This is a genomic window from Rugamonas fusca (assembly GCF_014042365.1).
GTDB lineage: Bacteria > Pseudomonadota > Gammaproteobacteria > Burkholderiales > Burkholderiaceae_D > Rugamonas > Rugamonas fusca.
The window spans coordinates 57,672-112,748 of record NZ_JACEZS010000015.1 but is presented as its reverse complement, the minus strand read 5'-3'; the positions used below and the strand labels follow the sequence as shown (position 1 = coordinate 112,748).

Here is a 55,077-nt window from a genome sequence, read left to right as displayed (position 1 = left end):
GCGGATCACCTTGCGGCGCTGCGAGAACGCCTTCAGCACCACCGCCTCCAGCGTCGCTTGGTCGCACGGCAGCGGCTCGGCCACGGGGACCATGCGCACGATGGCCGAATCGACCTTGGGCGGCGGGTCGAACGCTTCGGGTGGCACCACGAACAGCAGCGCCATCTGGTAGCGCCATTGCAGCATGACGGACAGCCGGCCGTAGGTCTTGCTGCCCGGTTCAGCCACCATGCGCTCCACCACTTCCTTTTGCAGCATGAAGTGCTGGTCCTGCACCAGCGGCGCGAACTGGGCCAGGTGGAACAGCAGCGGGCTGGAAATGTTGTACGGCAGGTTGCCCACCACGCGCAGCTTCTGGCCGGCCGGCACGGGGATGGTGGAGAAATCGAACTTGAGGGCGTCGCCGGCGTGGATGGTGAGCTTGGCGCGGCTATAGGTCTTTTCCAGCCGCGCCACCAGGTCGCGGTCCAGCTCCACCACGTGCATGTGGGTCACGGTGCGCATCAGCTGCTCCGTCATGGCGGCCAGGCCGGGGCCGATCTCCACCATGGCGTCGCCCGGCGTGGGCGCGATGGCGTCCGTGATGGCGTCCAGCACGTGCTGGTCATGTAAAAAATTCTGGCCGAAGCGTTTGCGGGCGACGTGTTTCATGCGGGTTCTTCTTGTTATGGGTGATAAGGGGGATAGCCGGCCGCGCGGCTGGCCTCGGCCATGCGCAGCGCGCTATCGATGGCCGCTTCCATGCTGCCGCAGTCGGCCAGTCCCACGCCCTGCGCGGCCAGGTCGAGCGCCGTGCCATGGTCGACGGAGGTGCGGATCAGCGGCAGGCCCAGCGTGATGTTGACGCCGTGGCCGAAGGTGGCGTACTTCAGCACCGGCAAGCCCTGGTCGTGGTACATGGCCAGCACGCAGTCGGCCTGCTGCAGGTACTTGGGCTGGAACAGGGTGTCGGCCGGATACGGGCCCGTCACGTCCAGCCCGCGCGCGCGGGCGGCCGCGATGGCCGGTTTAATGATGTCGATTTCCTCGCGCCCCAGGTAGCCGCCCTCGCCCGCGTGCGGGTTCAGGCCCGTGACGAGGATGCGCGGCGCGGCGATGCCGCACTTGACGCGCAGGTCGTGGGCGATGATGTCGAGGATGCGGGCCAGGCCTTCCTGGCTGAGCGCCTGCGCCACGTCCTTCAAGGGCAGATGGGTGGTGGCCAGCGCCACCCGCAGCGGCGGCGCGCCGGCCACGCCTTGCGGCTGGCCGGCCAGCATCATCACCACTTGCGCCGTGTGCGTCTGGGCGGCGAAGTATTCCGTGTGGCCGGAAAACGCAATGCCGGCATCGTTGATGGTGCTCTTTTGCAGCGGCGCCGTGACGATGGCTTCGAACCAGCCGGCCCGCACGCCTTCGATGGCCGCGTCCAGCGTGGCCAGCACGGCGCGGCCGTTGTTCTTGTCGAGCACACCGGGGTGGACATGGGCTTCCAGCGGCACGTCGATCACGCTCAGGCGGTCAAAGCCGAAATGGGGCAGGCCGCCATTGCGCACGGCCTGCAGCGACAGCGACGACAGGCGGATGGCCGGATCGATCTCGCCGGCCAGCATGGCCAGGTAGGCCGCGTCGCCCAGCAGCACGCAGTTGACCTCGTGGCGGCGCGCCCAGGCGGCGCGGATGGCGAGCTCGGGGCCGATGCCGGCCGGCTCGCCCACCGTGACGCCAAGCGCCGGGCGCACGCCGGGGCGGCGCGCCGACGCGGGCGAAGTTGGCTGCGGCATGCTCATGGTCGCTCCTTACCTGGTCTCGTCGCGGAATTCCACGTAGGCGCGGTCGCGCACTTCGCGCTGCCAGTCCTCCACGGCCTCGGCCAGCTTGCGCTCGCGGATGGCCTGGCGCGCCGCATTGCGCTGGCGCTCCTTGGACATGTCGTCGCTCTTGCGCTCCAACACTTCGATCAGGTGGTAGCCGTAGCTGGTCTCGATCGGCTGGCTCACTTCACCGGGCTTGAGCGCGTTCATGGCGGCCTCGAACTCGGGCACCGTGTCGCCCGGGTACAGCCAACCGAGGTCGCCGCCCTTGACGGACGAGCCGTCGTTGGAGAACTGGCGCGCCAGGTCCTCGAACTTGGCGGCCTTGTTGTCGAGCCGCTCCTTCAGGTCCATCAGCTTGCGCTTGGCGTCGTAGGCGCTCATGGTGGGCGTGACCTTGATCAGGATGTGGCGCGCGTGGGTCTGCTGGACGGCGGCGGCGGCCTGGCCTTCGGCCACGCTGCGGCGGTCCACCACCTTCAGGATGTGGAACCCGCCCACGCTCTTGATGATGGGCGTGACCTGGCCGGCCTTGAGCTTGGTGAGCGCATCGGCGAACAGCGGCGGCAGGTGGTCGGCGTTGCGCCAGCCGATCTCGCCGCCCTTGAGGGCGTCGCTGGCGTCCGAGAACGAGGCGGCCATCTTGGCGAAGTCGGCGCCCGTGCGCAGCTGGCGCATGACCTGCTCGGCCCGTTCGCGGCGGGCCGCGATCACTTCCGGCGTGGCGTTTTCGGGAATGCGGATCATGATCTGCGACAGGTTCAGCTCCACCTGCTCGGCGGCGGCGGCCTTCTCGGCGGCCAGGTAGCTGTCCACCTCGGCCTCGGAAATCTGGATCTTGGCGTCCACCTCGTGCTCGCGCAGGCGCTGCATGATGATCTCGTCGCGGATCTCCTCGCGGAACGCGGCGAAGGTGGTGCCCTCCTTTTCCATCTGGTTGCGCAATTCCTGCACCGTCATCTTCTGCTGCTCGGCGATGCGGCCGATGGCGCGGTCAAGCATGGTGTCGTCCACCCGCACGCCGTACTCCTTGGCCATCTGCATCTGGGCCCGTTCCACGATCATGCGTTCGAGGATCTGGTGACGCAGGTCGGCCGCGTCGGGTAGGGCCACGTTCTGCGCCTTCATGCGCTGGGTCACGGCGGCGATGCGGGCCGCCAGTTCCTGGCGCGTGATGACGTCATCGTTGACGACGACGGCAATGGAGTCGATCGGCGTGGTGGCGCTGGCCTTGGCGGCGGCGGCCTTGGGCGCGGCGGCGGTGGGCGCGGCGGCGGCCGGGGCGGCCACGGGCGCGGGCGCCGGGGCCGGCGTCTTTTTGCTCGAGAACATGCTGCAGCCCGAGGTGGCGGCGGCGCACAGCAACAGCGCTGCGATCTTCGTGTGGTGCATACTGGCTTTACGCATAATGGAGAACGCTCATGTGTCAGGGGTAAAAAAGTCAATCGGGCGGGGCGCAGCAGGCGCTAGCGGCCGTAGCCCTCGTTCAAACGCTGGTAGCCGGGGATGCTGTTCTTCATGGCCTCCAGCGGGTTGCCCACGCCCAGCTTGGACAAGCCATTGAGCTCGAGCTGGAAGAAGATGGGAGTGGAGACGTTCTTGGCCGTCGTCACGAACCGCTGGGCGCCCATGCGGAACACCCAGCAATCGCCGTTGTACTCCAGGCCCACCAGCGACTCGAGGATTTTCTTGTCGAGCAGCGAGTAGCTGACCCGGCCCACGCCATACCAGCGCTGCGACACGGGCCACTGGGTCGACAGGTCGGCGTTCTTGAAGCTGTCGCGCAGGTAGCGGTAACCGAGGTTGAGCACCTTCTTCTGGCCCGGCTGCCACTGGATGGCGTAGTTGGAGCTGACCGTCTGGTGCTGGCTGGGGTTGTACTGCACGGCGCTGTCAAAGCCCCACGTCTCGGAGATGCGGCCGGTGGCCGCCAGCAGCATGTCGGAGCGGCTGTCGTTGGTGGGGGTGGAGGCGTCGAGCTGCACGCGCTGGTCGCGAAAATAGAAGCGCTGGCCGAACGCCAGGCGCAGGCGCTCGGCGCCGGACGACTCCAGGAAGCGCGACACCAGCGCGGCCGTCAGCTGGTTGGCGTCGCCGATGCGGTCCGAGCCCACGAAGCGGTTCTCGCTGAACAGCTGGCTGAAGTTGAAGGTGGCGGCGGCCGTGTCGAACGTGGGCAGGGCCGACTGGTCGCGGTATGGCGTGTTCACGTAGAACAGGCGCGGCTCCAGCGTTTGCGTGGTGGCGCGGCCGAACAGCTTGGCGTCGCGCTCGAACACCAGGCCCGAGTCCAGCGAGAAGGTGGGCACGGAGCGCGACAGGTCGCGGGCCGGGTCGTTGTCGTGCGCGTCGAGCTGGTAGGTGCTGGCATTGAGCATCAGCTTGGGCGTGACGAAGTAGCTGGCCCCGATGATGGGGTAGCTCAGCTGCGGGATCGCCACCAGGCGCGTGCCGCGCAACTCCGTCGGATGCCAGAAGCGCGTCAGCTCGCTGTCGAATTCCCAGTCGAAGCCGGCCACGTCGTAGCGGCCCGCGTGGAAGTTCAGCGACGGCAGCCGGTCGTACGGGCGCGTCACGAACAGCGACTTGTCGGTGATGGAGTCGGGGTCCTGCAGCACCTGGTACTTCTGGACCCGGGCCGTCAGGCGCCAGTATTCGCCATGGTAGTCGCTGCGCAGTTCGCGCAGCAGCTGACGCTCGGCGCTGCCGGCCACCGTCTTGGAAAAATCGTTCGGGTAGTTGTCGTCCGAGGCGGCGCGCACGCTCCAGCCATACGACCAGTCCCTGGCCAGGTCCTGGGTATGGGTGGACTTGATGGTCCAGCGGTCCGTCTGGGTCTGCTTATCGTGCGGCAGAAACTCCAGGTAAGTCTCGCCACGGTACATGCCGGCATCCGTCTCGCCGATGTAGCGGCCATTGGCGCCCAGCTGGAAGCCGCGCCGGGGAATGATCTTCGGGTACAGCGTCAGGTCGCGGTTGGGCGCGATGTTGACGTAGTACGGCACCGTCAGCTCGGCCGCGCCCTTGGAGCCAAAGCCGGGCATGGGCGGCAGCCAGCCGGAGCGGCGCGCGCCCGACAGCGAGAACGACAGGGCCGGTGTGCCGAGGATGGGCACGTCCTTGAAATAGACGATGGTCTGGCCGGCCGTGCCCACGTCGCGCCCGGAGTCGAGATTGAGGCGGCTGGCCTTCAAGTACCAGTCCGGGTTGGGGCCCTGGCAGGTGCTGTAGGTGCCGTCCAGGACCAGCGCCTCGTCCTCGTTGAGGAAGTTGATGCGCTGCGCCTTGCCCTGGGCGTGGTTCAGTTCCATCTGGTAGGTCGGGTGCTGCATGTAGCCCACGCCCGTGTCCAGGTTCAGTTTCAGTTCATCGCCCGTGAAGTAGTCGCCAAAGCGCCAGATGCGCACATGGCCCTCGGCCTCCACCTCGTCCTCGACCTGGCGGTAGCAAGCCGTGTCGGCCTTGACCCGGGTCTTGCCCTTGACCAGTTCCACGTCGCGCGCCAGATTGAGCTCGCGCTCGGGGCGGCCGCTGATGTCCTCGGCCTGGATGGTGGTCGGTGCGTTCGGGTCGTCCACACGCGGCGGGCGTGGCTTGGGCTGGGTCTGGGCGTGGACCGGCAACGCCGCCACGGTGACGAGGGCGGACAAGGCATATGCCCAGCGTTGCGAGGGGTAAGGGGCCAGGAACCAGCTCATGAAAGGTAGCGACTTAACACCATGACAGGCGATTTTTTGAAATGAATCCCTTATTATATGGGAATCTTCAGCTTTCACCGTCCGCTTCATGTCTTTATTGCCAAATTCACCACCCGCTTCCCCCGCCACCGATACCGCCGACGCGCGCCTGGCCATGCTCAAGGAATGGCTCGCCACCCTGGACCTGGTACAGGTGGACACGGTGCGCCCCGCTTCGGCCGACGCCAGCTTCCGCCGCTACTTCCGGGTCGACGTGCTGCCGGCCCACCAGGCCGGACACGGCGCCACCCTGATCGTGATGGACGCCCCGCCCGAGCGCGAGAACGTGCCGGCCTTCATCAAGGTGCAAGGCTTGCTGGCCGCCGCCGGCGTGTCGGTGCCGGCCATCGTGGCGCAGGACGCGCAGCGCGGCTTGCTGCTGCTGTCGGACCTCGGCAACAGCACCTACCTGAGCGAAATCGACCACGACAACGCCTCCACCCTGTACGCGGAGGCGCTCGAAGCGCTGGTCAAGATCCAGCAAAGCAGCCAGCCCGGCGTGCTGCCCGAATTCGACCGCGCCTTCATGCTGCGCGAAATGAATTTGTTCCCCGAGTGGTACATCGGCAAGCACCTGGGCGCCACGCTGACGGAGGCCCAGTCGGCCGAACTGCAGAAGGTGTTCGACGCCATCCTGGCCCGCGCGCTGGCCCAGCAGCAGGTGTTCATGCACCGCGACTACCATTCGCGCAACCTGATGCGCATGGATGCGGGCAACCCCGGCATCCTCGACTTCCAGGACGCCGTCTACGGCCCCATCACCTACGACGTGGCCTCGCTGCTGCGCGACGCCTATGTGCAGTGGGACGAGGAACTGGTGCTGGACTGGACCATCCGCTACTGGCAGCACGCCAAGGCCGTGGGCCTGCCCGTCAACAAGGATATCGACGCCTTCTACAAGGACTTCGAGTACATGGGCCTGCAGCGCCACCTGAAGATCCTGGGCCTGTTCTGCCGCCTGAACTACCGCGACGGCAAGTCCGGCTACCTGGCCGACCTGCCCACCGTGATGGATTACGTGCGCAAGACGGCCAGCCGCTACAAGGACCTCAAGCCCCTGGTGCGCCTGCTCGACACGCTGGAAAACAAGCAGCCGCAGGTCGGCTACACCTTCTAAGTTGATACGCTGACGACGGACGCCGGCCCCGCGCCCGCGCCCGCCCAGCCACGAAAGCCCCTCATGAAAGCCATGATCTTCGCCGCCGGCCGCGGCGAGCGGATGCGCCCCCTGACCGACACCTGCCCCAAGCCGCTGCTGACCGTGCGCGGCCGGCCGCTGATCGTCTGGCACATCCTCAACCTGGTGCGTGCCGGCATCACCGACATCGTCATCAACCACGCCCACCTGGGCGACCAGATCGAACGAACGCTGGGCGACGGCAGCCAGTATGGCGCCCGCATCGCCTACTCGCCCGAGCAGACGGCGCTGGAAACGGCCGGCGGCGTGGCCGCCGCCCGCCACCTGCTCGGTGACGAACCGTTCCTGGCCATTTCGGGCGACATCTACTGCCCCTACTTCGACTTCGAGGAAGTCAAGGACGTGCTGCACGACGCCGACATGTGGGGCAACCCCTACCCGGCCGACAAGCGCGACGTGGCCTGGCTGTACCTGGTCAAGAACCCGCCATTCCACCCCGAAGGCGACTTCGGCCTGACCATGTACAGCGTCACCAACGACGGCGATCCGCGCTGGACCTTCGGCAATATCGGCGTGTACCGGCCCGAGATCTTCGACGCCATCACGCCGGGCAGCCACGCCAAGCTTGGCCCGCTGCTGCGCCAGTACATCGAACGGGGCCAGGTGGGCGGCGAAGTGTATGAAGGCGAATGGCATAACGTGGGCACCATCGAACAATTGGAGGCCCTGAACAAGCCCATACGCAACGGAGCGGCCAAGTGACAGGCGCCTGCGCCGCGCGGCGCGCCCGCCTGATGGCGCAGATGGTGCCCGGCGCCGTGGCCGTGCTGCCCACGGCGCAGGAAGTGGCGCGCAACGCCGACAGCGACTACCCCTACCGCCACGACAGCTATTTCTACTACCTGAGCGGCTTCACGGAACCGGAAAGCGTGGTGGTGCTGGTGGCCGCGCGCGGCGACACGCCGGCCCGCTCCATCCTGTTCTGCCGCGAGAAGAACGCGGAACGGGAAATCTGGGACGGTTTCCGCCACGGTCCGGAAGCGGCATTGAGCGCGTTCGGCTTCGACGCCACCTTCACCATCGCCGCGCTGGACGGGCAGATGGAACAGCTGCTGGCCAACGCGCCCGCCCTGTACTACGCGCTGGGCAGCGACGCTGAACTGGACGCGCGCGTGCGGCGCTGGCTGGCCGCCGTGCGGCGCCAGTCCCGGCTGGGCGTGACGGCGCCCGCCGCCGCCCACGACCTGCTGCCGCTGCTGGACGAGATGCGCCTGCTCAAGGATGACGGCGAACTGGCCACCATGCGCCGCGCCGCCGCCATCTCCGGCCGCGCCCACGCGCGCGCCATGCGCGCCACCCGGCCCGGCATGCACGAATACGAGATCGAGGCGGAACTGCTGTACGAATTCCGGCGCAGCGGGGCCCAGCATCCGGCTTACAGTTCCATCGTCGCCAGCGGCGCCAACGCCTGCGTGCTGCACTACAGCGCCAACAACGCGCCCTGCCGCGACGGCGAGCTGCTGCTGATCGACGCCGGCTGCGAGCTCGATGGCTACGCCTCCGACATTACCCGCACCTTCCCCGTCAACGGCCGCTTCACGGCACCGCAACGGGACTTGTACGAACTGGTGCTGGCGGCGCAGGCGGCCGCGCTGCACGCCATCAAGCCGGGCCACCGCTACACGGCCATCCACGACGCCGCGCTGCAAGTGCTGGCGCAAGGCATGCTGGACCTGGGCCTGCTCGACAAGAACAAGGCCGGCAACGTGGCCGACGTGATCGCCAGCAAGAGCTACCTGCCGTTCTACATGCACGGCACCGGCCACTGGCTGGGCATGGACGTGCACGACGTGGGCCAGTACCGCGACGTGAACACGCCGGACAAGCCCTCGCGCCCGCTGCAGGCGGGCATGGTGGTGACGGTGGAACCGGGCATCTACGTATGGCCGGCCGAGGGCGTGCCCGAGCAGTTCTGGAATACCGGCATCCGTATCGAGGACGACGTGATCGTCACCCCGACCGGCCACACCATCATCAGCACCGCCGCGCCCAAGTCGGTGGCCGATATCGAACACCTGATGCAACAGGCACCATGAATCCAGACACCGCCACGCTCCCTGCCGCGACCACCGCCACCGACCTCGACATCGCCATCTGCGGCGCCGGCCCGGCCGGCATGGCGCTGGCGGCGTTGCTGGTCAAGCGCGGCGTGAGGCCGGAGCGCATCGGCCTGATCGACGCCAAGACCCTGGCGCAAGCCAGCAACGACCCGCGCTCGCTGGCCCTGTCCTACGGCAGCCGCCAGATACTGGAGGAGATCGGCGCCTGGCCCGTGGCCGGCACACCCATCCACCAGATCCACGTGTCGCGCCGCGGCCAGTTCGGCCGCAGCATGATAGACCGCGACGAGCACGGCGTGCCCGCCCTGGGCTACGTGGCACGCTACGGCGACCTGGTGACGGTGCTGGGGGCCGTATGCGAACGGGCCGGCATCCGCATGCTGCGCCCCGCGCGCGTGACGGGCAGCGCGGAACACGAGGACCGCATCGACCTGCACATCCTGCACGAAGGCGAACAGGATGCGCGCACGCTGAGCGCGGCCATCATGGTGCAGGCCGAAGGTGGATTGTTCAGCGACCAGGAAAGCAAATCCGTGCGGCGCGACTACGAACAGACGGCCATCATCGCGCAGGTGCGCAGCAGCGCGCCGATTGCCCACCGCGCCTATGAACGCTTCACGGAACAAGGCCCGCTGGCACTGCTGCCGCAGGACAGCCGCGACGGCCAGGCCGAATACTCGCTGGTGTGGTGCGTGCGCCCGGAACAGGCGCAAGCCTTGCTGGCGTTGGACGACGCGGCTTTCCTCGCGCAACTGGGACTGGCGTTCGGCGACCGCCTCGGCAAATTCGTGGCCGCCACGCCGCGCCTGGGCTTCCCGCTGGGTTTGAACGCGGACGCACGCAGCACGGCGCGCTCGGTCGCCATCGGCAACGCCGCGCAAACCATGCACCCGGTGGCCGGACAAGGCCTCAATCTTGGTTTGCGCGACGTGGCCGTGCTGGCGCGCCTGCTGGCCCCGGCCGCCACGCCGGCCAACCTGGCCCGCTACACGGCCCAGCGCCACGCCGATCGCAGCACCACCATGCGCGTGACGGACACCATGGCCCGCATCTTCGCCAACGACTCGCCGGCGCAGGCGCTGCTGGGCATGTCGCTGGCCGCCATCGACCTGTTCCGCCCTGCGCGCAGCCTGCTGGCAGAGCTGATGATGTACGGGCGGCGCTAGCGGCGTGGGCACGTCAGCCGATCCCATCAATCACGCTATTTTCGGAAAAGTACAGTCGCGGAAAGCATCCATTTCCTGTCGTCCGCACTCGGATTCAGGCGGCGATATCTCTACTTTGTAACTCTGCGCGTCGGTGCTGTTCAAGACGCTGCCATATCAGGCCCTGGCTTGTGGGCGTTCCGCGCAGAGCGGCCGGGTGTGCTGGGCCTCAATGTGTGTTGACGCACGGTGAAACCCGCCGATTTGCGCCATTGTGCTGAATGTTGATTTCGTCGTAAAGGGAGAGCAGGCTTATGCGCGCACAACGCAAGTTCGGCGGCATGCCAGAAGTGCAACGCCTCCGGCGACGTCTTCCCGTCAAGCTGCGCCAGGCACCGCTGATCCGGCAAGATCTGTCGCGCCGTAGCATCCGTGAGCAAGTGCTGCTGGTGCGCGAAGGGCTGGTGCAGGCCCGCGAGCTGGCGATGAGCCTGCGCGAAAAGTATGGCGGCCACCGGCATCGTATCGGGAACGCGTTCGCCAGCCATGTCACGTTGTTGCGCCAGGCCAACGCCCATCTGGTGGTGGCGTCGATGGAGGCCATCAGGCTGGCCGAACAGATCCAGCACGCCAAGGTCGAACTGGACCGGCTGGCCCATCACGATGGCTTGACTAACCTGCCCAACCGGCTGCTGCTGGGGGACCGGCTGCAGCAGGCAATTGAACTGGCGCGCCGCCGTCATGGCCAACTGGCCGTCATGTTCATTGATCTCGATCGCTTCAAACATATCAACGATTCCCTTGGCCACGCGGTGGGCGACCAGTTGCTGCAGGCAGTGGCGCGCTGCCTGGTGCGCTGCGTGCGCGGCTCGGACACGGTGTGCCGACAGGGCGGCGACGAGTTCATTCTCCTGCTGCCCGAGATTGAGCACGCGGAGGACGCGGCCGCCATCGCGCAAAAGATCCTGCATGCCATGGCGTTGTCGCACCTGGTCGAGCATCACGCCCTGCACATTGGCCTCAGCATCGGCGTGAGCCTGTTTCCGGGCGACGGCCAGGACGCCGCCACCCTGTTGCGCAATGCGGATATCGCCATGTACCACGCCAAAGAAGCGGGCCGTAACAATTGCACCTTTTTCGAACCGGCGATGAACGCCCGCGCCATCCTGCGCCAGTCGATCGAAGCGGGGCTGCGGCTGGCGCTCGAGCGCCAGGAATTCGTGCTGCACTACCAGCCCAAGATCGACCTTGCCAGCGGGCGGCTGGTGGGGGCGGAAGCGCTGGTGCGCTGGCGGCACCCGCAGCGCGGCCTGCTGTTGCCGCAACATTTCATCGCCATCGCCGAAGAGTGCGGCCTGATCGTGCCACTGGGGCACTGGGTGTTGCGTCAGGCGTGCGAGCAGGCGCAGGCCTGGCGTCGCCAGGGCTTGCCGCCGTTGCTGATGGCGGTCAACACTTCGCCGCTGGAGTTTCGTAGCGCCGGCTTCCTGCCATTCCTGCGCCAGACCCTGGCCGAGACGGGGCTGGGGCCGGCCTGCCTGGAACTGGAACTGACCGAGAGCATGTTGATGCATGATGTCCATGCGTCCGACCGGCTGCTCAAGGCGATCTCCGCGATGGGGGTCAAGCTGGCCATTGACGACTTTGGCACCGGCTATTCCAGCCTCAGCTACCTGAGCCAGTTCCCCATCCATACGCTCAAGATCGACCAGTCGTTCGTCAGCCAGATGACCGGCAGCAAGGATGACGCGACCATCGTCAGCGCCGTGATCAGCATGGGCAAGAGCTTGCACAAACAAGTGATCGCAGAAGGGGTGGAAACGCTGCAGCAGTGCGCTTTCCTGACCGCGCATGGGTGCGACGAGGGGCAGGGGTATTACTTCAGCCAGGCGCTGGACGCCCAGGCGTTTGCGCACCTGCGCAACCAGTCCCGCTTTGACCCAGCAGGTGGTCGGTGAGCTGAGGCATTTCCCGCCAGGGTGGTTTGCGTTGTGTTCTCCTACGCGGACACTGCACGCCATCCTACTCCGGCGGCCAACGTGTGCGCGCATGATGGGACAGACCAGCCCGCAGCCTGTCGAGACCGCATAACGAAGGCAAGGCGGTGCGCGCTGGAGAACCGGCCCCCCTGCCGCATCTGTCGTGCCATCAGCGCCACTGGCGCCGAGCCGCGGTTGATGGGGCGGCAGCGGCGCGACTGAGCGCTGAGGTTGGCGTCTTGGCGCCCCCTTCCGTGTTTGGCAGGCCAAAAACTGTCTTTAAAGGAAACGTCATGAAACCCATCCTAATTGTTTGCATGTTGTGCGCCGCCGCTGCGTTGAGTGCGTGCCAGCGTGAGGCACCGCCACCCGTGATCCAGGTTGTTGCCGGTCCCGCCGGCCCTACCGGCGCCACCGGGGCCACCGGGGCCAGCGCCGCGAGTGGCACCACCGGCGCCACGGGAGCGACGGGCGCTGCCGGTGCCGATGCCGCGCCCGGCGCCACCGGGGCCACGGGCGCCACCGGCCAGACCGGCGCAGGCGGCGCCGCTGGCGCCGATGGAGCGAAGGGGCAGACCGGCGATGCTGGTGCCACGGGCGATACCGGCGCCAAGGGCAGGACGGGCGACACGGTGCTGGTGGTGCCGGCGCGCTGAGCGCCCCCGGCATGGCGGGGAAGGGCTCATAGCTTGCATGTGCGATTGTTTAAGATTCTATTTAAATTTATAAGCTTACATAGTTTGCCATTTCAGGTATGGTGAAATACGTTTTAACTCTGTAGGCAGTGGCAAGGCTGCCGTGCGCGGCGATAATACGATTGTTCGCGTGCGCAGGGGCTTATGGATTGGCTGTGAGGTCAATGAGATGATGCATAAAGAGGCACCTATTGAGCCGCCCATCGGGGCCGGCGCGCCGGCGCGTTCCACCACCGAGCTGACGGACTGGCAGACCTTCCGCCAGCTGGAGGTGCGCCAGTTGCGCCGCACCATCGGCGATCTGCTGCACATGACGGAAAAACACAATGCACTGAAGGAGCGTCACGACACCTACGCCAAGCTGGTACCCCGGTTGCAGGCGGCCAACGAGCAACTGGTGCTGGCGATCTTCGGCGCGCGCGACATGCAGCAGGCGGCCGAGGCGGTCAACCGCCAGCAGATGGAGTTCTTCGCCATGCTGGCGCACGAATTGCGCAACCCCCTGCATCCGATCATCATGGCCAATCACCTGATCGGCGAGCTGGCCGGACACCGTCCCGACCTGACCATACTGCATGACATCATCGAACGGCAGGTGGCGCTGCTGGTGCGGCTGGTCGACGACCTGATGGACGCATCGCGCGTCAGGATGGACAAGATCACCATCGCCCGTTCTCGCCTGTCGCTGAGGGATGCGATCCAGGGGGCGGTCGAGATCGGCCAGCCCCTGTTGACCGAGCGCGGCCAGCAACTGTCGCTCGATCTGCCTGCGGAACCGTTGTGCGTGGACGGCGATCTGGACCGGCTGACCCAGGCGCTGTCCAATCTGCTGCTCAATGCCAGCAAATTCACGCCGCAGCATGGCCACATCGCCATCCGCGCGAGGGCCGAGGGCAGCAATGCCGTCGTCACTGTCAGCGATGATGGCGCCGGCATCGCGCCGGAGCTGCAGCCGCAGATCTTCGATTTGTTCACCCAGGGCCCGCGTCCGCTGCATCGGGCGCTTGGCGGCCTCGGCATCGGACTGTCGCTGGTGCGTCGGATCGCGGAACTGCATGGCGGCTCGGTCAGGGTGTATAGCGAGGGCAGCGGCAAGGGCAGCGCGTTCAGCGTGTATCTGCCGCTGGCGCCGCCCCCGGCCGTGGCCGCGGCCCCGTTAGCGGCGTCTGCCACGTCCGATGCGTGCTGGCAGCTCCCCCGTGCGGCCGGACTGCTGCCGACGCCGCTGCGTGAGCAGAGTCGACCAGCTTGACTGACTGAGGGATAGCGCGTACGCTGCCGCAGCGCTTTGACATAATACTATCCCATCCATCGCGCGCAGATGGCCGGGTGCCGCGACATGGACGTCCGCGCCGACGTCATTTTTTCGTCAGGCGCTGTCACCGGTGGACGCCAGCGGCATGCGAAACGCCAAATCGAAGAACCTAACGGGATGATGGCCTTGACCGAACAGCATTGGCACAGGATAGTCCGGATTGCGGTGTCGCGCGATCGCTCGCGCGTGCCCGCGGCCAGCGCGGCGCTGTCGCGCGCGCTGGCGCAACATCTCACCGCCATCATCGGCGAGCGCGGTTTCGATGCGCTGTACGCCCGCAGCCTGCACCAGGTCGGCGCCGCTTATCCGTGGCTGGCCGAGCCGGAGCACGACGAGGGGAAAACGCCGTTCTCGCAGCTGGAGCAACGCTTGCAGGAACAATCCATGCCCGTCGCGAGCGAGGCCAGCATTGCACTGCTGTGCACTTTCATCGACATCTTAACCTTACTCATCGGCGAACTCGTCACATCCAGCATCCTGCGTGCGGCTTGGGGGGATGACACGGAAAACCCCGTTGTATCGGAGTCTCAAGCATGAAAAAAGTCGACATACGACGCCTGCCCACCGGCGTGCCGGGCCTGGATGCCTTGCTGGGCGGCGGCATTCCCGAATACTCCTTCAACTTGCTGGCGGGGACGCCGGGCAGCGGCAAGACGACGATGGCGCACCAGATCATGTTCTCGCTGGCCAGCCCCGATCGGCGTGCGCTGTTCTTTACCGTGCTGGGTGAGCCACCCCTGAAGATGCTGCGCTACCAGCAGCAGTTCCCGTTCTTTGATGCCGCCAAGATCAACCAGTCGATCAAGTTCGTCAACCTTGCCAGCGAATTGTTGGACGGCGACTTTGACCGCGTGCTGGCGCGCATTTCGGCCGAGGTGCAGGCTTTCAGTCCCAGCCTGGTGTTTGTCGATTCGTTCCGTTCCGTGGTGCAGTCAGGCGCGACCGATGCCAAGGCCGACGGCCTGCAACACTTTGTGCAGCAACTCGGCATGCAGATGACCAGCTGGCTGGCGACGACCTTCCTGATCGGTGAATACCTGACGCCGGAGGCGGAATCGAGTCCCGTGTTTACGGTGGCCGACGGCATCCTGTGGCTGTCCCAACAGGTACACCGCGATGCCATGGTGCGCAAGATCCAGGTCGTGAAAATGCGTGGCCAGGCCCAGAGCCTGGGCGTGCACACCTTCCGCATCGGCGGCAACGGCATCGAGATCTTTTCGCGCGCCGTGGTCAAGGCCGGCGCGGAGGTCAGCATCGGCGGCGAGACCCGCTTGTCGACCGGCGTGCCGGCGCTCGACGAGATGCTGGGCGGCGGCCTGCCGGCTGGCTATGCGATGCTGGTGGTGGGACCGTCCGGCTCGGGCAAGACCGTGATGGCGACCCAGTTCCTGGCCGAAGGCGCGCGCCTCGGCGAACGGGGCGTGATCGCGGCCTTCGAAAAGAGCCCGAACCAGTTGTTGAGCCGGCAGCTCAGCACACTGGTCGCCGGCGGCATGGTCGGGGTGATCAACACCCGCACGCTTGATCTGTCGCTCGATGAAATCCTGAGCGACATGGTCAGCCTGATCGAGCGCACCAAGGCCACCCGCGTGGTGATCGATTCGCTGGCCGGCTTCGAGTTGACGCTGGCATCGGTGTTCCGCGAAGATTTCCGTGAATCGCTGTACCGCCTGGTGGCGGTGCTGACGGGCATGGGCGTCACCGTGCTGATGACGGCCGAGCTGGAGGACCAGTATTCGGCGCTGCGTTTCAGCACCTACGGCAACGCCTTCCTGGCCGACGCCATCGTCATGCATCGCTATGTCGAACTGGGCGGGCAGCTCAAGCGCGTGATTTCCGTGGTCAAGGTACGGGGCAGCGATCACAGCAAGGATATCCGCTTCTTCGACATCGGCACCGACCAGATCACCATCGGCGCGACGCTGAGCGACTATCAGGGCATCCTGTCGGGTCAGCCGGAAGTGGGGCGGCAGGGGCCGCGGAACTGAACTCGTGCTGCGCAGGCAGGACGAGGTGACGCGGCAAGGCGCGCGTACGGTTGGGCAGCCAGATGTTTTCTCGCTGCCCGCTTACGCTTATTCGAACTTCTGCTTGGGCGCTTTGCGCGAGATGGTCAGGCCCAGCACACCCAGGCCCAGCATCAGCAACACATAGCCGGACGGTTCCGGCACGGCCGACACGGTGATGTGGCCGGAATACGCTGCCAGGGGCGATGCGCCGGCGATGCCGTTCAACGTCAGCGTAAATGGCGACAGGCCGATAATGTCGAAGCTGCCCAGGCTGGTTTTTGTCCCGGCAATCAGTGCATTCGGCGTCATGCCATTGAGCGAGGCGGAAGTGATGTCCACATAGTTGCCGCTATAGGACAGCACGGCCTCATAGGCGCCGGTCGCGAGCCCGCCAAAGGTGATCACGTCGGAGCCTCCCGACAGCAAGCCATCGCCTGGCAGGGCCAGGCCGTTAAAGTCGAACGTGACGCCGGGGGCGATAGTGAACGACTGGTTGGCCGCGTTCGCGCTGAGCGCGGCGAATGCGAGCACACTTGCGGCAATGAATTTCAATTTCATGATATACCCCTAAAAAGTTTTTTATGCTTACGGCTGTAAGCAAAGATATCAAATTCGCCAGTACGGCAAGCCAGCTTATCAAAGTAAAAATTATTCTTTTTTTCAAAAAGCATGTGTGCAATGAAATTATTATTTTTTATTCGAAATATATTTTCTCTTGCTAACTTTTGACGCCTATATTCATGAAAGTCTGATGCAATCGGAAACATTCATGCGCATACCGCGGGGGCGCGACATGGTTTATCGAACAAGTTCACAATTAGTATCCACAAAAATATTTTCGACTGTGTGGACACGGCGTGGCAGGAATAAGCTTGCTCATGCAGTCGGCCACGCAAATGAGGCGGAGTTGCGAAAAATTGCCCTCACTGGCCGCATCATTTGTATCGGAGATTGGCCCACGTTCAGGACGCAATCCTATTCATCTGAATGAGTAAGGATTGGAGGCCAAATCCATGGCGTTATACCCATCTCGGAAAATCGTTTACGTTCAATGACTTGCACGTCCCCCTCGTAAACTTTGGCATGCCGGTGGCCAGCATCCCGATGCATGCGATAGCTGGAGCGAAACGGTAGCGGCGTACCGCTTCCTGCGCAACACGGACGTGGCATGGGAGGATATTCTGGCGCCGCACTGGGCGCGGACACAGGAGCGGATGGGTGCGCAGCCGGTGGTGCTGTGCATTCACATTCAGGATACGACGGAGCGATCCAGATCGATCATCATGGCGACTCCGTAAAGGTTACCCCCCACGATTTCAGTCACCACCTGCTTATCCTTGGTCAGGATGGCAATTCGTTTTCCCTGTTTCCTCGCCTCCGATGCGACCTCGAGCAAGGCTAGCGCCTTACACAAGATATCCCCCTTCGTCGTTCCGCTCGCCTGCGCCATGCACTCAAGTGCTTCGTTGTTGATGGTTTGTACATCATTCCAGTGCCCTATTGCCGCCACAACGAAATTCCGTTATATTGAACACCAAGTTCTGTATATCGGATTTTTTAGCAAGGTCTGGTCATCAGCGAATTTGCATCAAGAGTCGGTTTACCCCGACGCCAACCTGCCTACCCGGGCAAGGTGGAAGCCATCACGGCGATGCGGCCTATTAACGGCAACGAAGCGGGCGCGACATGGGTTGCTCCGAATCGGGCCAAGCATTCCGGAGTCACCATGAACACTCAAGCGTCCCGCCCTTCCTCTCATGACATCAGCGCCTGGCGCAGCCAGTACCGCCTGACGCACACGTTTCATCTCCTGCTCGATACCAACGCCCCCATTGCCAGCGAGGTGGAAGCGGTGTTGCAACGCGCCCAGGCGCGCGTGGAGAAATGGGTGATCGTGCGCCGGGCCGGCTGCTACGAGCATTGCATAATTGTGGAAGGCATCAGCGACGAATCGGCGCGCGCGCTGAGCAAGGAGTTCGCCGGCCTGGCTGGTCAGATCAAGGTGCATGTCGAACATATGCTGCACTTCGGTGGTGAAGTGGCGCAACGTTGTCAATAGTGCGACGGCGGCCACTGGCGGGCGGTGTGCAGCACGCGCAGCACACGCACCTGGTCGCCGGCGGTGTCATAGAGGAGGATGTAGTGCTGATGCGCCACCAGCTCGCGGGTGCCGGCGACGCGGCCAGGCTTGCCCAGGCCGGGATGATCGGCCAGGCGGCCGGCCATAGTTCCCAGCAACGCATCGAGCGCGAGCGCGGCGGCCGGGTTGTCTTGTGCGATGTATTCGCGGATTTCCTTCCGATCCAGGCTGGCCGGCCGGGTCCAAACCAGCTTCACGACTTAGCGCCGGCCATCTTGCGCCGCGTCTCCGCGCGCCAGGCGGCGGCTTCAGCTTCGACCTCTTCGGCTGGAATCAGGTCGCCCGCATTGGCCGAATCCAGGCCGATCTGCACTTGTCTGCGGAACCAGGCGTCATATTCAGCCGCTTCCTGCTGCTGTCGGACGAAGTCGCGCATGAAGTCGCGCAGCAGCTGCGCGCCGGTACGGTCGCGAGCCTTGGCAGCCGTGGTGAATTGATCTTTCAGACTCGCATCGACGCGGAAGGTAAAGGTTGCGTCACTCATGATCTGGTTCCCATGTGTTACATGATCACCACATGGTAGCACATTGAGGTTGCCAGATCAGATCAAAAAAAAGCCGCACCGCCATCAGGCAGGTGCGGCTTTTCGTGCCATGGCAACGCGGCTTAGTCGACCGCTTTCACCATGTCCTCGATGACCTTCTTCGCATCGCCGAACACCATCATCGTGTTGGGCTGGTAGAACAGGTCATTGTCCAGGCCCGCATAGCCGGACGCCATGGAACGCTTGTTGACGATGATGCTCTTGGCCTTGTACGCCTCCAGGATGGGCATGCCGGCGATCGGCGACTTGGGATCCTTGGCGGCCGGGTTGACCACGTCGTTCGCGCCCAGCACCAGCACCACGTCGGTCTGGCCGAATTCGCCGTTGATGTCCTCCATCTCGAACACCTGGTCGTATGGCACTTCGGCTTCCGCCAGCAGCACGTTCATGTGGCCGGGCATGCGGCCCGCCACCGGGTGGATCGCGTACTTCACGGTCACACCCTTGTGGGTCAGCTTCTCGACCAGTTCCTTCAGCGAGTGCTGGGCGCGCGCCACGGCCAGGCCGTAGCCGGGCACGATGATGACGGTTTCCGCGTTCGACATGATGAACGCCGCGTCGTCGGCCGAGCCGGATTTGACGGGACGCTGCTCCTTCGCGCCCGCCGGACCGCTCTCGGCGGCGTCGCCGCCGAAGCCGCCCAGGATCACGTTGAAGAACGAGCGGTTCATGGCCTTGCACATGATGTAGGACAGGATCGCGCCGGAGGAACCGACCAGCGAACCGGCGATGATCAGCATGGCGTTATTGAGCGAGAAGCCAATACCGGCAGCGGCCCAGCCCGAGTACGAGTTCAGCATCGACACCACCACCGGCATATCGGCACCGCCGATCGGGATGATGATCAGCACGCCGAGCACGAAGGCGATGGCCGTCATGACCAGGAACGGCAGCCATGCCGGTTCCGTGCCGCCGGCCGTCACGAACACCAGGCCCAGGCCCACCATCACGATGGCCAGGATCAGGTTCAGCATGTGCTGGCCCGCGAAGTTCACGGGCGCGCCCTGGAACAGGCGGAACTTGTACTTGCCCGACAGCTTGCCGAACGCGATCACGGAGCCGGAGAAGGTGATGGCGCCCACGAAGGTGCCGATGAACAGTTCGATGCGGTTACCGAACGGCAGCGCCTCGCCCACACCGGCGATGCCGAAGGCGTGCGGCTCCGACACGGCGGCCACGGCGATGCAGACGGCGGCCAGGCCGATCAGCGAGTGCATTGCCGCCACCAGTTCCGGCATCTTGGTCATCTCGACCTTCCTGGCCAGCGTGGCGCCGATGCCACCGCCGACCACCACGCCCAGCGCCACCAGCGCGAAGCCCATGGAGCCCTGCTCCACCTCGGCCTTGAGCTTGAGGATCAGCGCCAGCGTCGTGACGAAGGCGATCGCCATGCCCGACATGCCGAACGCATTACCGGTGCGGGCCGTGGCCGGCGAGGACAGCCCCTTGAGCGCCTGGATGAAGCACACCGAGGCGATCAGGTACATCATCGTAACCAGGTTCATGCTGATGAAATTCATGCCTGGCTCCCTTGCGCAACGCCTTGTGGTGCCTGCTTGGGCGCTGCCGCCTTGGGCTCTTTTTTCTTGAACATCTCCAGCATGCGCTGGGTGACGAGGAAGCCGCCAAACACGTTGACGGCGGCCAGCGCCACGGCCACGGTGCCGGCGATCTGGCCCACGGGGCCGGTGGTGAGCGCGGCCGCCAGCATGGCGCCCACGATGATGATGGCCGAAACGGCGTTGGTGACGGCCATCAGCGGCGTATGCAGTGCCGGGGTCACGGTCCACACCACGTGGTAGCCCACGTAGATGGCCAGCACGAAGATGATCAGGTTGATGATGGTATGACTGACTTCCATGATTTCTCCAGGTTCGGTTATTTGCGCAGCACTTCGCCGCCGGCGCACACCAGGGTGGCCTTGATGATTTCGTCCTCGCGATCGATCACGAGCTGGTCTTCCTTGTCGATGATCAGCTTGAGGAAGTCGAGCACGTTGCGCGCGTACAGGGCCGAGGCGTCGGCCGCCACCAGCGTAGCCAGGTCCGGCTCGCCGACGATGTAGACGCCATGCTTGACCACCGTCTTGCCCAGTTCGGACAGCGGGCAGTTGCCGCCTTGCGACACGGCCAGGTCGACGATCACGGAACCGGGCTTCATGGCCTTCACGGTTTCCTCGGAAATCAAGGTCGGCGCGGGACGGCCGGGGATCAGGGCCGTGGTGATGATCACGTCGGCCTGCTTGGCCCGTTCATGCACCAGCTCCGCCTGGCGGCGCATCCAGTCGGCCGGCATGGGGCGGGCGTAGCCGCCCACGCCCTTGGCGATCTCTTTTTCCTCTTCGGTGAGGAACGGCACGTCGATGAACTTGGCGCCCAGCGACTCGACCTGCTCCTTGACGGGCGGCCGCACGTCGGACGCCTCGATCACGGCGCCCAGCCGCTTGGCCGTGGCGATGGCCTGCAAGCCGGCCACGCCCACGCCCATGATCAGCACGCGGGCCGCCTTCACGGTACCGGCGGCCGTCATCAGCATGGGCATGAAGCGCTGGTAGGTATTGGCGGCCATCATCACGGCCTTGTAGCCGGCGATGTTGGCCTGCGACGACAGCACGTCCATCGACTGGGCGCGCGTGATGCGGGGCACGGCTTCCAGCGCGAACGCCTGCAGCCCGGCGGCGGCCATGGCGGCGATGTTCTCGCTGTCGAACGGGTTGAGCATGCCGATCACCACGGTGCCGGCCTTCATCATGCCCCGCTCATCGGCGTTCGGCGCGCGCACCTTGAGCACCACGTCGGCGGCGAAGGCTTCGGCCGCGCCGACGATCTGGGCGCCGGCGGCCGCGTAGGCATCATCCGTCACCGAGGCCGGCATACCTGCGCCAGACTGCACCACCACTTGATGTTTCGCTGCGAGCTTCTTGACTGTTTCGGGCGTCGCCGCGACGCGGGTCTCACCCGGTCGCGTCTCGGCCGGTATGCCTATTCTCATAAAAACTGCCTCCAAAGGATTGATAAACTGACTAGATGACGAAAATCTAACACGGAAAGCGATGGCGACTGGCTCCTGTCCCGGCACTTTGCTAGTGCTGTCCCACTAATCCTGGGGGTGGACGGCTGCGCCGTTGGGCTCACTATACTTAGTAAGCATTTATCAATAAATAGGTCAATTATCACTACATTTATTACTATTTGTAATGAATTGACAAAAATTAACAACGATCCGGCGATAAAATTTGTTGCGCAGCAACAAACCCACACCAAGTTTGAGCAATTTCAATGCCAAGCCGTGTACAAGTCATACGGCGGTCATAACCGGAGCGGCAGAACAGGCTAAAATGGCGGCTCTTTCAAGGATGACCCATGCCGCGTATCTGGAAACCCTCTGTGACTGTCGCCGCCATCATCGAACAGGATGGCAAGTTCCTGCTGATCGAAGAAGAGACCAGCGAGGGCGTGCGCATCAACCAGCCGGCCGGCCACCTGGACCCGCACGAGTCGCTCGAGCAGGCCGTGATCCGCGAGACGCTGGAGGAGACGGCGCACGATTTCACGCCCACGGCGCTGGTGGGCATGTACATGTCGCGCTACACCTCGCGCCGCACGGGTGAGGAAGTGACGTATCTGCGCTTCACCTTCTGCGGCGTGCCGGGCCAGCGCCACGAGCGGCCGCTGGACGAGGGCATCCTGCGCACCATGTGGCTCACGCGCGACGAACTGGCCGCCTGCCAGGACCAGCATCGCAGCCCGCTGGTGCTGCAGTGCGTGGACGAATACCTGGCCGGCCGGCGCGCGCCGCTGGAACTGCTGCACACCCACGCTTCCGTGTTCAAGGAAGTGGTGTCGAATTAACAAGCAATGCAACAAGCAACGCAACAAGTAATGGAATGAGCAAGATGAGCAAGAAAAAAGTCGTGATCGGTATGTCAGGCGGGGTCGATTCCTCGGTCGCGGCGTGGATGCTCAAGGAGCAGGGCTACGAGGTGGTGGGCCTGTTCATGAAGAACTGGGAAGACGACGACGATTCCGAATACTGCTCCACGCGCCAGGACTGGATCGACGCGGCCAGCGTGGCCGACGTGATCGGGGTCGACATCGAGGCCGTCAACTTCGCGGCCGAATACAAGGACCGCGTGTTCGCCGACTTCCTGCGCGAATACCAGGCCGGCCGCACCCCCAACCCGGACGTGCTGTGCAACGCCGAGATCAAGTTCAAGGCCTTCCTGGACCACGCCATGCACCTGGGCGCGGACCTGATCGCCACCGGCCACTACGCGCGGGTGCGCCAGAATGGAACACAGTTCGAATTACTGAAGGCGCTCGACCACACCAAGGACCAGAGCTACTTCCTGCACCGCCTCAACCAGGCGCAGTTGTCCAAGACCCTGTTCCCGCTGGGCGAGATTCCCAAGACGGAAGTGCGCAAGATCGCGGAAAAACTGGGCCTGCCCAACGCGGCCAAGAAGGATTCGACCGGCATCTGCTTCATCGGCGAGCGCCCGTTCCGCGAATTCTTGAACCGCTACCTGTCGTACAAGCCGGGCCCGATGAAGACGCCGGACGGCAAGGTGGTGGGCGAGCACGTGGGCCTGAGCTTCTACACGCTGGGCCAGCGCAAGGGCATCGGCGTGGGCGGCATGAAGGCCTACAAGAACGAGGATGGCAGCAGCGACGCCTGGTACGTGGCGCGCAAGGACATCGCCAACAACACGCTGTACATCGTGCAGGGCCATGACCATCCATGGTTGCTGTCGTCCACGCTGCGCGCCGACCAGGCCAGCTGGATCGCCGGCACGCCGCCGGCGCCGCGCGCGCTGTCGGCCAAGACCCGCTACCGCCAGGCCGATGTGGCCTGCACCGTCACGCCGGACGGCGAGGCCAATTTCTCGCTGCAGTTCGAGCAGGCCCAGTGGGCCGTCACGCCCGGCCAGTCGGCCGTGCTGTACGACGGCGACGTGTGCCTGGGCGGCGGCATCATCGCCGGGTCAGACTTCAGCGCCTGAGGCGTCGCCGGGCTGGCCATCATCGGTCCCGCCCTGGCCTTGCTGCGCGGCCTGCTGGGCCGCCATGACCGCGCGCTGGCGCTTGACCATGGCGATCACCGTGTTGCGGATGGTGTTAAGCACCGTGTCGGCCTTGAACGGCTTGACGATGAAGCCGTTCACACCCATCGCGTGGGCGGACTGGATGGTGGCCGCGTCAAATTCACTGGACACCATGAAGATCAGCGTCTTGGGCCAGCTGGATTTAATTTCGCGCACCACGCCGGTGTCGACTTCGATCTGCTCGCGGGCGATGCAGACGATATGGGGCTGGTGCTTGAGCAGCAGCGCCATGCCGCTGGCGCAGGTGTGGCTCTGTCCCACCACGTCGTAGCCGCCGTCGAGCAGGACGGTGTTGAGCAGGCCGCGGGCCACGGCGCTGCTGTCGATAATGACTGCCTTTAACATCGTAAAACCTTTCTCGTGGACGCGCCGCCGGCTCTTAATGCCGATCCCAGGCCAGCATGTTCCAGCTCACGCCGACCCGCACGTCCGTTTTCAATTGCACCAGTTGTCGAGAAAGATACAACATTTCCCGCTCTTTTCGTAGGGTTTCGCCCAGCGTGTCCTTCAGAATGCCGGCGCCGGCCATGATGGCGTCCAGATTGCCGTATGTACGCAACAGTCGGGCCGCCGTCTTGGCGCCCACCTTGGACACGCCGGGGATGGAATCGGTGGCGTCGCCCATCAGCGCCAGCAAGTCCGGCAACTGCTCGGGCGGCACGCCCCACTTGCGCTCGACCCAGGCGTGGTCGTGCCATTCGCCCTTGAAGTGGTCCCACACGCGCGCGCCATTGGCGATCAAGGGGTGCAAGTCCTTGTCCGTGGTGGCCACGGTGGCCTCGCCGCGGCCCTCGCCCAGCCAGCGCAGCACGACGGTGCCGATCACGTCGTCCGCTTCCACTTCCGGCAGCGACACGACGCGCAAGCCCCAGCCTTCCAGTTGCCCGTAGAACGCCGGCAACGCCGCGCGCAGCACAGCCGGCATGGGTGCGCGCCCGGCCCGGTAGCCGGCGTACAGCGCGTGGCGCCAGGTGGGGCCGCCGAAATCAAAGGCCGGCAGCACATGGCTAGGTTCATGTTCGGTGATCAGCTTGCGGAACGAGGACAGCGCGTGGCGCAGCGCGAGGTCGGCCTTTTCCGGCGTATCGGGTTCGGGGCTCGCTTCGTAGACGCGGCGCACGATGTTGAGGCCATCGATGGCGAGGAGTCGGCTCATGACGTTTTCTACAGGCTGATTCAAGCGCGCATTCTACCGCAGGCGATGGCGCCGCCGGACCGCCTGCCCTTATTTCAGCAGCTCGTACGGCCCGCCGCGTTCCAGCGCGCGCTGGAACGCGGGGCGCGCGTGGATGCGGTCGAGGAAGGCGCACAAATGGGGCCGGCGGCCATCGAGGCCGGCGCGGGCGGCGGCCGCCTCCAGCGGAAAACTCATCTGGATATCGGCCGCGCTGAACTGGTCGCCGGCGAACCACAGGTGCTGGCTCAGTTCCGCCTCCAGGTAATCGAGATGCTGCTCGATCTGCGGCTGGATGTACATGGACTTGACCTTGTGCGCGATGGCGCGCGCCACCGGCTTGACGAAGAACGGCGCCGGCCCCGACTCGACCCGGTCGAACACGAGCTTCATCAGCAGCGGCGTCATGGCCGAGCCTTCCGCGTAGTGCATGAAATAGGTCCAGCGCCGCTTCTCCGCCGTGCCCGGCGGCGGCACCAGCATGCCGTTGCCGTAGCGCTCGACCAGGTATTCGACGATGGCGCCCGACTCGGCCACCGTCACGTCGCCATCCGTGATCACGGGCGACTTGCCCAGCGGGTGGATGGCGCGCAGCGCCGGCGGCGCCAGCATGGTCTTGGGGTCGCGCTGGTAGCGCACGATCTCGTATTCCAGGCCCAGTTCTTCGAGCAGCCACAGGACGCGCTGCGAACGGGAGTTGTTGAGGTGGTGGACAACGATCATGGGGCTTCCTGTTCAAGGTTGGGCGGGCCTGCTGGCCTTGCCAGCTTAACACTGTTGCCGCCCGCGTGGTGCCGATAGCTTGCTACGCGGAAAAAGCAGTACACTCGCTGACGGCGGCTCGCCATCGCCCCGCCAACATCATCCCCCACCACGGAGCGCCCATGAAGTTGCTGACCCTGCGTTACCTCGCCTTCCAGCTGGCCATCGCCACGCTGCTGCTGTCGCTGCTGATGAGCGCCAGTCCGTGGCTGCCGCTGACGGCCGCCGCACTGGTGGCGGTGGGCGTGGCCGACCTGATGCAGACCCGGCGCGCGCTGCGCCGCAACTATCCCATCCTGGCCCACCTGCGCTTCCTGCTGGAAGCGATCCGGCCCGAGATCCGCCAATACTTCCTGGAGGACGACACCGAGGCGGCGCCGTTCTCGCGCAACCAGCGCAGCATCGTCTACCAGCGCGCCAAGGTGGAGACGGACAAGCGCCCGTTCGGCACCCAGATCGACGTCTACCAGGATGGCTACGAATGGATCAACCATTCGATCGCGCCCGCGCCCGAAGCACACCATGATTTCCGCATCGAGATCGGCAACCACCCGGACTGCCCGCGCGCCCAGCCCTACTCGGCCAGCGTGTTCAACATCTCGGCCATGAGCTTTGGCGCGCTGTCGGCCAACGCCATCCAGGCCCTGAACGGCGGCGCGCGCATCGGCCACTTCATGCACGACACGGGCGAAGGCAGCATCAGCCCCTACCACCGCATGCACGGGGGCGACCTGGTGTGGGAGATCGGCTCGGGCTACTTCGGCTGCCGCAACGCCAACGGCACCTTCTCCGAGGAGCGCTTCGTGGCCAACGCCTGCACCGAGCAGGTGAAGATGATCGAACTCAAACTGTCGCAAGGGGCCAAGCCTGGCCATGGCGGCGTGCTGCCCGGCGCCAAGGTGACGATCGAGATCGCCACCACGCGCGGCGTGCCGCAGGGCGAAGATTGCGTGTCGCCGGCCAGCCACTCGGCCTTTTCCACGCCGCTGGAAATGCTGGCCTTCATCGACCGCCTGCGCAACCTGTCGGGCGGCAAGCCGACCGGCTTCAAGCTGGCCGTCGGTCACCCGTGGGAATTCTTCGGCATCGTCAAGGCCATGCTGGCCACCGGCATCACGCCCGACTTCATCGTCGTCGACGGCTGCGAGGGCGGCACCGGCGCGGCGCCCGTGGAATTCACCGACCACGTGGGCACGCCGCTGCAGGAAGCGCTGCTGCTGGTGCATAACACGCTGGTGGGCGCCAATTTGCGCGAGCGGATCAGGATAGGCGCATCGGGCAAGGTGATCACGGCGTTCGACATCGCCCGCCTGTTGGCGCTGGGCGCGGACTGGTGCAACTCGGCGCGCGGCTTCATGTTCGCGCTCGGCTGCATCCAGTCGCAGCACTGCCATACGGACCGCTGCCCGACGGGCGTGGCCACCCAGGACAAGCTGCGCCAGCGCGCGCTGGTGGTGCCGGACAAGACCCAGCGCGTGGCTAACTTCCACCAGAACACCATGAAGGCGCTGGCCGGGCTGGTGGCGGCGGCCGGCCTCACCCACCCGTCGCAACTGAAACCATACCACCTGGTGCGGCGCATCTCGCCCAACCAGGTCAAGCTGGCGTCCGCGCTGCTGCCCTACCTGGATCCGGGGCAGTTGCTGGACCCCAGCCAGCTGTCACGCCTGCCGCCCGTGTTCGGCATGTACTGGCCGATGGCGCAGGCCGAATCGTTTCATCCGCTGGCGTGAGTGGGACTGCGGCCGTCTAACGCGGCGGCGGCAAATAGCCGCGCCGTATGGCCCACTCGCGCAGCACTGCGTTCATCCCCTCTTCCCAGCCCGCGCCGGTGGACTTGAACACCTCCAGCAGGTCACTGTCATACGCGATGCTGACGCTGACCTTGGACGTGCCCGCAGGCGCCCGCAGCCAAGGTTGCCACGGCCGGAATTGCGCAAGCTGCTCATCAGTCAATGGCAATGCGTCGGGATCGGGCGATGACGCCACGTCGGTCGCCGTATCGCCCACGTCATCCGCCTTGGGCGGCCTTGCTCTGTTTTGCCATAACGTCGTTCCTCTCGCGGATTCGCTTTTCGCAAACTGATCATTCTCAAGGTCCCGGCACGAACCACAAACACTGCCACATGCACGCGGTCAGCGATGCGCCCCAACGCGCACATGCGCTGTTCCTCGTAATCGCGACGCCGATCGACCCAGTATAGCGCGGTATCCCAATCGAATACGTCGGCGTCCAATAGCGAGATGCCGTGTTTGCGTAGGTTGAGCATGTCCTTCACGGGATCACAGGTGATCTGCATTTGTCATGTTATCCGCGAAATGGAAAACTTCAACGGACACATTAACGACGCCACGGCCAGCGCGTTTGCGCTGCCGCAGCAGTGCCGGCGATCAGTGTTGTGCGTGCAGCGTAATCACGCGCTCGCGTAAGCCTGTGCGGACAAAATCTGATCTCTATTTGACATAGAGCTACTTTCCCCTTGGGCTAGCCTAAGGCAACCTTGTCCAAAGCGCGGCATCCTTTCCTTTCTGACTGGCCACATGGCGCCTATCCATGCCACGTGAACCGCAGGCGTCCAATCGAAAAAAATGTCCATGCATCCTCACACGCCGATCTGTCCCCAGTGTGGCGCACCTTTGCCAAGACAAGCACTGTGGCGCACGGTGACCTGCGCTTACTGCAGCGCTGAAGTGACGCACGGTGAACGCATCGTGCGGGCGGCCTCGTTCCGCGCCGCGTATCTGCGCTCACGCGCCATCGACGATGCCAGCACATGCATGGTGAACTGCGACAGTCAGCAGTATCGAACATTGCTGCCTCTTGGATATGGGAGCACCGCCAGGGTCGTTCTAGGGCAACGGCAGAGTGCGCTGGCCGAGCGCGTCGTCATCAAGTTGGCACACCCTGGCGCCACGCCGGATCGGCTGAAACGTGAATGGCAAGTGCTGCAACAACTGCAGGAGCTGGCCCATCCTGGCGCAGCCTATTTCTCACAGCGGCTGCCGCAACCAGTGCTATTTGGCTTGGCCAAGGAAACTAACGGTGCGCAAGCCGAAGCGCTGGTGCTGCGCAACCCGGCCGGTTACTGGGGTAGTTTAGCGGATGTCATACAACATCATCGTCATGGCATTGAGGCACGCCATGCCATCTGGATCTGGCGACGCATGCTGGAAGTACTGGGCTACGTCCACGAAGCAGGCTGGATTCACGGCCGCCTTACGCCCGCCCATCTATTGGTCCAGCCAGATGACCACGGCATACTGATTATAGGCTGGGCCGACGCACAGCCGCAGACGGCCCACGTGACGCCAGCCCGTGACCTGATGCAGGCCGCGTGGACGATCCGTTCCATACTGCACGGTGGTACGGACGAGCCCCCCATTGGCCACGGCACCCCGGCGCCGCTGGCGGCCGTACTGAAACAGGCCAGCGAAGATGCGCACTGGTGTGCCAACGCAGGCGCTGCCGGCATCGATCAGGCAGTAAAGAGCGCCGCTCACGCCGCATTCGGCGCACCACAGTTCACCCCCTTTTCCCCCACCACGTAACGCTTGTTCAAGGAGTCACCATGGGTCACGGAAACTATTCACATGCCGCCCACGCAGCCATCATCGCCGACCGTTCATCGGCCTCGCGTGCCGAAGTATTCACCCAGCGCGGCTGCCACCCGCTGATGAACCCGCATGGACTGCGCATGCGCGAAGCGCGCGACAGTGCCGACCATCCTCATTCGCTGGGCATCGTATTTGCTCTCGACGTCACAGGATCGATGGGGGATATTCCGGAAAATCTGGCAACCCGCGAACTGCCAACATTTATGAACCTGCTGACGGCCTGTCACGTCCCGGACCCGCAATTGCTGTTTATGGCCATAGGCGACGCCACCTCGGACAACGCGGCACTGCAAGTTGGCCAATTCGAATCGACGGCCGAACTGATGGATCAATGGCTGACCTGGACCTACCTCGAAGGTGGTGGCGGCGGCAGCGGCGAAGAAAGTTACGAACTGGCGTTTTACATTGCTGCGCAGCATACCGATCTGGACTGCTGGGTCAAACGCAGAAAAAAGGGCTACCTGTTCCTGACCGGCGACGAGGTGCCCTATCCGGCCGTGGCGCGCCACCAGATCGACACCCTGGTCGGCGAAAAGCTGGACGAGGATATTCCTATCGAGGAGGTGATTGCGGCAGCGGCGGAAACCTATCACGTGTTCTTCCTGATACCCGACCTGCGACGCCGCAAGCGATGCGAACAACGCTGGCGCGAACTGCTGGGCGACCATGTTATTTGCATGGAATCGGCACATGATGCCTGTGCCGTGGCGGCATCCATTGTCGCCCTGACCGAACGGGTGCTCCCCGACCAGGCCACTCTGGTGCAGACCTTGGCCGCAAACGGCATCGCCAATGAGCGCGTGTCAGCTGTCGTGCGGGCGTTGCGCCCCTATGCCGCGCTGCTTGACCCAGACGCGCTGCGACAGGTTCATTCAGCCACCGGCAGCGCGCCGCAACCGGGCGCGTGGTGGAAGCGGATGTTTGGCTAAGCGCCCGCGATGAGCGCAGCAACGCGGCTGTTTTCGGTGCTGGGCCTCGGCTTTGGAGACTGCGGCAAAGGTCTGTTTATAGACAGTCTGTGCCGCACGTTACACGCCCACACTATCGTGCGCTTCAATGGCGGTGCTCAGGCAGCACACAACGTTGTGTTGCCGGATGGACGCCATCACACGTTTTCCCAATTCGGCGCCGGCAGCTTCGTGCCCGGCGTGTCAACCTTGCTAGCCTTTCCGGTCGTTGTCCATCCCACCGCCCTGCTGGTCGAGAACAACTACTTGCGCCGAGTCGGCGTACAAGACGGCCTGCTGCGCATGTGCATCGACGGCCGCTGCCGCATCACCACACCGTTCCATCAGGCAGCCGGACGCATGCGCGAACTAGCGCGCGGTCCCATGGCGCACGGCAGCTGTGGCGTGGGCATAGGCGAAACCGTCAAGCTGGATCTGGAACAACCAGAACTCACCCTGCGTTATGCGGAACTGCTGACCCCCGCGATAGCGCGATCCAAACTGGAAGCCATCCGCAACTGTCTGCTCAATGCCTTCGATCCCCGCGATTGCCCGCCGCTCAACCGGGACAGCTATCATGCCGAGCGGCGCGTGCTGGCCGATTCAGCGCTGTCGCTGCGCTGGCTGGAAAGCGTCAATCAATTGACCTGCGTCGTGCCGCCAGCGTCCCGGGATGGCGTGGCTGCACGGCTACATCGGCCTGGAACGGTTCTGTTCGAAGGCGCGCAGGGCGTGCTACTGGACGAATGGCGCGGCTTTCACCCGTACACCAGTTGGAGCCGCATCCACGCCTCGTCGCCGGAAGCGGTCGCTGCCGATGCGGGACAAGCTGCCCGCATCCGCCATCTAGGTGCGCTGCGCAGCTATATGACACGGCACGGTAACGGACCTTTACCCAGCCACGACCAGCGTCTTGCCCACTTGCCGGAACTTCACAATCGCTGCGGCGGCTGGCAAGGCGACTTTCGCCGCGGCCACCCCGATGCCGTCTTGTTGCACTATGCCTTGGCCGTGATCGGTAAGCTTGACGGCCTGCTGATCAGTCACCTCGACGTATTCCAGCGAGAACGCGGCCTGCGGTGGTGCCGCGCCTATGAGGCGACGCAAGCGAGTGATGACACCCAGCTATGCATGCGCAACGCCGCTGGACTAATCACGGCGCTATGTCCCAGCACCAACCACGACTTGACGCATCAGGCACGGTTGACGCAGCTGCTGTATTCCTGCCGTTCCCGGCTTGATGGCGAGGCTATCCACGATGCGGAAACCTTCAGAGCGCAAACAGAGATGATGAGCGGACTGCCTGTTATACAGGGCTCATTTGGTCGGACTTTCCAAACTGTACGCCATTACAGCAAACTGCAAGACTGAATAAGTTACTTGGCGATATAAGCAAGCCTCAGCAGCGCAGTAACCTGCTCCGTCCGTGTTGGAAAAATGCCGGCTCATGCCCCGGCCACTCAATCCGGCGGGAGCATGCCGTGCTGCACGGCCCATTCGCGCAGAGCATCGTTCATGCGTTTGCGCCAGCCTTTGCCCGTGTTCTCAAAAGCAGCCACCAAATCACGATCGAAGGCCACGTCGGCGCCGATGCCGGCGCCGTAGGTCTTGACGTACTCGCTCCACGGCATCATTTTCGCCAATTGCTCATCCGTAAGAGGTTGAGCGTCCGGATCGGCAAGCGCCGCGGTAGTGATCTGCGCGTCCTCTTCCGTGGTAAGCAAAATTGCGCTACGTTGTTTCGGCATAGCGTCTCTCCTCGTTCACATTTGCCTTGCGCAAACTGATTATCCGCAAGACGCCTCTCTTTTCGACAAAGGCCATGAAATGCAAGCGTACTCCTATCATTCCCAGTGCGCACACACGCGACTCTCCATACTCGAACCGCTGATCAAGCCAAGTAACGGCATGTTCCCATTCGAAATCCATGGCCCGTGATAAAGAAACGCCATGCTTGCGCCGGTTCAGCTTGTCTTTCTCGGGATCGAAGGTGATCTGCATCTGTCATGTTATCCGCGAAATGGGAAACGTCAACGGACACATTAACGGCACTGCGGCCAGCGCGTTTGCGCTGTCGCAGCGGGACGACGATCAGCGTTGCACGTGCAGCTTGATCACGCGCTTGGCGGAAGTGGAAGGAGGCGGCGCATCGGACGATGCGGCCGGAGTGGAGTCACAGGAGCCGCAGCTGGAACAACCATCGCCGCAACTGGACTGGGTGCGAAACAGCCGCGCCATCCTGTTCTGGTCGAAGCCGCGCCGCGCCAGGAAGTACACGATCTGGCGCCGCAATGCGGCCGGCAGGTAGTGGGCGCAGAAGCGCAGCAAGGCCGCCGCCACGATCACCCCCACGATCACTTGCTGCCACATATCAGGCTCCCGTCAACAACAGCGCGATGCGATAGGTGAGGAACGAGGCCGTGTAGGCCAGCGCGAACATATACCCAGCCATCAGCGCCGGATAGCGCCAGGTGCCCGTCTCGCGCCGCACCACGCTCAGGGTGGACATGCACTGCGGCGCGAACACGTACCAGGCCAGCAGCGACAAGGCCGTCGGCAGCGCCCACGACGCGGCGATGATGGGCGTCAGCGACGATGCCAGTTCCTCGCCCGTCTGCGACAGCGCGTACACGGTGCCCAGCGCGCCCACGGCCACTTCGCGCGCGGCCAGGCCCGGCACCAGCGCGATGCAGATCTGCCAGTTGAAGCCGATCGGCGTGAACACCACTTCCAGCGCGCGGCCCAGCATGCCGGCCATGCTGTAGTAGATGGCCGGATGGGTCGCCCCTTCCGGTGCGCCGGGGAAGGAGCTGAGGAACCACAACAGCACCATCAAGGTCAGGATGATGGTGCCCACGCGGGTCAGGAAGATCTTGGCGCGCTCCCACAGGCCCAGCGCCAGGTTGCGCAGGTGCGGCCAGTGGTAGGCGGGCAGCTCCAGCATCAGCGGTTGCTGGTGGTTGGCGCCAAAGGTGCGCTTCATGAAGTAGGCCACGCCCATGGCCGACACGATGCCGGCCACGTACAGGCCGAACAGCACCAGGCCCTGCAAGCTCATCAAGCCTGCCACCTGGCGGTCTGGAATGAAGGCGGCGATGATCAGCGCATACACGGGCAATCGCGCGGAACACGTCATCAGCGGCGCAATCATGATCGTCACCAGACGGTCGCGCGGATTCTGGATGGTGCGTGCGGCCATGATGCCGGGGATGGCGCACGCGAAGCTCGACAGCAGCGGAATGAAGGCGCGGCCCGACAAGCCCACGCCACCCATCAGCCGGTCCAGCAGGAAGGCGGCGCGCGGCAGGTAGCCGCAGTCCTCGAGCACGAGGATGAAGAAGAACAGGATCAGGATCTGCGGCAGGAACACCAGCACGCTGCCGGCCCCGCCCAAAATACCTTCCACCAGCAGGCTGCGCAGCAAGCCTTCGCCCATGTGGGCCGTCAGGTACTGGCCCACGCTATCGACGCCGGCCTTGATCATATCCATCGGCACATTGGCCCAGCTGAACACGGCCTGGAACACGAGGAACATCAGCACGGCCAGAATCACGGGGCCGAGCACCGGGTGCAGCACCACGTCGTCGATCTTTTCCGTCAGGTTGCCCGTGTCGTGGAAGTCGTTGCTGACGGCGGCCAGGATGCGGCGCACTTCGCGCTGCGTGTCCTCGACCGACACTTCGTCGATGGCCGACAGCGGCTTGGCCGCCACTGTGCGCAATGGCCACATGGCGTCCAGCGCGCGCAGCAGCGACTTCTCGCCGCCACCCTGCACGGCCACCGTCTCCACCACCGTCATGCCCAATTCCTCGGCCAGCTTATCGGCGTCGATCACGATGCCGCGCTTGGCCGCCACGTCCACCATGTTCAGCGCCAGCACCATGGGCAGGCCCAGGCGCTTGATCTCCAGTACCAGGCGCAGGTTCAGGCGCAAATTGGTGGCGTCCACCACGCACACCACCACGTCGGGCGACTGCTCGCCCGCGCGCAGGCCGGCCACCACGTCGCGCGTGATGGCCTCGTCGGGCGTGTGGGCCGACAGGCTGTAGGCGCCCGGCAGGTCCAGCACGCGGAACGGCCGGCCCTCGGGCGAGGTGAACATGCCTTCCTTGCGCTCGATGGTCACGCCGGCGTAGTTGGCCACTTTCTGGCGCGCGCCCGTCAGGCGGTTGAACAGTGCGGTCTTGCCGCAGTTGGGATTGCCCAGCAACGCCACCATCGGCAGTTGCGACACGGCCGCCATCGTCTTTTCCGCTGCGCCCATGGTCATTCCGGTTGAATCGAGATCAGCGCGGCCTCGAAGCGGCGCAATGCGAACGTGGAATTGCCCACCTTGATGGCCAGCGGTTCGCCGCCGGGCATGCCGCGCTTGAGCAGGCGGATCTTCTCGCCCGGCACGAAGCCCAGCTCCATCAGGCGGCGCGCCAGGTCGGCGCCGTCGTCGGCCGGATCGCCAGGGGCCACGTGCACCACCGTGCCGCTGCTGCCCGTGGGCAGGGTGTCGAGTTTGATCAGCGTAGGCGCTAGTGTCATGGCTATGTCCGCAATATCGGTGAGGAGGCCGCGGAACGTGGCCCGCAGCGGCTTGCCGGCGCGCTGCAAGATCGCATTCCCGCCGGCAAGATCAATAGTAGCATTATAAACGGGAATGCGAATGGTTTCTATTTGCGCTTGCGGATTGCTTGATTTTGCGGCAGAATAAACCACGTAATGAGAATGATTCGCATTGAGAAAAGCGCAATATTGTTCATCATTCCCTGTTTTTATCCTCCACATTGGGTGCTTCGATGATTGTTTGTGTCTGCAACAATATCTCCGACCGTGAAATCCGCCAGGCCGTGGAACTGGGCCTGCGCACCCTGGACGAACTGCGCGAGCAACTGGGCGTGGCCACCTGCTGCGGCCAGTGCGCCGACTGCGCCCAGGGCGTGCTCGACACCCAGCTGGCCAGGCTCAACGCCACCACGCTGAACGCCACCACGCTCAAGCGCCCCGTGCTGGCCGAATAAATCCGTCCTTGCCGTATGCTGCGCCGCGCCACGTGCGGCGCTACGCGCGCCTGCCCTTTCATGGCAAAATGACAGCACTCCATCACCACAGCGAAGGCGACATCATGAAGGGCGACCAAGACGTCATCAAACAGCTCAACGCGCAGCTGACCAATGAACTGACCGCGATCAACCAGTATTTCCTGCACTCGCGCATGTACCGCCACTGGGGCCTGGGCAAGCTGGCCAAGAAGGAATACGAGGAATCGATCGGCGAGATGAAGCATGCCGACCGCCTGATCGACCGCATCCTGATGCTCGACGGCCTGCCCAACCTGCAGGCGCTGCACAAGGTGATGGTGGGCGAGAACACGGAAGAGATGCTCGACTGCGACCTGCAACTGGAACGGGGCGCCCAGCTCACCGTCAAGGAAGGCATCGCCGCCTGCGAGAAGGCGGCCGACTACGTGTCGCGCGACCTGCTGCTGGAGATTTTGGAAGACACCGAGGAACACATCGACTGGCTGGAAACCCAGATCGACCTGGTGGCCAAGGTCGGCCTGCAGAACTACCTGCAAAGCCAGATGGCGGAATGAACGAGCGGGCCGCCTGGCCCGCTCCCGCACGTTGGCGGCTGCTCAGTGGCCGCCACCCAACGCAGCCCGCGCCGCCGGCGCGGCCTCCCCCGCCGCGGCGCCCGGCCTGAGCTTGACGAACAACACAGCCAGCGCGCCGCACAGCATCAGCCCCCCCGCCAGACGGATCACGTTCTCCGGATTCCCACCCAGCCAGCTGCGGTAGTACAACGGCAGCGTGAAGATCTGGATGATCATCGGGATCACGATGAACATGTTGAAGATGCCCATGTAGACCCCCGTGCGCTCGGGCGGAATGCACCCGGCCAGCATCACATACGGATTGCCCATGATGCTGGCCCACGCCAGCCCGATGCCCACCATCGGCAGCAACAACAGCAGCGGCGAGTGGATCAGCGGGATGCACAGCATGCCGGCGCCGGCCAGCGCCAGGCAAGCGCTGTGCGTCAGTTTCGGTCCGTAGCGGCGCGTGAACGGCACCAGCGCCAGCGCGCCCACGAAGGCCACGCCGTTGTAGAACGCGCCCACCTGCCCCGTCAACAGTCCCGCATCGCGGAAGCCCTGCGTGGTCTGGTCGGTGGTGCCGTAAATGGTCGTGGCCAGCGACAGCATGATGTACTGCCAGTAGCAGAACATGGCATACCACTGGAACAGCTTGACCAGCGCCAGCTGCCGCATGGTGGACGGCATCTCGCGCACGGCGTCCACGATGTCGCCCAGCGTGTGGCGCCAGCCGGCCGGCCGCGCCCGCAGTTCAGCCAGTTCCGCTTCCGACAAGGGATGCTCGGGCGTGGTCCTGAGCGTCCACAGCACGGACGTGATCGAACACACGGCGCCGATCACGAACGCCACGATCACCACCTGCGGGATGTGGTGGCTGTTGACGGCATCCTTGTCCATGCCCCACCACACCAGCAGCGAAGGCGTCAGGTAGGCCAGCGTCTGGCCCAGTCCCGTGAACGCGCTTTGCGTGAGGAAGCCGATCGAGTGCTGCTCCGGCGCCAGCTTGTCGCTGACGAAGGCGCGGTACGGTTCCATCGTCACGTTGTTGGCCGCGTCCAGTATCCACAGCAGGCCGGCCGCCATCCACAGCGCGGGGCTGAACGGCATCAGCAGCAGGCCGATGCTGCACAGGATGGCGCCCACCAGGAAGTACGGCGTGCGCCGCCCCCAGCGGGTGATGGTGCGGTCGCTCATGGCGCCGATCAGCGGCTGCACCAGCAAGCCCGTCATGGGGCCGGCCAGCCACAGGTAGGGCAGGCTCGCCTCATCGGCGCCCAGGTATTTGTAGATCGGGCTCATGCTGCTCTGCTGCAGGCCGAAGCTGAACTGGATGCCGAAAAAACCGAAGTTCATGTTCACGATCTGCCAGAACGACAGGTGCGGTTTATGGATCGCCATTCGCTGCTCCCGGTTCAGGACACGGCCAGCGCATCGGCGCCGGCCTGCCAGCGCGCCAGCCATGGCTGGTAGAAATCCATGGACTGCGGCACCGCGCCAGAGATGCCGCAGATGGCGCCGGCGAAGGCGTTGGCACGCGCCAGCATCAGCGCCAGCGGCCAGCCCTGCGCGCGGCCGTGCAGGTAGACGGCGGAGAACGCATCGCCCGCACCCACCGTATCCACCACGCGCAGCGGCGCATGGCTGACCAGGCTGGCCGTCATCACGCCATCGGCGCCGAAGTGGATGGCGCCGCGCGGGCCCAGTGTGACGATCAGGCCTTCCAGCGAGAAGATGCGCAGCAGCCGCGAACAGGCCGCATGCAGCGCGGGACTGGTGGCGTCGGCCGTGCCGGGCCGGTCGTGCGTGTACCAGTCGAACAGCGCTTGCAATTCCTCCTCGTTGACCTTGACGATGTCGGCCTGGTGCAGCGATTCGAACACGCTGCGTTCCACCACCTGGCCGTCGCGCACGTTCAGGTCGAGGAAGCGCTTGGCCGGCGACGCCGCCAGCAAGGCGCGCAAGGCCCCGCGGCTGGCCGGATTGCGCTGGGCCAGCGTGCCGAAGTACAACACGCCGGGATCGGTCGCTTGCAGCGCCGCCAGCGCCGCTTCCGTCTCGATGTAATCGTAGGCCTGGTCGGCCAGGATGATGAAGCGGTGCCCATCGGCGCCGCGCTCCACCACCACGCGGCCGGTGGCTTCGGTGGGGTCGGTCTGCAGACCCGTTTGCGGCATGCCGTAGCGCTCGAATTCGGCGCGCACCAGCGCGCCGTTCTTGTCCTGCCCCACGCGCGTGATCATCAGCGTGGGCACGCCGAAGGCGGCCAGGTGGCGCGCCATGTTGAACGGTGCGCCGCCCACCACCTGCTCGGTGATGAAATCATCGACCAGGGCTTCGCCGAACACGGCGATGGCGTTGAGGTTGGCGTTGCCTTCGGCGTTGCCGCTGGCGTTGGTCTCGTTGTCGCACATGGCGTGCACTCCTTCCGTTCGTTGTTGCGCGCTCATGCGGCACGCTCGCTCGATGGCTGGCCGTCTGGCCGCTCCAGCCACAACATGGCCCATGGTTCCAGCATCGTTTCGCCGGCCAGTATGCGGCCGTCCTGGCAGCACGTCCAGTCGCCGTCCAGCGCCACCGTGCGGGCCTGACCGGAAAAATTCATCAGCACCAGCAGGCGCGGGCCGCGCGCCAGCGCCAGCACGGCCGGGTGGCCCGCGTCCAGCGCGGCGCGTGGGGCGCCGGCGGCCAGCGCGTCGTGACGCCGGCGCTGCAGGATCAACTGGCGCAGCGCGCCGTACATGCGGCCTGGGATGGTGCTGGCGTCGTGGCGGACGGCCCAGCGCTCGCGGTCGAAGCGGGGCCGTTGCAGCCAGCGGCTGTCCATGGCGTGCTGGGGACGCGCGGTGTAGCTATAGTCATTGGTCTGGGCCAGTTCATCGCCCATGTACAGCACAGGCAGGGCGCCAAAGCTGAGCGCCAGGCCATGCAGCAGCAGCGTGCGGCGCAGCGCCAGTTCGCGCTGGCCGGCCGTGTCGGCCGCTTCCAGCCCGGCCAGCGACGCGGCCATGCCGTTGCTGCCGTGGGCCGCGTTCGGATCGCTGCTCTGGAACGCGGCGCCGCGCGCATAGCTGCCGTTGGCGCCGGCGAAGAACTGGGCTACGCGGGCCAGCCGGGGGTTCGGGTCCTGCCCGTCCGCGCCCGCCTCCGCGCGCAGCACGTTCCAGCCGATGTCGTCATGGCAGCGCACGTAACTGAGCCAGCTGGCCGCAGGCGGCAGCGGTGGCGTATTGGCGGCCACGGCGCGCAACAGGCCCGCGTCCTGCTCGGCCAGGGCGGCCCAGCCAGCGGCCATCAGGCTGCTGTGGTAGGCAATGTGGCATTCGGGCGCCGCATCCGAACCGAAATAGGCGGGCAGCTCGCGCGTGGGCACGATAGCCTCGGCCTTGAGCAGCACGCCCGGCGCCACGATGTCGACGATGGCCCGCATGGCTTGCAGCAGTTGGTGCGCTTCCGGCTGGTTCATGCAGTTGCTGCCTTCGCGCTTCCACAGGAAGGCGGTGGAATCGAGCCGGAACACTTCGATGCCGCGATTGGCCAGCTGCAGCAGGGTTGCCGCCATGGCCGCGAACACGGCCGGGTTGGCGTAGTTCAGGTCCCACTGGTAGGGATAGAACGTGGTCCAGACCCAGCCGCCCAGCGCCTCGACGTAGCTGAAATTGCCCGGCGCGACCTGGGGGAACACCTGGCCCAGCGTACGCTCGTAGCGATCCGGCATGGTACGGTCGGGGAACACGTGGAACATGGCGCGCATGGCTGCGTCGCCCGCGCGCGCGCCCTGCGCCCACGCGTGGTCGTCGGCCACGTGGTTGAGGATGAAGTCGGAGCACAGGCTGATGCCGGCCACCCGCAATTGCGCCGTCAGCGCTTCCAGGTCGGCATTGCTACCCAGTTCCGGTTCCACTTCGTCGAAGCTGGCCACGGCGAAACCACCGTCGTTCTCGCCGGCGCGCGCGCGCAGGAACGGCAGCAGGTGCAGATAGCTCACGCCCATGGCCTGCAGGTGCGGAATCTGGCGCGCCACGCCTTGCAGGTCGCCGCCGAAGTTCTGCACGTAGGCGCAGTAGCCCAGCATGCGCTGGCTGAGGAACCAGTCCGGCTCTGCGGCGCGGGCCGCGTCCAGCCGGCGCAGCGCTTCCGGACGGGCTGCGTACAGCTGGCCCAGATTTTCCATCAGGTCGCCCAGCCAGGCGTCGAAGCCGGCGTGGCCGCCATACAGGCCGGCCAGCAGCTTGCGCAGCGCCGGTTCATGGGCGGCCAGACGGCGCGCAGCAACCGGCTGCAGCGGCGCAGGTAATGCCGCCAGCAAGCGTTCGGCGGGAGGGGAAATATTCGTCATGGTGGGGAGAAAAATAAGGGCAAGGCGCGGCCCGCCGGATTGGCAGGCCGCGCCGGAGTTGCCTTGTTTAGAAGGCGTAGTTCAGGCTCAGCTTGACCGAGCGGCCCGTGATGGAGCGCGCCGCGTGGCCGTCGCCTTCCACTTCCGTGTAGCCGATCTTGTCGAACAGGTTGTTCGCGCTCAGCGACACCACGGCCTGCTGCGACAGCTGGTAGTTCACGAACGCGCTCACCACCTGGTAGGCCGGCATGATGATGGTGTGGGCGTCATCAGCCCAGGACTTGCCGGTGCCGACGATGCTGCCGCCGACCGTCAGGTCGTTCCAGGTGTAGGTCGGCGCCAGCTGGTACACCACCTTGGCCTGGCGGCGCGGCGTGTTGCCGATCACTGCCACGTCGCCAGGCGCGGTGCCGGTGATCTTGGCATCGGTGTAAGTGAGACCACCGTTGATGCGAAAGTCGCCCGCGTTGTAAGCCGCTTCCAGTTCCGCGCCCTTGGCGTCGTAGCTGTTGGCGGTGCTGCGCTGGGTGGTCGCCTCGTAATTGGTTTCATCCGTCTTGGCCTGGAACAGCGTGACGAAGGTGCTCACGCCGCCACGCCGCCATTTCAGGCCGCCTTCGAGCTGCTTGACGGTGTTGATGTTGATGGGTGCCGTGCCATCGAGCGGGGTGCCGAACAGGATGCGGTCGGCGTTGAAGGCCACGCCGTCGCTGACGCGGGCAAACAGCGCCAGGTCCTTGGTCAGGCGGTAGTTGCCGCCCACCGAATACGAGTTGTGGTTGATCTTGTAGTCCACCATCTGGGTGTTGGCGGCGTCGTAGTGCAGGCCGGCGGTGGCGATGTTGGCCGTGCCGCTGGCGCGCTGGCGGTCCTGGCGCACGCTGGCGTCCACGTTCAGCGGGCCCTGTTCGTAGCCCACGTTCAGGTACGGCGACGTCAGCTTGTACTCCATGTCGACGGCGCGCATGCAGCAGCCGCCCCAGGCCGGGCCCACATAGCCGGGCGTGGCGCTGGACGTTTGCAGCAAGGCCGGCTTGTCGCCCGTCGCTTGCAGCAGGTACTGGTTGAAGTTCCACGTCAGGCCCAGTTGCTGGGTCGAGGCGTACAGGCCGGCCGTGCCGGTCAGCTTACCGCCGTTGGACAGCTGGAAGGTCTTGGACAGCTTGGTGTCGTTGAGCGTATTGCCGGCGTCATCGATGGAGGTGTTGAACACGACCGCGTTGAAGGCCAGCCCGTTGTATGCCTTGCCCTTGTTGGGACCGGTGGCGAACACATAGCTGCCCACGGTACCGTTATCGGCCGGGAACACGCCGGCGAAGCGGCCGCTGTTGCTGGCCTTGCGGAACTTGTCGCTCAGGGTCCAGCCGCCGCCCAGGTCGAACGAACCTTCCAGGCCCAGCGCGTCGCTCTTGACGCGCAAGCCGTCGTTGACGTTGGTGGAGACCGGGTTGTTGTTCTTGTCCAGCACCACGTCGCGCACCCAGTACGGCGAGTAGAAGCTGACCTTGCGCGGGTCGATGCCGGGGATTTCCGTGACCTGCTGGTTCACCACGCGCACCGGCACCGGCAGTGCCGTGGGCGACTTGTCGTCCAGGTGCTTGAACGAGATGCGGATGAAACCATTGTCCAGGTCATGGGTGACGTTGCCGCGGATCTGGCCGCCGCTCTCCGTGCTCAGGCCCGTGTTGCGGATGCCTTCGCCGCTGCGATAGTGGCCGCCGATGAAGAAGCGGGTCTTGTCCGAGACCGGCGCGCCGTAGTCGAAGTCGTAGCGGGTTTCATCGTAGCCGAGGCCGCGGCTGATGCCGATATGGCCGCCCTTCTCTTCGCCCGTCTTGCTGATGAAGTTGATGATGCCTCCCGGCGAGTTGGTGGCCAGCGTGGAGGCCGAGCCGCCGCGCACCACTTCCAGGTGGTCCAGCGTGCCGTCGATCTTCACGTAGCTGTCGGGCGTGATGAAGTTGAAGTCGCCCGACTGCAGCACGGGCAGGCCGTCTTCCTGGATCTGCACATAGCGCGCGCCGCCGGCCGAGATGGGCACGCCGCGCACGGTGATGTTGGCGTTGCCTTCGCCGCCCGACGATTCCGAGCGCACGCCCGGCACCGAGCGCAGCACTTCGGCCGCGCTGGTGGGCACGGATTGCTTGATCGCGTCCGGGTCCATGGTGGAGATGGAGACGCTGGACTTCATCTTGGTTGCGCCGCCCGTGGTGCCGGTGACGACGATGCGTTCCAGGTTCAGGCCATCGGCCGGCTGCGCGGCGGGCGCGGGAGCGGCGGCGGGCGCGGCGGCGGCATCGGCCTGCTGCGCATGGGCGGCGCCCAGTTGCAGCATGGCGAGCGCGACGGCTGCGGCCACGCCGCTCAGTTTGACTTTCGATTGTTCCATGGTTCTCCTCCAGGTATGTGCACCGCGTCTTGGCGGCGGTTGGACTCGCGTTCAGCGCAACCTGTTGAGCCGGTTGTCATTGTGCTGAATTACTGAGCAGGTGCGCCATTATTCCTCGATTGCGAAATTATTGCAATCGATTGCAATGCAGCGGCGCAGCATGGAAATTCTAACCATGACGCAATCGGCTTGCTCTATGAAATCCGCAAAAACAGAGGATATCTGCGTGATGAAATACAATATTTATGCTGCGATGCAGCACAAAAATGTCGCATATTTGCAAATAAAATTGCAATCGGTTGCAATTTAGTTGAGTACGCAACTATCTGGACTTGCGTAGCGGATCAGCGGGAAGTGGGCGCCACGCTGCTGTCGCGCACGACGAGCTCCGTGGGCAGCAGCCGCGACGGCGCGGGCCGGCCTTCCGTCAATTCCAGCAGCGCCGCGACGAGGGCGCGGCCCGCCTCGCGCATCGGCTGGCGCACGGAACTGAGCGGCGGATGGAAATAGCTGGACAGCTCGATGTCGTCATAACCGACCACGGCCACCTGCCCCGGCACGTCCACGCCGTGCTGGCGCAAGGTGTTCATGGCCGTCATGGCCAGCAAATCGCTGCACGCGAACACGGCGTCGAACGCCACGGCGCGGCGGCGCAGTTCCAGCACGCCTTCGCTGCCGCCCTGCGGCAGGAACGATACATCGACCTGCAATTGGGGATCGGGCGCCAGGCCAGCGGCGGCCAGCGCCTCCGTATAGCCCTGGTAGCGCTGGGCCACCTCGGGCAGTCCCGTGTCGCCAAGGAAGGCGATGCGGCGCCGGCCCTGCTGCAGCAAGTGGGCCGTAGCCAGCCGGCCGCCGGCCACATTGTCGCCGCCGACGGTGCAGTACAGCTGTTGCGGCAATTGCGCGCCCCACACCACCATGGGCACATGGCGCGCGGCCAGTTGATTGAGCTGGTCGTGGTGGCGCCACTGGCCGATCAGCACCACGCCGATCACGCGGCCCGTGTCGAACGGCGCGGCGGCCGCGTCGAGCTGCTCGGCGTCGACCCGGCTCACCAGCATGTCGAAGCCCTGCTCGGTAAGGGCGTCGGCCAGGCTGCCCAGCATGGCCAGGAAGAACGGATCGGTCAGGTGCTGGCGGGTGGCCGAATCGTACGGGATCACCACGCCAATGGTGCGGTTCTGCTTCAGGCGCAGGTTCTGCGCGCCAATGTTGATGGTGTACTTGAGCGAGCGGGCCAGCTCCATGATGCGGGCCCGGGTTTCGTCGTTGACCAGCGAGCTGCCGCTCAGCGCGCGCGAGACGGTCGAGGTGGACACGCCCGCCAGGCGGGCGATGTCGGCCATCTGCAACCGCTGTTGCTGGGCCGGCGTCGGGCTATCGGCCGCGGGCGGCGTGGTCTTGGGCACAGGTCAGGCCAAATGCCGGCTTACTGCGGCACCGTGTCCTTGAACGATGGCCGCTCGGCCAGCTTATCGTGCAGGCGGGCCAGGTTCGGGTGGGTGCCGCGCCAGTCGATTTCCGGGAAGCGGAACGCGAACCAGCCCAGCGCGCAGCCGACGGCCACGTCGGCCAGCGAATAATGGATGCCGGCGCAATAGGGCTGGTCGCCCAGCTTGTCGGACATCGAGGCCAGGCCCAGCTCCACCTTGCGCAACTGGCGCGCGATCCAGTCGGCGCTCTGCTGCTCAGGCGGACGCAGGGTGCGTTCCAGGCGCACCAGCACGCCCGCGTCGAGCACGCCGTCGGCCAGCGCTTCCCAGCACTTGATGTCGGCGCGCTCGCGGCCGTTGGGTGGCAGCAGCTTGCAGACCGGCGTGAGCGTGTCGAGATACTCGACCATCACGCGCGAATCGATCATCACCGTGCCGTCTTCCATGATCAGGCTCGGCACCTTGCCCAGCGGGTTCAGTTTCTGGATCGTGGTCTCGGAGGCCCACACGTTCTCCAGTTCAAACTGGTAGTCGAGCTTCTTCTCCGCTAACACGACACGGACTTTGCGTACATAAGGACTGGCGAGGGAACCGATGAGTTTCATAGACGCTACGAGTAGAAGATTAGGTAACAGTATAGCATCGGCCCATCGCATTGGCGGCGCGCGTGGTCAAGCCGGCGTAGCGGCGCAACAGGCGGGTGCTCCCGGCCAATGGTAAAATGCGGGTTTGCCCGCGCCTGGGAGGCGCCGCCAGCGACGTTGGCCCATCCTGATCGCCCCGCCGCACCGTTGCGCACCGTTGTTTTCCTGCTTTTCTTAACTTCTGCTGCCCTGTCCATGACTACTACTCCTTACTCCACGCTGTCGGCCCTGTCCCCCCTCGACGGCCGCTACGCCACCAAGACCGACAAGCTGCGTCCCATCCTGTCCGAATCGGGCTTCATGCACCACCGCGTCAAGGTGGAGATTGCGTGGCTGCAGGCGCTGTCGCTGGCCGGTTTCGACGAGATCAAGCCGTTCTCGCATGAGGCCATGAGCCTGCTCGACAAGATCGCCCACGAGTTCTCGGAGGAAGACGCGGCCCGCATCAAGGAAATCGAAGCTGTCACCAACCACGACGTCAAGGCCGTCGAATACTGGCTCAAGGAACAGGTCAAGGACATGCCGGAGCTGGTGGCCGCATCCGAATTCATCCACTTCGCCTGCACCTCGGAAGACATCAACAACACCTCGCACGGCATGATGCTGAAAGCGGCCCGCGACGGCGTGATGCTGCCGGCCCTGCAGGCGGTGATCGCCAAGCTGACGGAAATCGCCCACGCCAACGCGGCCCTGCCGATGCTGTCGCGCACCCATGGCCAGACGGCCAGCCCCACCACGCTGGGCAAGGAAATGGCCAACGTGGTGGCCCGCCTGCAGCGCGCCATCAAGCGCATCGAGCAAGTGGAAATCCTGGGCAAGATGAACGGCGCCGTGGGCAACTACAACGCCCACCTGTCGGCCTACCCCGGCTTCGACTGGCCCGCATTCTCGCAGAACGTGATCGAGCAGCGCCTGGGCCTGGTGTTCAACCCGTACACCATCCAGATCGAGCCGCACGACTACATGGCCGAACTGTTCGACGCCTTCGCCCGCGCCAACACCATCCTGCTGGACCTGAACCGCGACATCTGGAGCTACGTCTCGCTGGGCTACTTCAAGCAGAAGACCAAGGCCGGCGAAATCGGCTCGTCGACCATGCCGCACAAGGTCAACCCGATCGACTTCGAGAACTCGGAAGGTAACCTGGGCCTGGCCAACGCCGTGCTCAAGCACCTGTCGGAAAAACTGCCCGTCTCGCGCATGCAGCGCGACCTGACCGATTCGACCGTGCTGCGCAACATCGGCGTGGGCTTCGGCTACACGCTGCTGGCCTACGACAGCTGCCTGCGCGGCCTGAACAAGCTGGAAGTGAACCCGGCCCGCCTGGCCGCCGACCTGGACGCGAACTGGGAAGTGCTGGCAGAGCCGGTGCAGACCGTAATGCGCCGCTACGGCATCGCCAACCCGTATGAACAGCTCAAGGAACTGACCCGCGGCAAAGGCATCTCCAAGGATGCGCTGCGCGAGTTCATCACCGGCCTGGCCATCCCGCAGGACGCGAAAGACTTGCTGCTGGCCATGACTCCGGCCAACTACACCGGCATCGCCGAACAGCTGGCCCAGGCCATCTAAACCGGCGCGCCCCGAAAAAGGGGACGTACCCAACTTCAAGCATAATGCTGGGAGTGGGGTACGTCCCCTTTTTTCGTTTTGTTTCGCTTTTGGGCGGCGCTCAGCACGGGCGGCGATTCTTTGGTATATTGGCTCCACTTTTAGTCCTAACACGTACTATTTTCTGAGCTCCCCCATGCAACGCTATACCAAACCCGCCATGCTGCTGCACTGGCTGACCGCGCTCCTGATCATCGCCGCCTTCTTCCTCGGCTTGACGATGACGGAAATCCACGGCATCACCCCCACCAAACTCAAGTACTACTCCTGGCATAAATGGCTGGGCGTGACGGTGCTGCTGGTGGCCTGCGTGCGCATCCTGTGGCGCAAGGCCAATACGCCGCCGCCCCCGCCGGCCGGCATGCCGGCATGGCAAATCAAGGCCGCCGACGGCGCGCACCACCTGCTGTACCTGCTGATCTTCGCCGTGCCCATCTCCGGTTACCTGTACAGCTGCGCGGCCGGCGTGCCCGTGGTCTACCTGGGCCTGGTGCAACTGCCCTCGCTGATCGCGCCCAACCCGGAGCTTAAGCCTGTCTTAAAGAGCGTCCACTATGTTCTCACCATGACCATGGCCGGCGTGGTCGTGCTGCATGCGCTGGCCGCGCTCAAGCACCACTTCATCGACCGCGACGATGTGCTCAAGCGCATGCTGCCCTGATCGCCCCTCCACCCGCTACCCCACACAGGAGTTAGTTGTTATGAAAAAAACCGCACTCGTTTCCCTGCTTGGCCTGGCGATCGCCGCCAGCGCCGGCGCCGCCGTGCTCAAGACCGATGCCGCCAAGAGCACCGTGACGGCCACCTTCAAGCAGATGAACGTGCCGGTCGAATCGCCGTTCAAGAAGTTCGACGCCGCCATCGACTACAACCCGGCCGCGCCCGACGCGGCCAAGGCCACCGTCAACGTGGACACGGCCAGCCTGGACCTGGGCGAAGCGGACATGAACAAGGAAGTGGCGAAGAAGGAGTGGTTCAATTCCGCCCAGTTCCCGAAAGCGAACTTCGTCTCCACCGGCATCAAGAGCGCCGGCGCGGGCAAGCTGACCGTGACGGGCAAGCTGACCATCAAGGGCAGGGTCGCCGACGTCACCTTCCCGCTGTCCGTCAAGACGGAAGGCGGCAAGCAAGTGTTCGACGGCACGCTGCCCATCAAGCGCCTGGCCTACAATATCGGCGAAGGCGAGTGGAAAGACACCAGCATGGTGGCCGATGAAGTCACCATCAAGTTTCACGTCGTCGCTGGCCAGTAGTTCATTCATTAACCTGTACCGGAGTATCGCTTCATGAAATTGCAGATCCTGATCGCCAGCGTGCTGGCCGCGTCCACCGCCTCCGCCGTCGCCGCCACCTACAATATCGACCCCAGCCACACCTACCCCAGCTTCGAGGCCGACCACATGGGCCTGTCCGTCTGGCGCGGCAAGTTCGACAAGACCAGCGGCACCGTCACGCTGGACCGCGCCGCCAAGACCGGCGCCATGGATATCACCATCGACGCCGCCTCGATCGACTTCGGCTTCGAGAAGATGAACACGCACGCCAAATCGCCCGACATGTTCAACGTGGAGAAATTCCCCACCGTGACCTACAAGAGCAAGTCGTTCAAGTTCAACGGCGACACGCTGGTGGGCGTGGATGGCGAATTGACCATGCTGGGCGTGACCAAGCCGGTATCGCTGACGGTCAACAAGTTCAAGTGCATCATGCACCCGCGCTTCAAGCGTGAAGTGTGCGGCGCCGACGCCACGGCCGAATTCAAACGCACCGATTTCGGCCTGAACTACGCCACCCCGACCTTCGCGCCGGAAGTGAAACTGGCGATCCAGGTCGAAGCCATCAAGGCCGAGTAAGCGGCCAACCTGCGCCGCACGCGCGGCGCGCGTTCGCGACAGCCCCCGCTGGGCCGGCATGCCGGTAGCAGCGGGGGCTGTTTCATTTGCGCGCCCTGTCAGTTGCGCCAGTCATACTCCATCTGATGCGCCGTTTCCAGCGCCAGTTCGCGCCCCGCCAGCCGCTCCACCAGGTGCAGCGACATGTCGATGCCGGCCGAAATGCCGCCCGAGGTGACGATATCGCCTGCATCGATCCAGCGCCGTTCTTCGCGCACCCGCACTTGCGGGAACAGCTCGCGCAGCTGGGCGACATCGGCCCAGTGCGTGGTCGCTTCGCGGCCGTTCAGCAATCCGGCTTGCGCCAGCAGCAGCGCACCCGTGCAGACGGAGGCCACCAGTTCGCATCGCCCGGCCATGGCGGCGATCCAGGCCTGAACGTCGGGCTTGCCCAGTTCCGCCGTCACATCGCCACCCGGCACGATCAAGACGTCGATGGCGGAAGCATCGTCGAACTCTGCCTCGGGGAAGACACTCAATCCTGCACGCGCGCGCAGCATGGCCTTGTGGCGGCCTATCGTCACCACCTTGAACGGCGGCGGCGTGCCGGGGACCAGCCTGGAACTGACCCGCGTGGCGCTGGTGAACACTTCGTACGGTCCGGCGAAATCGAGCACTTCAACGTCGTCAAAAACAAAAATGCCTATGGTGCGTGTCATGTGGACTCCCTTGGTTGAAGGACTTCATTGTGCCGCGCCCGCGATTGACACAAATGACGATGATGGTTGAATATCTGCCATCATGAGAAAATTACGGACCGCACTCGCGGCCACGCCCGCGCGCAACATGAAGGCCGCCGGCATGGCCACCGATATCTGGGTACTCGCCTTCCCTGGCTTTTTGCTGCTCGACGCCAGCGGCCCGATCCAGGTCTTCTCCAGCGCCAACGACGAGGCACGCGACGCGGGCCTGCCCCCGCCTTACCGCATCCACCTGATCACGCCGGGCGGCGGCGCGGTCACCTCGTCGGCTGGCGTCAGCATGCTGGCCGCCCCGCTGCCGCGCCGCAGCCTGGCAGGCGCCACGCTGATAGTGGCGGGCGGCCAAGGCTTGCATTTACCGCCACATGCAGACGTGCGCGCCATGGCAACCCCAGGCGACGCCGTCCTGCGCTGGATCGCGCGCGCCAGCGGCGACCTGGCACGCTGCTGCGCCGTCTGCACGGGCGCCTTCGTGTTGGCGCGGGCCGGGCTGCTGGACGGGCGCCGCGCCGTCACCCATTGGCAGGACGTGGCGCAACTGCGCGCCCAGCACCCGGGCGTGCTGGTGCAGGATGACGCGATCTACGTCAGGGATGGCAAGTTCTACACCTCGGCCGGCATCAGCGCCGGCATGGACCTGGCACTGAGCCTGGTGGAGGAAGATCTCGGCCACGCCACCGCGCTCGCGGTAGCCAAGCGGCTGGTGCTGTTCCTGAAGCGGCCCGGCGGCCAGCGCCAGTTCAGCGCCGAACTGCTGGCGCAGGCGCAGCCTGAGGGCGTGAGCGCGCAGCTGACGGCGTGGCTGCGTCCACGCCTGCGGCAGCACATCGACATCGAACAGATGGCGGCCGCTTGCGCGCTTTCCGTGCGCACGTTGCACCGCAGGCTGCGCCAGGAAGCCGATCTCACGCCGGCCCAGTTGCTGGCGCGGCTGCGCATGGAACTGGCCTGCGGCCTGCTGGAGCGGCGCGGCATGACAGTCAAACAGGCTGCGCGCCAGAGCGGCTATGGCACGGAATACAACCTGCGGCGCGCGTTCGCCGCGCACCTTGGCGTGCTGCCCGGCGAATACCAATCCCGCTTCGGATGTAAGCGAATGTAAGACTCGGTAAGAGGTTGTAATCTCCGTCAACTGAAGCGTGGCGGGGCCCGTTTTCTGCTCAATGACACGGGAATTGTCCCGGCGCAGAAACCAGAAAAGGATTACACATCATGACCAAGATTATCGCTTCCCTGATCGCCGGCCTGTTCGCAACCGCAGCCTTCGCACAAACGCCAGCCACCGCCCCTGCCGCCTCCAGCGCGCCGGTCGCCGTGAAAGCTGAAGCGAAAGACAGCAAGACCGCCGTCAAAGCCGAAGTCAAGGAAACCAAGGCCGCCAAGACCGAAGCCAAAGCCGACGTGACGGCCGCCAAGACGGAAGCCAAGACCGTCAAGGCTGAAGCCAAGACCGACGTGAAGGCCGACACCAAGGTGGAAAAGGCCAAGGAAGCCAAAGAACACAAGAAAGGTGAAGAAGGCAAGACCAAGGCCGCTGCCGAAGCCGGCAAGGTCGCCAGCAAGGAAGCCGCCATCACCAAGTAAGACAAGTACGCAGCACCTGATTTGAAGTCAACGCAGCACACAACCAAACAACTGTTTAAAGGAATACTGAAATGAGCAAAATCGTCGCCACCCTGATCGCCACCCTGTTCGCCACCGCCGCATTCGCCCAGGCTCCGGCGCCTGCCGCCAACGCCACCACGGCCAGCAGCGCACCAGTCGCCGCCAAAGTCGCCGCCACGGACACCAAGGCCGCCGTCAAGACCGAAGCCAAGGAAACCAAAGCGACTCCTGCCGCCGAGGAAGGCGCCAAGCCAGCGGCCAAGCATGCCAAGGTGAAGAAGCACCACAAGGCGGAGAAAGTGGCCAAGGCCGACACCAGCACCAAGGATGCAGCCAAGACCACCGAGCCGGCAGCGCCAGTAGCGAAATAATCGTCTCAGCGTCGTCATGAAAAAGGACAGGGTTCACGCCCTGTCCTTTTTTCGTCTTACGCTTTGATTTAGCGCCGGATCGGGAAGACCACAGAGCCTACGATAACCATCTCTCCTGCTCAAACTGGTCGAGAAATATCCTCAACTGCTGGACGAAATCGCCACCCTGTAGCGCACCACCGCAAGGGCACAACGTCGAATAATCGGTTGACGAACGGACAAGCACTGTTGATACTCACGGGCGCCGCACGCCACCGTATTCGCGCGGCGCCCGTCAACGTCCCAACCGGAACCCGTATGAACAAAACTGTCATCGCGCTCGCCATCCTGAGCGCCACCGCAGCCCATGCCGACGAAGGCATGTGGATGCCCCAGCAGCTGCCACAAGTGGCCAAGGAACTCAAAGCGGCCGGCCTCAAGCTCGATCCGGCCACCCTGACCAAGCTGACCGAATTCCCCATGGGCGCCATCGTCAGCCTGGGCGGCTGCTCGGCCTCGTTCGTGTCACCACAAGGCCTGGTCGCCACCAACCACCATTGCGTGTACGGCAGCGTGGCCCACAACTCCACGCCGCAGCGCGACCTGCTGGCCAACGGCTTCCTGGCCAAGAGCCTGGACGAGGAATTGCCCGCCGCGCCGGGCTCGCGCATCTACGTGACCAAGGAAGTGCGCAACGTCACGGCCCAGATCATCAACGCCGACGTCGCCAGGCTAACCGGCAAACAACGCAACGACGCCATCGAGCACAACCAGAAAACCATGGTCGCCGCCTGCGAGCAGGACGCCGGCCACCGCTGCACCGTGTCGTCCTACTACGGCGGCCTGGAGTTCTACCTGATCAAGCAGCTGGAAATCCGCGACGTGCGCCTGGTGCACGCCCCGCCGGCCGGCGTGGGCAAGTTCGGCGGCGACACCGACAACTGGATGTGGCCGCGCCACACGGGCGACTATGGGTTCTACCGCGCCTACGTGAGCAAGGACGGCAAGGCTGCCGACTACCGCAAGGACAACGTGCCCTACCTGCCACAGCACTTCCTCAAGCTGGCCAGGGAAGGCGTGAAGGAAGGCGACTACGTGATGGCGCTCGGTTACCCCGGCCGCACCAACCGCCACCGCCTGCCGTCGGAAGTGGCGTTCACCTTCGGCTGGAGCTACCCGGCCTACGTCAAGATGTCGGGCGAGAACCTGGCCATCATCGCGGCTGAAACCAGGGACAACAAGGACACGGCGCTGAAATACGCGGCGCAGGTGGCCAGCACCAACAACTACTACAAGAATCGTCAGGGCATGCTGGACTCCTATGCCGGCAGCGACATCCTGGCCCGCAAGACGGCCGAGCATGCAGCGCTCAAGGCATGGGTCAATGCCGACCCGGCCCGCAAGCAGGAATACGCAGCCGGCATCGCGCGCGTGGAACAGCTGATGGCCCAACGCGACGCGGAGACCAAGCGCGACTTCTTCCTCGGCTACGCCCATCCACGCCTGCTCAACACGGCCCGCACGCTGTACCGCCTGGCCAACGAAAGCGCCAAGCCGGACGCCGAACGCAAGGCCGGCTTCCAGCAGCGCGACCTGCCACGCATCCAGGCCAGCGTGGCCGCCCTCGTGCGCAACTACGACGAGAAGGTAGACAAGGCGCTGGTGCTGCACGCACTGGCCAAGTACGCGGCCCAGCCCCAGGCCGGGCGCAATGCCGCCTACGACGCCGTGCTGGGTATCCACGACGGCATGAGCGAGGCCGAACTGCGCGCCGCGCTCGACACGCTGTACGCGGGCAGCAAACTCGGTGACGCCACCGAACGCGCCGCCTGGCTGACGCGCAAGCCGGCCGAATTCCAGGCCAGCACGGACAGCTTCATCAAGGCCGCCGTGGCCATGTACGGTCCCGACCTGCAGGACGAAGCGAAGGACGAGGAATTGGGCGGCAATATCCAGCAAGCCTACGCCACCTACATGAAGGCCAAGATCGCCTACATGCACAGCAAGGGCCAGGCCGTGTACCCGGACGCCAACGGTACCCTGCGCGTGACGTTCGGTCGCATCGCCGGGCGCGACCACGGCGCCGATGGCACCACCTGGACCGCCTTCACCACCGTCAACGGCGTGCTGGCCAAGGCCACCGGCAAGGGTGAATTCAACGCCCCGGCGGCGCAGCTGGCGGCCATCAAGGCCAGGGACTTCGGCAACTACGTCGATCCCAAGCTGAAGACGGTGCCGGTGGACTTCCTCGGCACACTCGACATCACGGGCGGCAATTCCGGTTCGGCCGCGCTGAACGCCAAGGGCGAGTGGATCGGCCTGGCCTTCGACGGCACGCTCGACTCCATCATCTCGGACTGGGATTACAACAAGGCCAACACCCGTGACATCCAGGTCGACCTGCGCTACATCCTGTGGAACATGAAGCACGTGGACCACGCTGACAACCTGCTCAAGGAAATGAACGCCGAATAAACCCGGCTCGCCAGTCATGCGCCATGGGAGCAGGCCACCGGCCCGCTCCCATTTTTTTCGCGCGGCGGCAGACGATTGCCAAATGCGCTACATTTAAGGTCTGTTCAACCCACTGAGAAGGAGTTGTGATGACCGCGAAGAAAATTGGCATTCTGGTAGGTAGCCTGCGCAAGGATTCCTATACCCGCAAGGTGGCGCAAGCCCTCGTGTCGCTGGCGCCGTCCACGCTGACGTTCGAGTTCATCGACATCGGCGAACTCCCGCTGTACAACCAGGACCTGGAAGAAAACGGCGCCGTCGCGCCGGCCGCCTGGACCACCTTCCGCCAGCGCGTTAATGGTTGCGACGGCGTGCTGTTCTTCACGCCCGAATACAACCGCTCGGTGCCGGCCGCGCTGAAGAACGCCATCGACGTGGGTTCGCGCCCGTATGGCAGCAGCGTGTGGGGCGGCAAGCCGGGTGCCATCCTGAGCGTGTCGCCGGGCGCCATCGGCGGCTTCGGGGCCAACCACCACCTGCGCCAGTCGATGGTGTTCCTCGACGTGCCCCTGCTGCAGCAACCGGAAGCCTACATCGGCGGCGCGGCCAAGCTGTTCGACGACAGCGGCAAGCTGGCCAACGAAGGCACGGCACAATTCCTGCAAAAGTTCGCCGCCGCCTACGACCACTGGGTCCACACCAACGCCCGGCCAGCAGGCGCCTGACGGCGCCCAGGTGCGCCGCCCGCAGGTGACGCGCGCGACTGCCCGCCGAACTAGCGCCGCACCAGCGCGAACAGGTAGCGGCCGCCCGGTGCCGCGGCCGGCAGGAACAGATCACGTTCGCCGGCCCGGCGCAGCAGCGCCATGGACTGGCCATCGCCGGCCGGCGCCAGCACCAGGTCCGCTCCCGGCAGGCGCTGGGGCAGCGTGGCCAGCTCGCCGGCCGCCAATGGCGCGCCGCTGACATAGATGCGGCTGGTGGCGTGGAAGGTGCCTATCTCCAGCAGGAAGCCTGCCGTATCCGCCGTCCCCGGCCCGCCGGGCATCGCGGTTACCCGCAGGCGCGCCTGGCCCTTGCGCAGGTAAAGCGTGTCCCACACCCGCATGGGATGGCCGGCCGTCGCCTCGCCCGGCGCCGTCGCAGGCGGCTGCGCGTACACCAGCGGCATGGCGCGCGCGGCGCCGGTTGGCACGTTCGATGCCGTCACCGCGCCGGTCCCCGGCGGCAGCACGGCCAGATCTGCCTGCCCGGCCCGGCCATCGGGCCCCACCAACGCCACCGTCAAGCCATGAAAATGTATGCTCGCCCGCCCGTGCGGCGCCAGCGCGATGCTGCCCTGCTCCGGCGCCGCCCCACCGTGGCGCGCGGCCGGCAGCTCCAGCACATAGCGCGGCCCGATCTGGGCCAGCCCCACCCGGCAACCCAGCGCCAGCAAGGCCACCACGCACACCAGCCGCCATCCATACCAGCCGCCCATCGCATCCTCCGCTTCACGACGAAATATCACGACCAAAAGCCAGTAATAGCATCGCCGCGATGGCTGGCGTTTGAAGCAGCGCAAGCATCGTAGTCCAAGGCGGCCGGCGCGCGGTCGCCGCTCAAAAATCAGGCACGAATGATACAATGCCGCCCTTGGCGCCGCGCTTACCCAGCGCGCGCGTGTTGAACAACCACCCTCTGAGATCCAGACGCCATGCACCCAGCCATGCCCACGCCTTACGAAAAAGGCAACCATAACCAGACCACCGAGTGGAGCGAATGCATCGCCTTCTACCAGGCACTGGCCCAGCGCTTCCCGCAAGTGCTGCGGTTCGAGCAGATTGGCGTGTCCGATGGCGGCGTGCCGGTGCAT

Annotated in this window: 57 protein-coding genes, 2 pseudogenes and 1 riboswitch (2 of these 60 running past the window's edge); of the genes and pseudogenes, 29 read left to right on the top strand and 30 right to left on the bottom strand. The window is 64.9% G+C overall.

The features are described 5' to 3' along the window. The 4 genes in view from rsmA to H3H36_RS17665 are tightly spaced (at most 59 nt apart) and all read right to left on the bottom strand, a layout consistent with a single transcriptional unit that may run on beyond the window. A protein-coding gene (rsmA, locus tag H3H36_RS17680) for a 16S rRNA (adenine(1518)-N(6)/adenine(1519)-N(6))-dimethyltransferase RsmA (protein WP_182219416.1) crosses the window boundary here: on the bottom strand, positions 1-651 show its 5' portion. The gene continues 129 nt to the left of window position 1, outside the view; the window shows 651 of its 780 coding nt (coding positions 1-651); its start codon is at positions 649-651; the stop codon falls past the left edge of the window. 14 nt (positions 652-665) lie between these two features. Next, positions 666-1,769 carry a 4-hydroxythreonine-4-phosphate dehydrogenase PdxA gene (pdxA, locus tag H3H36_RS17675; protein ID WP_229219964.1) on the bottom strand — a complete coding sequence of 368 codons (1,104 nt, stop codon included), beginning with the start codon at positions 1,767-1,769 and terminating at the stop codon, positions 666-668. A 9-nt stretch (positions 1,770-1,778) separates the two neighbouring features. Then, positions 1,779-3,200: a peptidylprolyl isomerase gene (locus tag H3H36_RS17670; RefSeq protein WP_182219415.1), complete on the bottom strand. Its 1,422-nt coding sequence runs from the start codon at positions 3,198-3,200 to the stop codon at positions 1,779-1,781. Between the two features lie 59 nt (positions 3,201-3,259). Next, entirely contained in the window at positions 3,260-5,491 is a 2,232-nt protein-coding gene (locus H3H36_RS17665; protein WP_182219414.1) for an LPS-assembly protein LptD, read from the bottom strand. Positions 5,492-5,579: 88 nt separating this feature from the next. Here H3H36_RS17665 and H3H36_RS17660 point away from each other — a divergent pair, with 88 nt between their 5' ends. The 9 genes from H3H36_RS17660 (at position 5,580) to H3H36_RS17620 (ending at position 15,910) form a co-directional block, all read left to right on the top strand. After that, positions 5,580-6,647: an aminoglycoside phosphotransferase family protein gene (locus H3H36_RS17660; RefSeq protein WP_182219413.1), complete on the top strand. Its 1,068-nt coding sequence runs from the start codon at positions 5,580-5,582 to the stop codon at positions 6,645-6,647. A 63-nt stretch (positions 6,648-6,710) separates the two neighbouring features. Further along, positions 6,711-7,430 carry an N-acetylmuramate alpha-1-phosphate uridylyltransferase MurU gene (gene murU / locus H3H36_RS17655; protein WP_182219412.1) on the top strand — a complete coding sequence of 240 codons (720 nt, stop codon included), beginning with the start codon at positions 6,711-6,713 and terminating at the stop codon, positions 7,428-7,430. Continuing rightward, a complete protein-coding gene (locus tag H3H36_RS17650; protein ID WP_311196652.1) occupies positions 7,427-8,764 on the top strand; it encodes an aminopeptidase P N-terminal domain-containing protein in 1,338 nt (445 codons plus the stop codon). The genes murU and H3H36_RS17650 overlap by 4 nt, the downstream gene beginning before the upstream one ends. Continuing rightward, positions 8,761-9,954, top strand: coding sequence for a UbiH/UbiF/VisC/COQ6 family ubiquinone biosynthesis hydroxylase (locus H3H36_RS17645; RefSeq protein ID WP_182219411.1), 1,194 nt, complete (start codon positions 8,761-8,763; stop codon positions 9,952-9,954). Before H3H36_RS17650 ends, H3H36_RS17645 begins: the two co-directional genes overlap by 4 nt. Before the next feature lie 293 nt (positions 9,955-10,247). Continuing rightward, positions 10,248-11,891 (top strand): putative bifunctional diguanylate cyclase/phosphodiesterase, encoded by a 1,644-nt coding sequence (locus H3H36_RS17640; RefSeq protein ID WP_182219410.1) that lies wholly within the window; start codon positions 10,248-10,250, stop codon positions 11,889-11,891. Between the two features lie 314 nt (positions 11,892-12,205). After that, entirely contained in the window at positions 12,206-12,568 is a 363-nt protein-coding gene (locus H3H36_RS17635; RefSeq protein WP_182219409.1) for a hypothetical protein, read from the top strand. Between the two features lie 208 nt (positions 12,569-12,776). After that, positions 12,777-13,859, top strand: a complete 1,083-nt coding sequence (locus tag H3H36_RS17630; protein WP_182219408.1) for a sensor histidine kinase — start codon at positions 12,777-12,779, stop codon at positions 13,857-13,859. Positions 13,860-13,946: 87 nt separating this feature from the next. Then, positions 13,947-14,459: a hypothetical protein gene (locus H3H36_RS17625; RefSeq protein WP_182219407.1), complete on the top strand. Its 513-nt coding sequence runs from the start codon at positions 13,947-13,949 to the stop codon at positions 14,457-14,459. Further along, complete coding sequence (locus H3H36_RS17620) at positions 14,456-15,910, top strand: DUF7125 family protein (RefSeq protein ID WP_182219406.1); 1,455 nt, start codon at positions 14,456-14,458, stop codon at positions 15,908-15,910. The genes H3H36_RS17625 and H3H36_RS17620 overlap by 4 nt, the downstream gene beginning before the upstream one ends. Positions 15,911-15,997: 87 nt before the next feature. Here H3H36_RS17620 and H3H36_RS17615 read toward each other — a convergent pair whose 3' ends face one another. Together H3H36_RS17615 and H3H36_RS17610 are read right to left on the bottom strand one after the other, a co-directional pair. Continuing rightward, positions 15,998-16,489: an FxDxF family PEP-CTERM protein gene (locus tag H3H36_RS17615; RefSeq protein ID WP_182219405.1), complete on the bottom strand. Its 492-nt coding sequence runs from the start codon at positions 16,487-16,489 to the stop codon at positions 15,998-16,000. Beyond that, entirely contained in the window at positions 16,486-16,698 is a 213-nt protein-coding gene (locus H3H36_RS17610; RefSeq protein WP_182219404.1) for a hypothetical protein, read from the bottom strand. The genes H3H36_RS17615 and H3H36_RS17610 overlap by 4 nt, the downstream gene beginning before the upstream one ends. Positions 16,699-17,037: 339 nt before the next feature. Here H3H36_RS17610 and H3H36_RS17605 point away from each other — a divergent pair. Continuing rightward, positions 17,038-17,229, top strand: a pseudogene (locus tag H3H36_RS17605) (transposase DNA-binding-containing protein); the annotation flags it as partial. On the opposite strand, the gene H3H36_RS17600 reads toward H3H36_RS17605, so the two are convergent. Continuing rightward, positions 17,181-17,441, bottom strand: coding sequence for a hypothetical protein (locus H3H36_RS17600; RefSeq protein ID WP_182219403.1), 261 nt, complete (start codon positions 17,439-17,441; stop codon positions 17,181-17,183). The pseudogene H3H36_RS17605 and the gene H3H36_RS17600 overlap by 49 nt on opposite strands. Positions 17,442-17,511: 70 nt before the next feature. Further along, a riboswitch (SAM-I-IV-variant riboswitch) is annotated at positions 17,512-17,616 on the top strand. A 41-nt stretch (positions 17,617-17,657) separates the two neighbouring features. Here H3H36_RS17600 and H3H36_RS17595 point away from each other — a divergent pair. Continuing rightward, positions 17,658-17,990, top strand: coding sequence for a hypothetical protein (locus H3H36_RS17595; protein ID WP_182219402.1), 333 nt, complete (start codon positions 17,658-17,660; stop codon positions 17,988-17,990). Here H3H36_RS17595 and H3H36_RS17590 read toward each other — a convergent pair. From H3H36_RS17590 to H3H36_RS17570, 5 genes are all read right to left on the bottom strand, one after another. Beyond that, positions 17,984-18,268: a type II toxin-antitoxin system RelE/ParE family toxin gene (locus H3H36_RS17590; protein ID WP_182219401.1), complete on the bottom strand. Its 285-nt coding sequence runs from the start codon at positions 18,266-18,268 to the stop codon at positions 17,984-17,986. The genes H3H36_RS17595 and H3H36_RS17590 overlap by 7 nt on opposite strands. Next, the gene (locus H3H36_RS17585) at positions 18,265-18,555 is read right to left on the bottom strand and encodes a CopG family ribbon-helix-helix protein (protein WP_182219400.1); all 291 of its coding nucleotides are present in this window, start codon (positions 18,553-18,555) and stop codon (positions 18,265-18,267) included. The genes H3H36_RS17590 and H3H36_RS17585 overlap by 4 nt, the downstream gene beginning before the upstream one ends. A gap of 122 nt (positions 18,556-18,677) precedes the next feature. Then, the gene (locus tag H3H36_RS17580; protein ID WP_182219399.1) at positions 18,678-20,135 is read right to left on the bottom strand and encodes an NAD(P)(+) transhydrogenase (Re/Si-specific) subunit beta; all 1,458 of its coding nucleotides are present in this window, start codon (positions 20,133-20,135) and stop codon (positions 18,678-18,680) included. Further along, complete coding sequence (locus H3H36_RS17575) at positions 20,132-20,476, bottom strand: NAD(P) transhydrogenase subunit alpha part 2 (RefSeq protein ID WP_182219398.1); 345 nt, start codon at positions 20,474-20,476, stop codon at positions 20,132-20,134. Before H3H36_RS17575 ends, H3H36_RS17580 begins: the two co-directional genes overlap by 4 nt. Positions 20,477-20,493: 17 nt before the next feature. Then, entirely contained in the window at positions 20,494-21,606 is a 1,113-nt protein-coding gene (locus tag H3H36_RS17570; protein WP_182219397.1) for a Re/Si-specific NAD(P)(+) transhydrogenase subunit alpha, read from the bottom strand. 371 nt (positions 21,607-21,977) lie between these two features. On the opposite strand from H3H36_RS17570, the pseudogene H3H36_RS17565 reads away from it, so the two are divergent. Further along, positions 21,978-22,295: pseudogene (locus H3H36_RS17565) on the top strand (NUDIX domain-containing protein); the annotation flags it as partial. 17 nt (positions 22,296-22,312) lie between these two features. Then, a complete protein-coding gene (mnmA, locus tag H3H36_RS17560) occupies positions 22,313-23,617 on the top strand; it encodes a tRNA 2-thiouridine(34) synthase MnmA (protein WP_311196651.1) in 1,305 nt (434 codons plus the stop codon). On the opposite strand, the gene H3H36_RS17555 is transcribed toward mnmA, so the two are convergent. The 3 genes from H3H36_RS17555 to H3H36_RS17545 all read right to left on the bottom strand — a co-directional run bounded on the left by H3H36_RS17555 (position 23,600) and on the right by H3H36_RS17545 (position 25,616). Further along, on the bottom strand, positions 23,600-24,064 hold the full coding sequence (locus tag H3H36_RS17555; protein ID WP_182219394.1) for a response regulator: 465 nt from the start codon (positions 24,062-24,064) through the stop codon (positions 23,600-23,602). The genes mnmA and H3H36_RS17555 overlap by 18 nt on opposite strands. Before the next feature lie 34 nt (positions 24,065-24,098). Then, positions 24,099-24,875 (bottom strand): 5'-3' exonuclease, encoded by a 777-nt coding sequence (locus H3H36_RS17550; protein ID WP_182219393.1) that lies wholly within the window; start codon positions 24,873-24,875, stop codon positions 24,099-24,101. A gap of 69 nt (positions 24,876-24,944) precedes the next feature. Beyond that, positions 24,945-25,616: a glutathione S-transferase gene (locus tag H3H36_RS17545; protein ID WP_182219392.1), complete on the bottom strand. Its 672-nt coding sequence runs from the start codon at positions 25,614-25,616 to the stop codon at positions 24,945-24,947. A gap of 161 nt (positions 25,617-25,777) precedes the next feature. Here H3H36_RS17545 and H3H36_RS17540 point away from each other — a divergent pair, with 161 nt between their 5' ends. Continuing rightward, positions 25,778-27,388, top strand: a complete 1,611-nt coding sequence (locus tag H3H36_RS17540; protein WP_182219391.1) for an FMN-binding glutamate synthase family protein — start codon at positions 25,778-25,780, stop codon at positions 27,386-27,388. Between the two features lie 16 nt (positions 27,389-27,404). Here the strand turns inward: H3H36_RS17540 and H3H36_RS17535 are convergent, their stop codons facing one another. Together H3H36_RS17535 and H3H36_RS17530 are read right to left on the bottom strand one after the other, a co-directional pair. Next, on the bottom strand, positions 27,405-27,665 hold the full coding sequence (locus H3H36_RS17535) for a BrnA antitoxin family protein (protein WP_182219390.1): 261 nt from the start codon (positions 27,663-27,665) through the stop codon (positions 27,405-27,407). Beyond that, entirely contained in the window at positions 27,608-27,955 is a 348-nt protein-coding gene (locus H3H36_RS17530) for a BrnT family toxin (protein ID WP_182219389.1), read from the bottom strand. The genes H3H36_RS17535 and H3H36_RS17530 overlap by 58 nt, the downstream gene beginning before the upstream one ends. Positions 27,956-28,346: 391 nt before the next feature. On the opposite strand from H3H36_RS17530, the gene H3H36_RS17525 reads away from it, so the two are divergent. The 3 genes from H3H36_RS17525 to H3H36_RS17515 are packed head-to-tail and all read left to right on the top strand — an operon-like array spanning position 28,347 to position 31,588. Then, positions 28,347-29,204: a lipopolysaccharide kinase InaA family protein gene (locus H3H36_RS17525; protein ID WP_311196650.1), complete on the top strand. Its 858-nt coding sequence runs from the start codon at positions 28,347-28,349 to the stop codon at positions 29,202-29,204. A 20-nt stretch (positions 29,205-29,224) separates the two neighbouring features. Further along, positions 29,225-30,199, top strand: coding sequence for a VWA domain-containing protein (locus H3H36_RS17520; RefSeq protein ID WP_182219387.1), 975 nt, complete (start codon positions 29,225-29,227; stop codon positions 30,197-30,199). 9 nt (positions 30,200-30,208) lie between these two features. After that, positions 30,209-31,588 carry an adenylosuccinate synthetase gene (locus H3H36_RS17515; RefSeq protein WP_182219386.1) on the top strand — a complete coding sequence of 460 codons (1,380 nt, stop codon included), beginning with the start codon at positions 30,209-30,211 and terminating at the stop codon, positions 31,586-31,588. A gap of 89 nt (positions 31,589-31,677) precedes the next feature. Here H3H36_RS17515 and H3H36_RS17510 read toward each other — a convergent pair whose 3' ends face one another. From H3H36_RS17510 to H3H36_RS17490, 5 genes are all read right to left on the bottom strand, one after another. Then, positions 31,678-31,965: a BrnA antitoxin family protein gene (locus H3H36_RS17510; protein ID WP_182219385.1), complete on the bottom strand. Its 288-nt coding sequence runs from the start codon at positions 31,963-31,965 to the stop codon at positions 31,678-31,680. Continuing rightward, the gene (locus H3H36_RS17505; protein ID WP_182219384.1) at positions 31,949-32,218 is read right to left on the bottom strand and encodes a BrnT family toxin; all 270 of its coding nucleotides are present in this window, start codon (positions 32,216-32,218) and stop codon (positions 31,949-31,951) included. Before H3H36_RS17505 ends, H3H36_RS17510 begins: the two co-directional genes overlap by 17 nt. Before the next feature lie 90 nt (positions 32,219-32,308). Continuing rightward, positions 32,309-32,587 (bottom strand): DUF6587 family protein, encoded by a 279-nt coding sequence (locus H3H36_RS17500; RefSeq protein WP_182219383.1) that lies wholly within the window; start codon positions 32,585-32,587, stop codon positions 32,309-32,311. Between the two features lies 1 nt (position 32,588). Continuing rightward, positions 32,589-34,481 carry a ferrous iron transporter B gene (gene feoB / locus H3H36_RS17495; protein WP_182219382.1) on the bottom strand — a complete coding sequence of 631 codons (1,893 nt, stop codon included), beginning with the start codon at positions 34,479-34,481 and terminating at the stop codon, positions 32,589-32,591. 2 nt (positions 34,482-34,483) lie between these two features. Further along, on the bottom strand, positions 34,484-34,750 hold the full coding sequence (locus H3H36_RS17490) for a FeoA family protein (RefSeq protein ID WP_182157048.1): 267 nt from the start codon (positions 34,748-34,750) through the stop codon (positions 34,484-34,486). Between the two features lie 254 nt (positions 34,751-35,004). Here H3H36_RS17490 and H3H36_RS17485 point away from each other — a divergent pair, with 254 nt between their 5' ends. After that, positions 35,005-35,226 (top strand): (2Fe-2S)-binding protein, encoded by a 222-nt coding sequence (locus tag H3H36_RS17485; protein WP_182219381.1) that lies wholly within the window; start codon positions 35,005-35,007, stop codon positions 35,224-35,226. Positions 35,227-35,330: 104 nt separating this feature from the next. Further along, positions 35,331-35,801, top strand: a complete 471-nt coding sequence (bfr, locus tag H3H36_RS17480; protein ID WP_182219380.1) for a bacterioferritin — start codon at positions 35,331-35,333, stop codon at positions 35,799-35,801. A gap of 42 nt (positions 35,802-35,843) precedes the next feature. Here bfr and H3H36_RS17475 read toward each other — a convergent pair whose 3' ends face one another. The 6 genes from H3H36_RS17475 to H3H36_RS17450 all read right to left on the bottom strand — a co-directional run bounded on the left by H3H36_RS17475 (position 35,844) and on the right by H3H36_RS17450 (position 44,570). Continuing rightward, on the bottom strand, positions 35,844-37,202 hold the full coding sequence (locus H3H36_RS17475; protein WP_182219379.1) for an MFS transporter: 1,359 nt from the start codon (positions 37,200-37,202) through the stop codon (positions 35,844-35,846). A gap of 14 nt (positions 37,203-37,216) precedes the next feature. Next, the gene (locus H3H36_RS17470) at positions 37,217-38,251 is read right to left on the bottom strand and encodes a PfkB family carbohydrate kinase (RefSeq protein ID WP_229219962.1); all 1,035 of its coding nucleotides are present in this window, start codon (positions 38,249-38,251) and stop codon (positions 37,217-37,219) included. After that, a complete protein-coding gene (locus H3H36_RS17465; RefSeq protein ID WP_182219378.1) occupies positions 38,248-40,140 on the bottom strand; it encodes an alpha-amylase family protein in 1,893 nt (630 codons plus the stop codon). Before H3H36_RS17465 ends, H3H36_RS17470 begins: the two co-directional genes overlap by 4 nt. Positions 40,141-40,207: 67 nt before the next feature. Then, complete coding sequence (locus H3H36_RS17460; protein ID WP_182219377.1) at positions 40,208-42,529, bottom strand: TonB-dependent receptor domain-containing protein; 2,322 nt, start codon at positions 42,527-42,529, stop codon at positions 40,208-40,210. A gap of 344 nt (positions 42,530-42,873) precedes the next feature. Then, positions 42,874-43,941, bottom strand: a complete 1,068-nt coding sequence (locus tag H3H36_RS17455; RefSeq protein WP_182219376.1) for a LacI family DNA-binding transcriptional regulator — start codon at positions 43,939-43,941, stop codon at positions 42,874-42,876. Between the two features lie 20 nt (positions 43,942-43,961). After that, positions 43,962-44,570, bottom strand: coding sequence for a glutathione S-transferase family protein (locus H3H36_RS17450; RefSeq protein ID WP_182219375.1), 609 nt, complete (start codon positions 44,568-44,570; stop codon positions 43,962-43,964). A 234-nt stretch (positions 44,571-44,804) separates the two neighbouring features. Between H3H36_RS17450 and purB the strand changes: the two genes are divergently transcribed. The 4 genes from purB to H3H36_RS17430 all read left to right on the top strand — a co-directional run bounded on the left by purB (position 44,805) and on the right by H3H36_RS17430 (position 48,073). Next, a complete protein-coding gene (gene purB, locus H3H36_RS17445; RefSeq protein WP_182219374.1) occupies positions 44,805-46,181 on the top strand; it encodes an adenylosuccinate lyase in 1,377 nt (458 codons plus the stop codon). Between the two features lie 175 nt (positions 46,182-46,356). Continuing rightward, positions 46,357-46,881: a cytochrome b gene (locus H3H36_RS17440; protein WP_182219373.1), complete on the top strand. Its 525-nt coding sequence runs from the start codon at positions 46,357-46,359 to the stop codon at positions 46,879-46,881. A gap of 40 nt (positions 46,882-46,921) precedes the next feature. Next, a complete protein-coding gene (locus tag H3H36_RS17435) occupies positions 46,922-47,473 on the top strand; it encodes a YceI family protein (protein ID WP_182219372.1) in 552 nt (183 codons plus the stop codon). A 33-nt stretch (positions 47,474-47,506) separates the two neighbouring features. Then, positions 47,507-48,073 carry a YceI family protein gene (locus H3H36_RS17430; protein ID WP_182219371.1) on the top strand — a complete coding sequence of 189 codons (567 nt, stop codon included), beginning with the start codon at positions 47,507-47,509 and terminating at the stop codon, positions 48,071-48,073. 98 nt (positions 48,074-48,171) lie between these two features. Here H3H36_RS17430 and H3H36_RS17425 read toward each other — a convergent pair whose 3' ends face one another. After that, entirely contained in the window at positions 48,172-48,771 is a 600-nt protein-coding gene (locus H3H36_RS17425) for a DJ-1/PfpI family protein (RefSeq protein ID WP_182219370.1), read from the bottom strand. Positions 48,772-48,853: 82 nt separating this feature from the next. On the opposite strand from H3H36_RS17425, the gene H3H36_RS17420 reads away from it, so the two are divergent. The 5 genes from H3H36_RS17420 to H3H36_RS17400 all read left to right on the top strand — a co-directional run bounded on the left by H3H36_RS17420 (position 48,854) and on the right by H3H36_RS17400 (position 53,947). After that, positions 48,854-49,915, top strand: a complete 1,062-nt coding sequence (locus H3H36_RS17420; protein WP_229219961.1) for a GlxA family transcriptional regulator — start codon at positions 48,854-48,856, stop codon at positions 49,913-49,915. 110 nt (positions 49,916-50,025) lie between these two features. Continuing rightward, a complete protein-coding gene (locus tag H3H36_RS17415; protein ID WP_182219369.1) occupies positions 50,026-50,397 on the top strand; it encodes a hypothetical protein in 372 nt (123 codons plus the stop codon). A gap of 71 nt (positions 50,398-50,468) precedes the next feature. Further along, positions 50,469-50,789 carry a hypothetical protein gene (locus tag H3H36_RS17410; RefSeq protein WP_182219368.1) on the top strand — a complete coding sequence of 107 codons (321 nt, stop codon included), beginning with the start codon at positions 50,469-50,471 and terminating at the stop codon, positions 50,787-50,789. Between the two features lie 297 nt (positions 50,790-51,086). Continuing rightward, positions 51,087-53,243, top strand: a complete 2,157-nt coding sequence (locus tag H3H36_RS17405; RefSeq protein ID WP_182219367.1) for a S46 family peptidase — start codon at positions 51,087-51,089, stop codon at positions 53,241-53,243. Positions 53,244-53,371: 128 nt separating this feature from the next. Then, complete coding sequence (locus tag H3H36_RS17400; protein ID WP_182219366.1) at positions 53,372-53,947, top strand: NADPH-dependent FMN reductase; 576 nt, start codon at positions 53,372-53,374, stop codon at positions 53,945-53,947. A gap of 50 nt (positions 53,948-53,997) precedes the next feature. On the opposite strand, the gene H3H36_RS17395 is transcribed toward H3H36_RS17400, so the two are convergent. Further along, the gene (locus H3H36_RS17395) at positions 53,998-54,732 is read right to left on the bottom strand and encodes a hypothetical protein (RefSeq protein WP_182219365.1); all 735 of its coding nucleotides are present in this window, start codon (positions 54,730-54,732) and stop codon (positions 53,998-54,000) included. A 186-nt stretch (positions 54,733-54,918) separates the two neighbouring features. On the opposite strand from H3H36_RS17395, the gene H3H36_RS17390 reads away from it, so the two are divergent. After that, positions 54,919-55,077: the 5' portion of a M14 family zinc carboxypeptidase gene (locus tag H3H36_RS17390; RefSeq protein ID WP_182219364.1), read on the top strand. Its footprint extends 1,530 nt past the window's final position; the window shows 159 of its 1,689 coding nt (coding positions 1-159); it begins with the start codon at positions 54,919-54,921; the stop codon falls past the right edge of the window.

Excerpts from the sequence above, each read along its gene's own strand:
- H3H36_RS17500 (WP_182219383.1), bottom strand. The coding sequence starts at position 32,587 with ATGTGGCAGCAAGTGATCGTGGGGGTGATCGTGGCGGCGGCCTTGCTG.
- H3H36_RS17510 (WP_182219385.1), bottom strand. The coding sequence starts at position 31,965 with ATGCCGAAACAACGTAGCGCAATTTTGCTTACCACGGAAGAGGACGCG.
- H3H36_RS17595 (WP_182219402.1), top strand. The coding sequence starts at position 17,658 with ATGAACACTCAAGCGTCCCGCCCTTCCTCTCATGACATCAGCGCCTGG.
- H3H36_RS17610 (WP_182219404.1), bottom strand. The coding sequence starts at position 16,698 with ATGTTTCCGATTGCATCAGACTTTCATGAATATAGGCGTCAAAAGTTA.
- bfr (WP_182219380.1), top strand. The coding sequence starts at position 35,331 with ATGAAGGGCGACCAAGACGTCATCAAACAGCTCAACGCGCAGCTGACC.
- H3H36_RS17640 (WP_182219410.1), top strand. The coding sequence starts at position 10,248 with ATGCGCGCACAACGCAAGTTCGGCGGCATGCCAGAAGTGCAACGCCTC.
- H3H36_RS17435 (WP_182219372.1), top strand. The coding sequence starts at position 46,922 with ATGAAAAAAACCGCACTCGTTTCCCTGCTTGGCCTGGCGATCGCCGCC.
- H3H36_RS17460 (WP_182219377.1), bottom strand. The coding sequence starts at position 42,529 with ATGGAACAATCGAAAGTCAAACTGAGCGGCGTGGCCGCAGCCGTCGCG.
- H3H36_RS17580 (WP_182219399.1), bottom strand. The coding sequence starts at position 20,135 with ATGAATTTCATCAGCATGAACCTGGTTACGATGATGTACCTGATCGCC.
- H3H36_RS17400 (WP_182219366.1), top strand. The coding sequence starts at position 53,372 with ATGACCGCGAAGAAAATTGGCATTCTGGTAGGTAGCCTGCGCAAGGAT.
- H3H36_RS17575 (WP_182219398.1), bottom strand. The coding sequence starts at position 20,476 with ATGGAAGTCAGTCATACCATCATCAACCTGATCATCTTCGTGCTGGCC.
- H3H36_RS17550 (WP_182219393.1), bottom strand. The coding sequence starts at position 24,875 with ATGAGCCGACTCCTCGCCATCGATGGCCTCAACATCGTGCGCCGCGTC.
- H3H36_RS17635 (WP_182219409.1), top strand. The coding sequence starts at position 12,206 with ATGAAACCCATCCTAATTGTTTGCATGTTGTGCGCCGCCGCTGCGTTG.
- H3H36_RS17505 (WP_182219384.1), bottom strand. The coding sequence starts at position 32,218 with ATGCAGATCACCTTCGATCCCGAGAAAGACAAGCTGAACCGGCGCAAG.
- H3H36_RS17415 (WP_182219369.1), top strand. The coding sequence starts at position 50,026 with ATGACCAAGATTATCGCTTCCCTGATCGCCGGCCTGTTCGCAACCGCA.
- H3H36_RS17485 (WP_182219381.1), top strand. The coding sequence starts at position 35,005 with ATGATTGTTTGTGTCTGCAACAATATCTCCGACCGTGAAATCCGCCAG.
- H3H36_RS17410 (WP_182219368.1), top strand. The coding sequence starts at position 50,469 with ATGAGCAAAATCGTCGCCACCCTGATCGCCACCCTGTTCGCCACCGCC.
- H3H36_RS17450 (WP_182219375.1), bottom strand. The coding sequence starts at position 44,570 with ATGAAACTCATCGGTTCCCTCGCCAGTCCTTATGTACGCAAAGTCCGT.
- H3H36_RS17545 (WP_182219392.1), bottom strand. The coding sequence starts at position 25,616 with ATGATCGTTGTCCACCACCTCAACAACTCCCGTTCGCAGCGCGTCCTG.
- H3H36_RS17670 (WP_182219415.1), bottom strand. The coding sequence starts at position 3,200 with ATGCGTAAAGCCAGTATGCACCACACGAAGATCGCAGCGCTGTTGCTG.
- H3H36_RS17405 (WP_182219367.1), top strand. The coding sequence starts at position 51,087 with ATGAACAAAACTGTCATCGCGCTCGCCATCCTGAGCGCCACCGCAGCC.
- murU (WP_182219412.1), top strand. The coding sequence starts at position 6,711 with ATGAAAGCCATGATCTTCGCCGCCGGCCGCGGCGAGCGGATGCGCCCC.
- H3H36_RS17465 (WP_182219378.1), bottom strand. The coding sequence starts at position 40,140 with ATGACGAATATTTCCCCTCCCGCCGAACGCTTGCTGGCGGCATTACCT.
- H3H36_RS17615 (WP_182219405.1), bottom strand. The coding sequence starts at position 16,489 with ATGAAATTGAAATTCATTGCCGCAAGTGTGCTCGCATTCGCCGCGCTC.
- H3H36_RS17430 (WP_182219371.1), top strand. The coding sequence starts at position 47,507 with ATGAAATTGCAGATCCTGATCGCCAGCGTGCTGGCCGCGTCCACCGCC.
- H3H36_RS17490 (WP_182157048.1), bottom strand. The coding sequence starts at position 34,750 with ATGACACTAGCGCCTACGCTGATCAAACTCGACACCCTGCCCACGGGC.
- H3H36_RS17660 (WP_182219413.1), top strand. The coding sequence starts at position 5,580 with ATGTCTTTATTGCCAAATTCACCACCCGCTTCCCCCGCCACCGATACC.
- H3H36_RS17515 (WP_182219386.1), top strand. The coding sequence starts at position 30,209 with ATGAGCGCAGCAACGCGGCTGTTTTCGGTGCTGGGCCTCGGCTTTGGA.
- H3H36_RS17425 (WP_182219370.1), bottom strand. The coding sequence starts at position 48,771 with ATGACACGCACCATAGGCATTTTTGTTTTTGACGACGTTGAAGTGCTC.
- H3H36_RS17530 (WP_182219389.1), bottom strand. The coding sequence starts at position 27,955 with ATGCAGATCACCTGTGATCCCGTGAAGGACATGCTCAACCTACGCAAA.
- H3H36_RS17625 (WP_182219407.1), top strand. The coding sequence starts at position 13,947 with ATGGACGTCCGCGCCGACGTCATTTTTTCGTCAGGCGCTGTCACCGGT.
- H3H36_RS17420 (WP_229219961.1), top strand. The coding sequence starts at position 48,854 with ATGAGAAAATTACGGACCGCACTCGCGGCCACGCCCGCGCGCAACATG.
- H3H36_RS17470 (WP_229219962.1), bottom strand. The coding sequence starts at position 38,251 with ATGAGCGCGCAACAACGAACGGAAGGAGTGCACGCCATGTGCGACAAC.
- H3H36_RS17620 (WP_182219406.1), top strand. The coding sequence starts at position 14,456 with ATGAAAAAAGTCGACATACGACGCCTGCCCACCGGCGTGCCGGGCCTG.
- H3H36_RS17540 (WP_182219391.1), top strand. The coding sequence starts at position 25,778 with ATGAAGTTGCTGACCCTGCGTTACCTCGCCTTCCAGCTGGCCATCGCC.
- purB (WP_182219374.1), top strand. The coding sequence starts at position 44,805 with ATGACTACTACTCCTTACTCCACGCTGTCGGCCCTGTCCCCCCTCGAC.
- H3H36_RS17585 (WP_182219400.1), bottom strand. The coding sequence starts at position 18,555 with ATGAGTGACGCAACCTTTACCTTCCGCGTCGATGCGAGTCTGAAAGAT.
- pdxA (WP_229219964.1), bottom strand. The coding sequence starts at position 1,769 with ATGAGCATGCCGCAGCCAACTTCGCCCGCGTCGGCGCGCCGCCCCGGC.
- H3H36_RS17630 (WP_182219408.1), top strand. The coding sequence starts at position 12,777 with ATGATGCATAAAGAGGCACCTATTGAGCCGCCCATCGGGGCCGGCGCG.
- H3H36_RS17520 (WP_182219387.1), top strand. The coding sequence starts at position 29,225 with ATGGGTCACGGAAACTATTCACATGCCGCCCACGCAGCCATCATCGCC.
- H3H36_RS17570 (WP_182219397.1), bottom strand. The coding sequence starts at position 21,606 with ATGAGAATAGGCATACCGGCCGAGACGCGACCGGGTGAGACCCGCGTC.
- feoB (WP_182219382.1), bottom strand. The coding sequence starts at position 34,481 with ATGGGCGCAGCGGAAAAGACGATGGCGGCCGTGTCGCAACTGCCGATG.
- H3H36_RS17555 (WP_182219394.1), bottom strand. The coding sequence starts at position 24,064 with ATGTTAAAGGCAGTCATTATCGACAGCAGCGCCGTGGCCCGCGGCCTG.
- H3H36_RS17440 (WP_182219373.1), top strand. The coding sequence starts at position 46,357 with ATGCAACGCTATACCAAACCCGCCATGCTGCTGCACTGGCTGACCGCG.
- H3H36_RS17665 (WP_182219414.1), bottom strand. The coding sequence starts at position 5,491 with ATGAGCTGGTTCCTGGCCCCTTACCCCTCGCAACGCTGGGCATATGCC.
- H3H36_RS17645 (WP_182219411.1), top strand. The coding sequence starts at position 8,761 with ATGAATCCAGACACCGCCACGCTCCCTGCCGCGACCACCGCCACCGAC.
- H3H36_RS17475 (WP_182219379.1), bottom strand. The coding sequence starts at position 37,202 with ATGGCGATCCATAAACCGCACCTGTCGTTCTGGCAGATCGTGAACATG.